Source organism: Corynebacterium sp. 045007 (assembly GCF_040743205.1).
Lineage (GTDB): Bacteria > Actinomycetota > Actinomycetes > Mycobacteriales > Mycobacteriaceae > Corynebacterium > Corynebacterium jeikeium_D.
The window spans coordinates 1-57,671 of sequence record NZ_JBFLKW010000018.1 but is presented as its reverse complement, the minus strand read 5'-3'; the positions used below and the strand labels follow the sequence as shown (position 1 = coordinate 57,671).

General features: G+C 59.4%; 47 protein-coding genes and 1 riboswitch (1 of these 48 running past the window's edge). Of the genes, 15 read left to right on the top strand and 32 right to left on the bottom strand.

The genetic code is table 11. The features are described from left to right. On the bottom strand, positions 1-288 hold the 5' portion of the coding sequence (locus AB1Z34_RS09340; protein ID WP_367158250.1) for a LacI family DNA-binding transcriptional regulator. Its footprint begins 819 nt before the window's first position; the window shows 288 of its 1,107 coding nt (coding positions 1-288); its start codon is at positions 286-288; its stop codon lies beyond the left edge, outside the window. Positions 289-605: 317 nt separating this feature from the next. On the opposite strand from AB1Z34_RS09340, the gene AB1Z34_RS09335 reads away from it, so the two are divergent. From AB1Z34_RS09335 to AB1Z34_RS09325, 3 genes are read left to right on the top strand one after another with little or no spacing between them, the layout of a single operon-like run. Next, the gene (locus AB1Z34_RS09335) at positions 606-1,634 is read left to right on the top strand and encodes a zinc ABC transporter substrate-binding protein (protein ID WP_187404856.1); all 1,029 of its coding nucleotides are present in this window, start codon (positions 606-608) and stop codon (positions 1,632-1,634) included. 2 nt (positions 1,635-1,636) lie between these two features. After that, positions 1,637-2,317 (top strand): metal ABC transporter ATP-binding protein, encoded by a 681-nt coding sequence (locus tag AB1Z34_RS09330; protein WP_069358974.1) that lies wholly within the window; start codon positions 1,637-1,639, stop codon positions 2,315-2,317. After that, a complete protein-coding gene (locus AB1Z34_RS09325) occupies positions 2,317-3,189 on the top strand; it encodes a metal ABC transporter permease (protein ID WP_069358975.1) in 873 nt (290 codons plus the stop codon). The genes AB1Z34_RS09330 and AB1Z34_RS09325 overlap by 1 nt, the downstream gene beginning before the upstream one ends. A gap of 554 nt (positions 3,190-3,743) precedes the next feature. On the opposite strand, the gene rlmB is transcribed toward AB1Z34_RS09325, so the two are convergent. From rlmB to AB1Z34_RS09310, 3 genes are all read right to left on the bottom strand, one after another. Beyond that, positions 3,744-4,688, bottom strand: a complete 945-nt coding sequence (rlmB, locus tag AB1Z34_RS09320) for a 23S rRNA (guanosine(2251)-2'-O)-methyltransferase RlmB (protein ID WP_069358976.1) — start codon at positions 4,686-4,688, stop codon at positions 3,744-3,746. 57 nt (positions 4,689-4,745) lie between these two features. After that, positions 4,746-6,149, bottom strand: coding sequence for a cysteine--tRNA ligase (gene cysS / locus AB1Z34_RS09315; protein ID WP_042388940.1), 1,404 nt, complete (start codon positions 6,147-6,149; stop codon positions 4,746-4,748). A 139-nt stretch (positions 6,150-6,288) separates the two neighbouring features. After that, positions 6,289-6,864 carry a CarD family transcriptional regulator gene (locus AB1Z34_RS09310; RefSeq protein WP_016421449.1) on the bottom strand — a complete coding sequence of 192 codons (576 nt, stop codon included), beginning with the start codon at positions 6,862-6,864 and terminating at the stop codon, positions 6,289-6,291. Positions 6,865-7,018: 154 nt separating this feature from the next. On the opposite strand from AB1Z34_RS09310, the gene AB1Z34_RS09305 reads away from it, so the two are divergent. Together AB1Z34_RS09305 and radA are read left to right on the top strand one after the other, a co-directional pair. Then, complete coding sequence (locus AB1Z34_RS09305) at positions 7,019-7,705, top strand: hypothetical protein (RefSeq protein ID WP_016421450.1); 687 nt, start codon at positions 7,019-7,021, stop codon at positions 7,703-7,705. Positions 7,706-7,997: 292 nt separating this feature from the next. Further along, on the top strand, positions 7,998-9,557 hold the full coding sequence (gene radA, locus AB1Z34_RS09300) for a DNA repair protein RadA (RefSeq protein ID WP_342685100.1): 1,560 nt from the start codon (positions 7,998-8,000) through the stop codon (positions 9,555-9,557). Here the strand turns inward: radA and AB1Z34_RS09295 are convergent. Together AB1Z34_RS09295 and AB1Z34_RS09290 are read right to left on the bottom strand one after the other, a co-directional pair. Next, the gene (locus AB1Z34_RS09295; RefSeq protein ID WP_016421452.1) at positions 9,554-10,264 is read right to left on the bottom strand and encodes a hypothetical protein; all 711 of its coding nucleotides are present in this window, start codon (positions 10,262-10,264) and stop codon (positions 9,554-9,556) included. The genes radA and AB1Z34_RS09295 overlap by 4 nt on opposite strands. A 4-nt stretch (positions 10,265-10,268) precedes the next feature. Then, positions 10,269-10,901 (bottom strand): carbonic anhydrase, encoded by a 633-nt coding sequence (locus tag AB1Z34_RS09290; RefSeq protein WP_042388218.1) that lies wholly within the window; start codon positions 10,899-10,901, stop codon positions 10,269-10,271. Between the two features lie 29 nt (positions 10,902-10,930). Here AB1Z34_RS09290 and AB1Z34_RS09285 point away from each other — a divergent pair, with 29 nt between their 5' ends. Then, positions 10,931-11,863, top strand: a complete 933-nt coding sequence (locus AB1Z34_RS09285; RefSeq protein WP_367158248.1) for an A/G-specific adenine glycosylase — start codon at positions 10,931-10,933, stop codon at positions 11,861-11,863. A gap of 62 nt (positions 11,864-11,925) precedes the next feature. Beyond that, positions 11,926-13,218, top strand: coding sequence for a lipase family protein (locus tag AB1Z34_RS09280; protein ID WP_367158247.1), 1,293 nt, complete (start codon positions 11,926-11,928; stop codon positions 13,216-13,218). 39 nt (positions 13,219-13,257) lie between these two features. Here AB1Z34_RS09280 and AB1Z34_RS09275 read toward each other — a convergent pair whose 3' ends face one another. Further along, positions 13,258-13,434, bottom strand: a complete 177-nt coding sequence (locus AB1Z34_RS09275; RefSeq protein WP_168168123.1) for a hypothetical protein — start codon at positions 13,432-13,434, stop codon at positions 13,258-13,260. Positions 13,435-13,767: 333 nt separating this feature from the next. Beyond that, complete coding sequence (locus AB1Z34_RS09270) at positions 13,768-14,601, bottom strand: DUF1266 domain-containing protein (RefSeq protein ID WP_070856084.1); 834 nt, start codon at positions 14,599-14,601, stop codon at positions 13,768-13,770. Between the two features lie 130 nt (positions 14,602-14,731). Between AB1Z34_RS09270 and AB1Z34_RS09265 the strand changes: the two genes are divergently transcribed. Beyond that, positions 14,732-15,292 (top strand): hypothetical protein, encoded by a 561-nt coding sequence (locus AB1Z34_RS09265; RefSeq protein WP_070833320.1) that lies wholly within the window; start codon positions 14,732-14,734, stop codon positions 15,290-15,292. Beyond that, on the top strand, positions 15,292-16,137 hold the full coding sequence (locus AB1Z34_RS09260) for a hypothetical protein (RefSeq protein WP_367158246.1): 846 nt from the start codon (positions 15,292-15,294) through the stop codon (positions 16,135-16,137). The genes AB1Z34_RS09265 and AB1Z34_RS09260 overlap by 1 nt, the downstream gene beginning before the upstream one ends. Before the next feature lie 123 nt (positions 16,138-16,260). Here the strand turns inward: AB1Z34_RS09260 and AB1Z34_RS09255 are convergent, their stop codons facing one another. Beyond that, entirely contained in the window at positions 16,261-18,993 is a 2,733-nt protein-coding gene (locus AB1Z34_RS09255; protein WP_070856086.1) for an ATP-dependent Clp protease ATP-binding subunit, read from the bottom strand. A 159-nt stretch (positions 18,994-19,152) separates the two neighbouring features. Then, positions 19,153-19,383, bottom strand: a complete 231-nt coding sequence (locus AB1Z34_RS09250; RefSeq protein WP_210384766.1) for a hypothetical protein — start codon at positions 19,381-19,383, stop codon at positions 19,153-19,155. 423 nt (positions 19,384-19,806) lie between these two features. On the opposite strand from AB1Z34_RS09250, the gene AB1Z34_RS09245 reads away from it, so the two are divergent. After that, on the top strand, positions 19,807-21,525 hold the full coding sequence (locus AB1Z34_RS09245; RefSeq protein ID WP_367158245.1) for an AMP-binding protein: 1,719 nt from the start codon (positions 19,807-19,809) through the stop codon (positions 21,523-21,525). 112 nt (positions 21,526-21,637) lie between these two features. Here AB1Z34_RS09245 and AB1Z34_RS09240 read toward each other — a convergent pair whose 3' ends face one another. The 21 genes from AB1Z34_RS09240 to dacB all read right to left on the bottom strand — a co-directional run bounded on the left by AB1Z34_RS09240 (position 21,638) and on the right by dacB (position 47,277). Then, on the bottom strand, positions 21,638-22,459 hold the full coding sequence (locus AB1Z34_RS09240; protein WP_367158243.1) for a hypothetical protein: 822 nt from the start codon (positions 22,457-22,459) through the stop codon (positions 21,638-21,640). Between the two features lie 149 nt (positions 22,460-22,608). Further along, positions 22,609-24,066, bottom strand: a complete 1,458-nt coding sequence (locus AB1Z34_RS09235) for a metallophosphoesterase family protein (RefSeq protein ID WP_070546620.1) — start codon at positions 24,064-24,066, stop codon at positions 22,609-22,611. 220 nt (positions 24,067-24,286) lie between these two features. Continuing rightward, positions 24,287-25,498, bottom strand: a complete 1,212-nt coding sequence (locus AB1Z34_RS09230; protein ID WP_038626631.1) for an acyl-CoA dehydrogenase family protein — start codon at positions 25,496-25,498, stop codon at positions 24,287-24,289. A 42-nt stretch (positions 25,499-25,540) separates the two neighbouring features. After that, positions 25,541-26,947 (bottom strand): acyl-CoA dehydrogenase family protein, encoded by a 1,407-nt coding sequence (locus AB1Z34_RS09225; protein ID WP_367158242.1) that lies wholly within the window; start codon positions 26,945-26,947, stop codon positions 25,541-25,543. A gap of 122 nt (positions 26,948-27,069) precedes the next feature. Next, entirely contained in the window at positions 27,070-28,575 is a 1,506-nt protein-coding gene (locus AB1Z34_RS09220; protein ID WP_367158241.1) for a metallophosphoesterase, read from the bottom strand. 71 nt (positions 28,576-28,646) lie between these two features. Continuing rightward, complete coding sequence (lysS, locus tag AB1Z34_RS09215; protein ID WP_016421478.1) at positions 28,647-30,179, bottom strand: lysine--tRNA ligase; 1,533 nt, start codon at positions 30,177-30,179, stop codon at positions 28,647-28,649. A 50-nt stretch (positions 30,180-30,229) separates the two neighbouring features. After that, on the bottom strand, positions 30,230-32,407 hold the full coding sequence (locus tag AB1Z34_RS09210; protein WP_049171890.1) for a PhoX family phosphatase: 2,178 nt from the start codon (positions 32,405-32,407) through the stop codon (positions 30,230-30,232). Between the two features lie 247 nt (positions 32,408-32,654). Beyond that, complete coding sequence (gene panD / locus AB1Z34_RS09205; protein WP_016421480.1) at positions 32,655-33,077, bottom strand: aspartate 1-decarboxylase; 423 nt, start codon at positions 33,075-33,077, stop codon at positions 32,655-32,657. Positions 33,078-33,214: 137 nt separating this feature from the next. Continuing rightward, positions 33,215-34,333, bottom strand: a complete 1,119-nt coding sequence (panC, locus tag AB1Z34_RS09200; RefSeq protein ID WP_069358991.1) for a pantoate--beta-alanine ligase — start codon at positions 34,331-34,333, stop codon at positions 33,215-33,217. Between the two features lie 97 nt (positions 34,334-34,430). Continuing rightward, on the bottom strand, positions 34,431-35,351 hold the full coding sequence (locus tag AB1Z34_RS09195; RefSeq protein WP_049194053.1) for a prephenate dehydrogenase/arogenate dehydrogenase family protein: 921 nt from the start codon (positions 35,349-35,351) through the stop codon (positions 34,431-34,433). 64 nt (positions 35,352-35,415) lie between these two features. Beyond that, complete coding sequence (locus AB1Z34_RS09190) at positions 35,416-36,687, bottom strand: DUF6779 domain-containing protein (RefSeq protein ID WP_070858973.1); 1,272 nt, start codon at positions 36,685-36,687, stop codon at positions 35,416-35,418. Then, entirely contained in the window at positions 36,684-37,190 is a 507-nt protein-coding gene (locus AB1Z34_RS09185) for a DUF3180 domain-containing protein (protein ID WP_049190665.1), read from the bottom strand. The genes AB1Z34_RS09190 and AB1Z34_RS09185 overlap by 4 nt, the downstream gene beginning before the upstream one ends. Positions 37,191-37,192: 2 nt before the next feature. Then, positions 37,193-37,705 carry a 2-amino-4-hydroxy-6-hydroxymethyldihydropteridine diphosphokinase gene (gene folK, locus AB1Z34_RS09180; protein ID WP_016421485.1) on the bottom strand — a complete coding sequence of 171 codons (513 nt, stop codon included), beginning with the start codon at positions 37,703-37,705 and terminating at the stop codon, positions 37,193-37,195. After that, entirely contained in the window at positions 37,702-38,106 is a 405-nt protein-coding gene (gene folB, locus AB1Z34_RS09175; RefSeq protein WP_070858972.1) for a dihydroneopterin aldolase, read from the bottom strand. The genes folK and folB overlap by 4 nt, the downstream gene beginning before the upstream one ends. A gap of 5 nt (positions 38,107-38,111) precedes the next feature. Continuing rightward, positions 38,112-39,053, bottom strand: a complete 942-nt coding sequence (gene folP / locus AB1Z34_RS09170; protein WP_070653314.1) for a dihydropteroate synthase — start codon at positions 39,051-39,053, stop codon at positions 38,112-38,114. An 86-nt stretch (positions 39,054-39,139) separates the two neighbouring features. Beyond that, complete coding sequence (folE, locus tag AB1Z34_RS09165; protein ID WP_016421488.1) at positions 39,140-39,715, bottom strand: GTP cyclohydrolase I FolE; 576 nt, start codon at positions 39,713-39,715, stop codon at positions 39,140-39,142. A 9-nt stretch (positions 39,716-39,724) separates the two neighbouring features. Continuing rightward, on the bottom strand, positions 39,725-42,403 hold the full coding sequence (gene ftsH / locus AB1Z34_RS09160) for an ATP-dependent zinc metalloprotease FtsH (protein ID WP_367158240.1): 2,679 nt from the start codon (positions 42,401-42,403) through the stop codon (positions 39,725-39,727). 269 nt (positions 42,404-42,672) lie between these two features. Next, the gene (gene hpt / locus AB1Z34_RS09155; protein WP_048760398.1) at positions 42,673-43,257 is read right to left on the bottom strand and encodes a hypoxanthine phosphoribosyltransferase; all 585 of its coding nucleotides are present in this window, start codon (positions 43,255-43,257) and stop codon (positions 42,673-42,675) included. A gap of 122 nt (positions 43,258-43,379) precedes the next feature. Next, entirely contained in the window at positions 43,380-44,453 is a 1,074-nt protein-coding gene (tilS, locus tag AB1Z34_RS09150; protein WP_232250791.1) for a tRNA lysidine(34) synthetase TilS, read from the bottom strand. A 10-nt stretch (positions 44,454-44,463) separates the two neighbouring features. Further along, positions 44,464-45,744 (bottom strand): amidase family protein, encoded by a 1,281-nt coding sequence (locus tag AB1Z34_RS09145; protein WP_224433522.1) that lies wholly within the window; start codon positions 45,742-45,744, stop codon positions 44,464-44,466. A gap of 48 nt (positions 45,745-45,792) precedes the next feature. Next, a complete protein-coding gene (dacB, locus tag AB1Z34_RS09140; protein WP_224433523.1) occupies positions 45,793-47,277 on the bottom strand; it encodes a D-alanyl-D-alanine carboxypeptidase/D-alanyl-D-alanine-endopeptidase in 1,485 nt (494 codons plus the stop codon). Between the two features lie 124 nt (positions 47,278-47,401). Between dacB and AB1Z34_RS09135 the strand changes: the two genes are divergently transcribed. The 4 genes from AB1Z34_RS09135 to AB1Z34_RS09120 all read left to right on the top strand — a co-directional run bounded on the left by AB1Z34_RS09135 (position 47,402) and on the right by AB1Z34_RS09120 (position 53,347). After that, positions 47,402-47,875: an inorganic diphosphatase gene (locus AB1Z34_RS09135; RefSeq protein ID WP_005510088.1), complete on the top strand. Its 474-nt coding sequence runs from the start codon at positions 47,402-47,404 to the stop codon at positions 47,873-47,875. Between the two features lie 153 nt (positions 47,876-48,028). Beyond that, positions 48,029-48,325 carry a rhodanese-like domain-containing protein gene (locus AB1Z34_RS09130; protein WP_016421494.1) on the top strand — a complete coding sequence of 99 codons (297 nt, stop codon included), beginning with the start codon at positions 48,029-48,031 and terminating at the stop codon, positions 48,323-48,325. A gap of 157 nt (positions 48,326-48,482) precedes the next feature. Next, positions 48,483-49,304, top strand: a complete 822-nt coding sequence (locus AB1Z34_RS09125; protein ID WP_224433524.1) for a MarR family winged helix-turn-helix transcriptional regulator — start codon at positions 48,483-48,485, stop codon at positions 49,302-49,304. Then, a complete protein-coding gene (locus tag AB1Z34_RS09120) occupies positions 49,301-53,347 on the top strand; it encodes a Pls/PosA family non-ribosomal peptide synthetase (protein ID WP_367158238.1) in 4,047 nt (1,348 codons plus the stop codon). Before AB1Z34_RS09125 ends, AB1Z34_RS09120 begins: the two co-directional genes overlap by 4 nt. A 259-nt stretch (positions 53,348-53,606) precedes the next feature. On the opposite strand, the gene metE is transcribed toward AB1Z34_RS09120, so the two are convergent. Beyond that, positions 53,607-55,916 (bottom strand): 5-methyltetrahydropteroyltriglutamate--homocysteine S-methyltransferase, encoded by a 2,310-nt coding sequence (gene metE, locus AB1Z34_RS09115; protein WP_147719462.1) that lies wholly within the window; start codon positions 55,914-55,916, stop codon positions 53,607-53,609. A gap of 38 nt (positions 55,917-55,954) precedes the next feature. Then, positions 55,955-56,138: riboswitch (cobalamin riboswitch) on the bottom strand. A 209-nt stretch (positions 56,139-56,347) separates the two neighbouring features. On the opposite strand from metE, the gene AB1Z34_RS09110 reads away from it, so the two are divergent. After that, positions 56,348-57,469 carry a Dyp-type peroxidase gene (locus tag AB1Z34_RS09110; RefSeq protein WP_070601059.1) on the top strand — a complete coding sequence of 374 codons (1,122 nt, stop codon included), beginning with the start codon at positions 56,348-56,350 and terminating at the stop codon, positions 57,467-57,469. Positions 57,470-57,671 lie beyond the last annotated feature (202 nt).

Below are 57,671 nucleotides of genomic sequence, written 5' to 3'. Positions count from 1 at the left end.
CTCCTCTGCGAGGCCGGCGAGAAAATCCACCGACGCAGGGTCTTCAAAAGCGAACGGGAGGTGCTCGGTGAACAGCACGCCGATGGCGCCAACCCGGCGCATGCGCAGACCGCGAGCCATTGGGTCCGGCCCGGGATAGCCAAGCCGCTCCGCAGTTTCCAAGATGTGCTCTCGCAACTTCTCCGAGAGCTGGTCAGGACGGTTGTAAGCGTTAGACACAGTCGTGCGCGAGACCCCAAGTTCTGCAGCGATGGAAGCCAAGGTGCCACGACGACGCCGACTTTGCACGGAATACCGACCCTTCTTGAAAAACCAACAGCGACTGCCCGCTCAGATATCTTCGTCCAGCTACCTCAGGTAGAAAACCTCGATTTTATGGAAAAGAACTACAACGAGCATCACACGCATCTAATCGCGGACAACTTTACCCAACGAATGTGCGCGACTGTCATTTCGGCCACTCCGGCAGAGGCCCGCCTTGTGACTGGGTCTCCGCAGCCCCTACTATGTTCTTTGAACTAAAAGACAACTGTTTTCAATAGCGGTTAATGCTCAGGAGCTGAATAAAAGGAATAATTCAGCCCGCAACAGGATTGGATACATACATGAAGGCACGCTTTTCCACGCGCATCGCGGCGCTAGTCGCCAGCGCCGGCCTCGTCGCAGGTCTCGGCGCATGCTCCAGCAATGATGACAGCGCTACGTCCGCGGGCAAGTCCGAAGACACCATTAAGGTGGTCACCTCCACCAAGGTCTGGGCAGACGTCGCCGACGCAGTCACCGACGACGAGAAGGTCTCCATCGACCCGATTATCGCGTCCAACGACATCGACCCTCACTCCTACGAACCGGCCGCAGCCGACATGGCAAAGGTAGAGGACGCCGATATTCTCGTCGCAGGTGGCGGGCATTACGACGCATGGCTGACCTCCTCTCTGCGTGACGCAAAGGACAAGGTCATCATCTCTGCGCTGCCGCAGGAAGAAGGCCACGACCACGATCATGACCATGATCACGAAGGTCACGACCACGACCATGAGGGTCACGACCATGATCACGGGGGCCACGAGCACGACCATGAAGGCCACGAGCATGATGGCGAAGGTCACGACGACCACGAAGGCCACGAGCATCACCACCATGACGGCGAAGCCAACGAACACGTCTGGTACGACACCGATGCGGTTGAAGAAACTGCAGAGCAGCTCGCCGAAGCTCTGACCAAGCTGGGCGCCAAGGCCGACACCAAGGCCGTCGATAAGGAAATCAAGGACATCGAAGAGGCCAAGAGCAAGCTCAAGGCCGCTAAGGTTGCTCAGGTTCACCCGCTGGCCGATGACATCCTGAAGGACACGAAGGTCGAGGACATCACCCCGAAGGGCTACCGTCAGTCCACGCTGAATGAGTCCGAGCCGTCGGCAAGCGATGTCAATGAAATGCTGAAGCTGATTGAGTCCGGCGAGCTGGACTATCTCATCGACGCACCGCAGACCCACGACCAGGTCTCGCAGCGACTCGTCGAGGCAGCCAAGGCAAAGGGCGTTAAAATCGTCGATGTTTTTGAGTCGCCGAGCGCTGACCAGTCGTTCTTTGACCTCTACAAGCAAACCCTTTCCGATATGGAGTCCGCATAGCTTTGCCCTCACTGACTTTTACTGACGCAGCCGTCGAGCCGCTGTGGTCCGGTCTCAATTTGAATATCGAACCTGGCGAGTTCTTGGCCATCCTGGGCCCCAACGGCGTCGGCAAATCCACGCTGCTGACCACTGCCCTTGGCATGCGCCGGCTGACTCACGGTTCAGTAAAAGTCGACGGGAACCTCGGCTACATTCCGCAGCAGCGGATGTTCGAGCCCTCACTGCCCATTCGGGTTCGCGACCTCGTCGAGCTGGCAGCCGGCAAGAACCGCTCCGCCACCGACGAAATGCTGGACTTTGTCGGCGCGGGCGGTATTGCGGACCGTCGCGTCGGCACGCTCTCTGGCGGTCAGCAACAGCTTGTCCGTCAGGCGCAGGCGCTCGTTTCGGCGCCGGATTTTTTGCTTTGCGACGAGCCTCTGCTCTCCCTCGACCCTGCGGCGCAACGGACCACGGTCGAGCGCCTGGACCGGCATCGCAGGGAAAACGACACGGCAGTCGTCTTCGTCACCCACGACATCAACCCCATCCTGGACCTCTGTGACCGGGTGCTCTACCTGACGCCGCATGGACATGCGGTCGGATCGGTCGAGGAAATTATCACTTCAGAGACGCTCTCGGAGCTCTACCAAACCAACATTGCGGTTGCCCGTGTCGAGGGAAAGCTGGTTATCGTCTAATGACCCTACTGACTCAGTATTTCTCCGACACCGCTGCTCTGCTCCAAGTCGGGTTCGTCCACAATGCTCTCATCGCGGCAGCTCTACTCGGGCTAATCTCCGGCATCATTTCGCCACTGATTGTCATGCGACAGATGAGTTTCACGGTCCACGGCACCAGCGAGCTGGCACTTATGGGTGCATCCGCGGCCCTACTACTTGGTGTCAGTGTCAGCAGCGGTGCCATTATCGGTTCGGTGCTCATCGCAATAGTCCTGGCGGCACTGTCGCTTCGAGGGCGCCAAGATGCGGTCGTGGGCGTGGTCTTGAGCTTCGGCATGGGCTTATCGGTGCTGTTTATCCACCTCTACCCCGGCCGGACAAGTACCGCGTTTTCACTTCTCACCGGCCAAATCATTGGTCTGACTGACACTTCTCTATGGACGATGGCCATCGTCGCGGTCATCGTCGTCGGCGGCGTTGCCTGGAAATGGCGGCCGCTTCTATTCGCCTCCGCCGACCCCATCATGGCCGCCGCCTGTGGTGTCAACGTGAAGGCGCTATCGATTTACTTCGCGATTCTCACCGGTCTCGTCGCCGCCCAGGGCGTACAGATTGTCGGCTCTCTGCTCGTCATCGCCCTCATCATCACCCCTGGTGCTGCGGCCGCATTCGTCACCGCCTCTCCTGTAAAGGCCATCATCCTGTCGACCATCTTCGCCGAGGTCGCGGCCGTCGGCGGCATTGTTCTCTCACTCGCACCGGGCATCCCGGTCAGCGTTCTAGTGACGACAATCGCATTTGTCATCTACCTGATCTGCTACGCCATCGGAACGGTGCAATCGCGCAAGGCAACGCGTGACGACGTCCAGGCTGCCAAGTGGAGCAAATAGACACATACGCTTTTCGGAGTGGCTTTTAAAACAACAAAAACATCGGGCAGCCCCTCGAGTGACGATTGCGGAGAAGGTGCGCACCTTCCCTCTCGCCACCGAGGGGCTGCCCGTATTTTTGCTGGATTCTCTAAAAGCAGACTCCAATACCCCCAGCTCTTTTTAAGACTGCGAGACTGCCGAAATGGGTTGCCCCGGCAGACAGAAAAACTAACGCTGAGGATGTCGTGGTCTGACATCTCAGTGACCCAAAGCTAGCTGTACAAGCCACCGCTAGGTCCGTGCGCTTCCCTAAACTACGGCCAATTACGCCCCTATTTCTAGGAGCATGATTTGCCCGCCCTCCCCTTCGGGAAACTACGGATAATTTTCTGTTGGAAGTGATAATAACGTTGTTATTTCTGCAGCGCACGCCGGAAATAGAATTATCTTTAAAGCGCTGAACTACTGGGGGTAGCCATAAGTACCGGCCGCAATTTAGAACCCAAAATACCCCACGTAAACGCTATTACTATAACGAATTGATAATGGCGCCTACGGGGGTATCAAATGCGCTACTGGCTACTCTTTGCCCGGCGCTGGCGGGCAAACTCACTCAGAGTTACACCTGCAGCAACGGAAGCGTTGAGAGACTCCACCCAGCCGGTCATCGGAATGGACATGATGGTGTCACAGGTATCGCGCACCAGGCGCGAAAGCCCCTTACCCTCGGAGCCGACGACCACAACCACCGGTGTGGTGCCGTCGTAAGTATCCAGAGTGTGGTCGCCACCAGCATCCAGCCCAACAACCTGGTAGCCAGCCTTCTGGAACTGCTTGAGCGAACGCACCATATTGGTCGCCCGCGCAACTGGCAGACGCGCAGCAGTACCAGCCGAAGTACGCCAGGCCACGCCCGTAATGGCGGCCGAGCGACGCTCCGGAATCACCACACCGTGGCCGCCAAAGGCCGCCACCGAGCGAATGACCGCACCCAGGTTACGAGGGTCGGTGATGTTATCCAGGCAGACGATAAGACCCGGCTCCCCGGTCTTGGCCACCGAATCAATCAGATCTTCGACAGACGAGTACTTGTATGGCGGAATTTGCAGACCGATGCCCTGGTGCATGGTGTTGCCGGTCATGGTGTCCAGCTCGTGGCGGGGCACCTCGCGAATCGGGATACCACGGGAGTTAGCAATACGCACTGACTCCTGCAGGCGCTCGTCATTGTCGGTGCCCAACGCCACAATCAGCGCTGCCGCTGGCACCTTCGCATGCAGGCACTCCACGACCGGGTTACGGCCAACTACCAGCTCGGAGCCATCTCCCTTGCGCTCATGACGCCCAGAGTCACGGCGTCGCTTCTCATTCGCCCGCTTATGAGCTGCGTGATAAACGCGGTCCTCTGCCTTCGGGGTCGGCCCCTTGCCACGCAGGCCCCGCTTCTGGCCGCCGGAGCCGCCGACGTTCTTCTTGCTTGCCTTGCGCACTGCGCCACGACGACCGTTGCCTGCCATAGCTACCTGCTTTCTGTAGTTAATAGTTTTCTTTAGCCTAAAGCCAGCTTTTCAGCTTTAGTCAGCGACAGACCATGCCGGACCATCAGCGGTATCAGTTACCTCGATACCCGCTTCCTTCAGACGGTCGCGCACAGCATCAGCCGTAGCCCAGTCCTTCTCTGCACGAGCCCGGGTGCGCTCCTCCAACTGGTGCTCAACCAGCACACCGAGCGCATGCATTGCCGCATCGGAACCGGAATCGGAGGTTGCCCACTGCTCATTCAGCGGATCGAACCCAAGGACTGCGGCCATAGCGCGGACAGCACCGGCAATCTCCTTAGCCTTGGTCTCGTCGCCGTCGGCAAGCGCCTGATTGCCTCCACGAACAGCGTTGTGGATTTCCGCGAGCGCGCGTGGGACGGCGAGGTCGTCGTCGAGCGCTGCTTCGAACGCCGGCGTCCACTCACCGATTTCGATATCGCCGAGCTTATCGACGGCACGGTGCATAAACGCCTCGATACGACGGTAGCCCGCTGCCGCTTCCTGCAGAGCCTCCTCGGAGTACTCCAGCACGGAGCGGTAGTGCGCACTACCGAGGTAGTAACGCAGCTCAACCGGACGAACCATGGTCAGGATATGCGGCACGGACAACACGTTGCCGAGCGACTTCGACATCTTTTCGCCGGCCATTGTGACCCAGTGATTGTGCATCCAGTAGCGAGCAAAGCCGTCGCCGGCTGCGTGCGACTGCGCAATCTCGTTTTCATGATGCGGGAACTGCAGGTCGAGGCCGCCACAGTGGATGTCGAACTCCGAGCCCAAGTAGTAGGTGGCCATGGCGGAGCACTCCAGGTGCCAGCCCGGCCGGCCATTGCCCCACGGCGTCGGCCACGAGGGCTCGCCCGGCTTGGCAGCCTTCCACAGTGCGAAATCGTGCGCACCGCGCTTGCCCGGAGTATTGGTCTCGCCCTGCTCCATCTCGTCGACGCGGTTGCCGGACAGGCTGCCGTAGTCGCTGCCTTCAGCCTTGGACCAGGCATCCACGTCGAAATAGACGCTGCCATCGACAGCGTAGGCGAAGCCGTTATCCATCAGACGCTGCATATACTCCACCATCTGAGTGACATGCCCGGTAGCGCGCGGCTCAACGCTCGGCGGGAGAACACCGAGCTGGTTGTAAGCCCAGGTAAATTCGCGCTCAAAGCGAGAGACCCACTCCCACCAAGGACGGCCGTGCTCGGCGGCCTTGTTCAAAATCTTGTCATCGATATCGGTGACGTTGCGCACAAAGGCGACGTCATACCCCTTGGCGATCAGCCAACGGCGCAAGATATCAAAGGCCACGCCGGAGCGAACATGGCCAATGTGCGGCTGAGCCTGCGGGGTCGCACCGCACAGGTAAATGGAGGCATGCCCCTCGCGGAGAGGCTCAAAATCCTTCAGTTGGCGGGTTGCGGTATCGAAGATTTGAAAAGTCACAGCCCCGAGCATAGCGGGGAAATAGATACGGGTGAAAAAGAGAAAACGGCTAGCGCACACGGGCAATGTATGTGCGCTAGCCGTTAACCGGAAAAGTGCAGAAAATCCCTACTGGAAGGAACCGAGGAAGGGAAACGACTTATGCGTCTGCGTCCAGGTCCACCGGCTTATCGTCGGCCTCGTCCTTCTTCTCACCGGCGGTACCTTCCTGTGCCAGCGCGCGGTGACGCTCGATAGTGGCATCGACGCGGGCAAAAACTTCCTCGACCTTGGCCTCATCAACGCCGTCGGCAAGCGCGAGCTCACCGACGAGAACCTGGCGAGCCTTGCTCAACATACGCTTTTCGCCGGCGGACAGACCGCGATCCTGATCGCGGCGCCACAGGTCACGAACTACCTCAGCGACCTTGTTAATGTCGCCCGAACCCAGGCGCTCCTGGTTGGCCTTGTAGCGACGGGACCAGTTGCCGGCCTCTTCTACGTCGGTCTCACGCAGAACGGAGAAGACCTTCAGCAGCCCCTCTTCACCGACAACATCGCGGACACCGACCAGCTCGGCATTCTTGGCGGGCACCTGGATATTCAGATCACTCTGCAGAATCTGCAGTACGAGGTACTGAACGGTCTCACCGTTAAGCTCTCGTTCAATGATGTTTTCGATTTTCGCAGCTCCGTGGTGCGGATAAACTACGGTATCCCCAATGCTGAATTCCATGTAATGCACACGCCCTTTCCAACGGCCTTCCACCCTATCATGTCCCCCCATGATTTTACGGGTAGTATGAGAACATCTTAGGAAGACACTAAGGTGTTCTTTAAATACTGAAAATCCTATCGCCCATCCTCAAGCTACTGGAGGAAATCTAGTCATGGCCTTCAAGTCCGTACTTCGCCGCAGCGCCCTCATCACCGTCTCCGCAGCATCCGCAGTTGCACTTGCTGCTTGTGGCGCCGGTCAGATTTCGCAGACCGCAAATCAGCACCCGGCTGTAGACGGTGCGATGAACGGCGGCGAAGATGCTGCCGGCAAGGGTGCTGAGAACACCAACTCGGCTCTTGGCTTCGTCAACATCCGCGACGCTCATATCCTGGTTGACCCGGAGGCTGGTACCGCTGGTCTGAAGTTCTCCGCCAGCAACCAGCAGCGCGCTACCGAGTCGGTCTACAAGCTGAAGTCCGTCACCGTTGAAGGTATCGGCGAGGTTGAGCTGAAGAAGGTCGCTGAGACACCTTCCTTCGCTAAGGCTGCAAAGGGCGAGGACTCCCTGCCGCGTGAGTGCCAGATTGTTGCCGGCCCGAAGTCCGTCATCGATCCGCTGGCTAAGACCGCCAAGGACAACACCGGCTGCATCGCGTACTACACCAATGAGCTGGACCCGAGCACCCTGGTTGGCGACAAGAGCAGCGCTGCTGGCCAGAACCGCGAGGCCACCTTCGAGTTCACTGACCCGCAGGGCCAGACCAACACCTACGACCTGGACATCACCATCTCTGCTGACATTCTGGAAGCTGGCGCACCGAACCGCGGTGCTGACGGCATGATTGAATCCAAGTAATCGCAGCACAGTGGTGTTCCTGCGCTGTTCGCGCGCAGCGCACTTTTAGGCGCTGGTACAGCGCAGTCCTGTCCCGCAAATAACGCGAGGCGCTTCATCGAGCGGGCATGGGCGATTGGTCGCTTGATACGGGTCACGGCAGTACAGTCATCCTTGACACAAGTCATTGACACTGCCCTGGCCCGCTCTCGCGTATCTGGGGTAAATTTTCTCGCGACATTCACCGCATACCGCACAACACACGTTGTGGAGTCTGTCGTGTCCCCTCTCTTGAAGCAAAGGTGGTTGCACCGTGGCCAAGACCAAAGACGAAGCCTACGAATGCTCAGCATGCGGCTGGCAGGTGTCGAAATGGGTCGGCCAATGTCCCAACTGCAAAGAGTGGGGCACGCTAGAGAAGGTCACTATCCGCTCCAGCGGTGGGAAGTCCGCCTCCACGCTGGAGGACAAAATTGCCGCGCGGGCAGCCAAGCAACGTCGCCGTAGCGCTGCCGCAACGGAGCCCGGCGCGCGGGGCGGTCGTCGTAAAGCATCTTCCACTTCCGTCGCGGCTGAAAGCCAGCGTCTAGCACAGCGCGCGCTTGACGACGAGGCGGAGGACCGTTTCCTCGCCGAGACCTCCGCAACAGATCGAATCCCCACCTCATCCTCCGAGTTGACCGCGATTACGGGGATTTCCGCCAAGGCTGCGCACGCGGTGCGCACGGGCATCGGTGAACTGGATCGAGTGCTCGGTTCCGGTATTGTGCCGGGTTCGTTGGTGCTCTTGGCAGGCGAACCGGGGGTTGGTAAGTCGACACTGCTACTTGAAGTGGCCTACCGCTGCGCGGACGGCGATTTGGGGCCGACGCTTTACGTCACCGGTGAGGAATCGGTCGGCCAGGTGCGGCTGCGTGCCGAGCGCACTGGCGCACTGTCGGACTCTCTGTACCTGTCGGCGGTGTCGAATATCGAGGACGTCATCGACCTGACGCTGGAGCTCTCCCCCGGTCTGCTCATTGTGGACTCCGTGCAGACGATGCGTGCCGACGTCGAAGGTGCTCGCGGTGGCGTTGCCCAGGCTCGCGCCGTAACCTCTGCTCTGGCGGCGCTGGCAAAGGAGACCGGAACTGCGATTTTCCTGGTAGGACACGTGACCAAGGACGGCAATGTGGCCGGCCCGCGCACAATGGAGCACCTGGTTGATGTGGTGCTCAACTTCGAGGGTGATAGGCATTCGGGGCTACGCTTCTTGCGCGGCCTGAAAAACCGTTTCGGCAGCACCGATGAGGTGGGCTGCTTCGAGCAGACCGCGGGCGGTATTGCGGAAGTTGAGGATCCCTCGGGGCTGTTTTTGCATCACCGAACGCCGACCTCGGGAACTGCAATTACCGTGGCCATGGATGGCCGCAGACCGCTGCTGGCGGAGGTGCAGGGGCTGGTAATCAACACCGAGGCCCATAATCCCCGACGCAATGTCTCTGGTCTGGACCCCCGGCGCGTGCCGATGGTCGCGGCCGTGCTGACTGAACACGGGAACTTCAAGCAGTTGGCTCGCATGGAGATGTACGTGTCCACCGTCGGCGGTATGACGCTGTCGGAGCCTGCCGCGGACCTGGCAATCGCGCTGGCGCTGGCCTCATCCATGACTAAGCGGACCTTCCAGGATAAAACCATTGCACTCGGCGAACTGGGGTTGGCCGGCGAAGTGCGCCGAGTGACCGATTTGGAGTGGCGGCTTAAGGAAGCTCATCGAATGGGCTTCGACACGGCAATTGTGCCTAGAGGCGCAAAAGGCCCGGCGGGGATGCGGCTGCTGGAAGCAGGCACCGTTGCCGAGGCCATTGAGCTTGGGTTGGGAACTAAGCGCTAGCGCATGTTGAACGTGTAGGCGTCAGAGTTGTTGTCACCAATCACGCCGTAGAAGATGTACGACCCGGAGGGCGCTGGGACGCGGTCTTCTTCGGAGCACTTGTTCGGTGCCGAGGTCAGACGCGACCAGGTGGCGGCATAGTTGACTTCCTCGCCCGGTGCCAATACCAGTTCACCGTGGCCTTCGGAGTCATTGCAGTCCACATCCGACCAGACGCGCTCGTACGTTGCCAGGTCGTATACCTCGAAGCGCAACTGCTGCTCATCGAGGTTCACGCGGCATTCACCGCCGGTGGGATTGTGGACGGTAATTGCCAGAGTCGGCTGCTCATCGCCGTAGTTCGGCTGATCCGAGGTGGCTGTCACCTGCAGGTCTGCAAGGCTACAGTCCTTTTTGTTCGCAAGCGCCGCTTGAGCGTCATCCTTCGCGGAATCTTCGCCTTCCTTAGCGTCCGTCTTGGCATCCTTGTCAGACTTGTCCTTCGTCGAGTCCTTGTCAGACTTAGGCGCGTAAGGTTCCTTGGGCTGTTCCGGAGGGGTCACCTCTTTCCCGTCATCCCTGGTGACATTCACCGGTTCAGAATCCTCGCTGTCCCGGTTTACCAGTGCGGAAATACCCCAGCCCAGGAGAACGAGGATGATAACGAGCAACACCGCCGCGGCGATACGCCGACGCCGGTAGATTTCTGGAGGCAGCTTATTGGTCACACATTTAGGTTAGCGGGTTCTCGCTGACTCCATGGGTAACGACGGTCTCAGCGCGTCCGTCCTCCAAGCGGTACCGCATACCGACAACGCCCACCTCGCCGGTCACCAAGCGCGATGAAATCTCTGGCGAGCGATCAATAATGTGATTAACAATCTCGCGCACGTGGCGCCGCTCAAATTCGTCGATTTCCGTCTCGCCATCTTTGCGAGCCGCCAACAGCGACGGGGTGACTTTCTCAATCAGCACACGCTGGAAACCACCCGGCAGTTCGCCACCGTCCAGTGCATTCTTCGCCGCAGCCACAGCGCCGCAGGACTCGTGGCCGAGAACAATCACCAGCGGAACTCCCAGACCATCAACTGCGAATTCCAGCGAAGCCAGCACCGACAGGTCGGTAATCTCACCGGCAGTACGAATCACAAATACATCGCCCAGACCCTGATCGAAGATAATCTCCACCGGAGCACGGGAATCCGAGCAAGCCAGCACAACGGCCTTCGGCTTCTGCCCCTGCGTCAGCTGCTTACGACGAACCAAGTCCTGACGGGGATGCGCAGTCTTGCTCTCACAGAAGCGGAGGTTTCCGCGCACCATCGATTGCCATACACTCTCAGGAGTCCTCTCAGAATTGCTCATAGCTATATTGTGCAACGACTCCGCTGTTTATGGGAAAGCTAGAATGTAGATTGACCTCTGCAATTAACCAATCCGACGGCTTCGACGAACACGTCGATGCCGCCTTACGTGATTGGTATCGCGCCAATATGCGGCCACTTCCCTGGCGTGAAGAAGGCACTTCACCATGGGCTGTGCTCGTCAGCGAAGTGATGAGTCAACAGACTCCCGTCGCCCGGGTAATCCCCTCGTGGCGCGCCTGGCTGGAAAAATGGCCCACCCCAGCCGATCTGGCAGTCGCCCCCAAAGATGAAGTCCTGCGTATGTGGGGAAAACTCGGCTATCCCCGACGTGCACTCCGGCTGCGTGAATGCGCAGAAAGAATCGTCGAGAAGCACGACGGCGAAGTGCCGAGTGACGTGGACACGCTGTTAGCCCTTCCGGGGGTAGGAGACTACACCGCTCGGGCGGTAGCGGCGTTTGCTTTTGGCGCGCGCACGCCGGTGGTGGACATCAACGTGCGCCGCGTACTCCGGCGACACCGCCAGGGCACGTACCTTCCCGGCATCGCCAAACGCGCGGACATGGCGCTCGTCGAAGAGCTACTACCACTCGACCCCACGACTGCGGCCGAGACTTCCGTCGCGCTCATGGAACTCGGCGCTACCGTCTGCCGAACGACACCCGAGTGCGAGGCCTGCCCCATCGCCACCAGTTGCGTCTGGATTGCCGCCGGTCGCCCCGAACCCGAAGACCATGAGATCGCCGCTGCTAAACGACGCGTGCAGAAGTTCGAAGGCACCGACCGCCAAGTCCGGGGCTTGCTTCTCGACGTGCTCCGCGCCGCCGACTCCCCCGTCGAACAGGCCGCTCTCGATGCGGTCTGGGATGATGCACATCAGCGTTCCCGCGCACTGTTTTCCCTGCTTGACGACGGACTTGCGGAGCAAACTCCCGATGGCCGCTTCCAGTTGCCCCGTTAAAGCCGAGGCAATGCTCCGGTAAAGACCAGATTCGACCAAGTGCGTTGCCTAGAATTAGACACATGAATGCCACGCCCCATCGACCTCAGCGCCAGCGCTGTCTCTTTGGGGCTAGTAAGCGCCGAACCGGTAGCCACGGAATTCGTAGGCGTGCAATTCCACTGAGCGCGGTGCTTGGAGTTGCTCTTCTGAGCTCTAGCGTGGGAACGCTCGGTGGTTGCTCGGCGGTGGATGGTCTAGGAGCGACTGGCTTCGGTTCCTCGGATTCTGACTCTTCTACGATGAAGCGATTACCTCCGGGGCAGGTAATTACGAAGACGCCATTTCCGGTCAATGCGCCCGCACGTGCACAGCGGGTCGTGTTTTCCTCCACAGGTGCACGCGACCACCGCCAGACAGCCGTGTCCGGCACAATTTTGCAGCCCTACGCCCGATGGTCAGAGAAATCCCCGCGCCCACTGGCAGTAATTGCACCTGGAACTCTCGGCATGGCTGATAACTGTGCCAGTTCGGTTGCCCTGCGCTACGAAGCGCCTCCGATGCCTCCGGCACCTCAGCTGCTGGCACAGGGATGGAATGTTGCCATTGTGGATTACCAGGGGCTCGGCACGCCTGGGGTACATCCGTATCTCAACCGTGAGATTGCCGGGAATAACACGCTCGATATGGCACGAGCGGCTATTGAAACTTTACAACTACCTGCAGATACTCCCATTGCGCTGTTCGGCTACTCACAGGGCGGAGGCGCCACCGCTGCAGCGGCCGAGCTCGCCGATGCGTACGCCTCGGAGCTGAACATCCGCGCTGTTTACGCCGGGGCTATTCCGGCCGATCTCACCGACACTGCACTGCATATTCGCGGCTCGGCGCTGGCGGGGCTCGTCGGCTACTTTATGAACGGATTAATTGCTGAGTACCCAGAGACCAAAGAACCAATCGAGCGCATGCTGAGCCCTCTGGGGCAGGACTTCCTGAAGCTCACGGCCGATGAATGCATTGGCGCCACTGTCGAACGTTGGCCTCGCAATGACACCAAGGCATTCACGGCCAACGACTTGGGAATAGCGGAAAATCTGCGCTCGCCGGAGCTCTCCCCCGTCGTTCGGCGCCACGTGGAAGAACAAGCTCTGGGGACAAAGACGCCCAGTATGCCCGTATTCGTTACCCATAACGCATTGGATGATGTGCTACCCGTGACGTCGGCACGCGAACTTGTGCAGAAATGGCAAAAGGCCGGCGCCGACATCACCTACGTGGAGGTCGATACTGACCTCGGTGATGGGACGCACGGCCTTGCCTACGTGCTCACCCACGAAGAGATGCTTGCGTGGGTGAATCAGAAAATGGGGTACTAGCGGCGACAACCGCCGCTTTCCTCCATCTAGCAAGTACAGCTACTTTTTCTTCCAGCGACCACGGAAGGTCAAGCCCTTGCCCAGTCGGACGGTGTAACCGCCACGGCTGTTAAAGGTCACCGGACCGATACGCTTAGAACCAGAGACTCCCGAACCCGAGTAGTTCAGCCACGTGTCCTTGTCCAGGTTCTGCTTCTTGCGAAATTGGATCCCCATTTAGTTCTCTCCCTCGGAGTTATCAGATTCGGACTCTGCCTCGGCAGTGGCCTGATCGACAGTAGCTTTGATGTCGCCAGATACAAACGCTCAGGATACCGTCAGCACTGCCGAGAACGCCCGTCATCTTCCTCAGAATCGGCCAAGGCACCGCCCATCGGCATCAACGTTACCGACCTTGCCCCATATTGGTGAAGGTAACTTCGCCTTGCAGATGCCCTTGAACTCGCCGTTCCTGCGCCATAGATTCCTCAATCCGTTATTTGTGACCGATTCTAATGAGCTCATGAAACCGGCCGCTGCCACGGCATCCCGAACAATGACGACAGCTAGTTAGTGCAGACCGCCCAAGGATGAAAAGGGCTCCTCCACCTCGATGTCATGCAGGGGCACGCGTACCCAAGGCGAATCACTGTGTGCGAGCAACTCGGTGAGCCGTTGCGATTGATCCTTCATCGCAGCGGCGACGTCGGGCTCACCGTCACTTGCCCAGATCATTCGACCCCACCAGAAGCTTGCGGCTACGTCAGCCCACGACACGAAGTAGCGCTGCAACGCCGCCACGGCCTTATCGGAAATCTGAAGGAACTCTTCTGGAGAGATCCATCCCAGCTCCGTTGCCGGACCACCAACGCTGTGAATTCGGATTATGTCCCATGCGCGAGTAGTGGCGGGCAATGCCGGGGCTGCTGCTTTGGCAAAGTTTTCGGAGCGCAGCATCCGTACGAGGTAGCGGAACTTATGTTCCCCACGACGCGGATCCGCACCTTGGACAACAAAGAAGTCTTTGAGGAACTCGACCTTTTCCTCCACTTCCGCATCTAGCTCGCGCTCGGGGACGTCTTTCATGGCGTATGCGAGCGGTAAAATAAAGTCATTTTCCACGTGCTGACTGCCTTCGAGCAAGACGTCAATAGCCTGGTGCGCTTCCTGTGCACCAGTGACCCCCCAGTTTTGCTCGAGAGATGTTTTGTAGTACTTGGCCGCCCTTGCGTTGATGTTCTCAACCCCTAGCGGGGTCGCAAACGCCTTATTGCTCTTGTACGTCATTCCCCACGAGTGGCGGCGCACTTCATCTTTGCTCGGCGCCGGTTCCGGCCACGGGAACTTGGCAAACCTGTAGAGCGAAGAGTCATCAAACTTTGCTGGGGTGAATGTAAGGCTCATATCCTCACAAAGTACCGAGGTTTCGGGGTTGAGTCAGTGTAACTTCACACACCACCCCACACCTGGGGTGAGTTATGTCATAGCGCCGAACCTCAGGCGCGGTTTTAATTGTGTTGCTAGTCTCGTGTGCATGACAGGATCCCAGATTGCATTGACCGACCGGCCAGATCTCGGTGCCGCACTTGAACGTGCCGGTAATTCCGGGATTGTGCGCACTGCCGCCGTCGCTGTTGTAGAAGGTCTTGGTGTCGACGAGATTGTGCTCGAGGCCGCCGCTACAAAAACCAGTGGAGTCGATGGCGCAGCGTTCGTCACCAACCGAAGAATTCTCGTGACCGCCAACAAGAAAGATCCGTCTCAATTCGAGTTCCTTGAACTCGACAACCTCGCCAATGTAATCGTTCTGCCTTACAAGGGCGGCTGGGCCGTCGTGGCCCAGCTCTACAACACATATAAAGTGTGGAGCGGTTTCACAGAAAAAGCTGCGAAACGTGTGCAATTTGCTGCCCAGTGGGCCCTGACCGCAGGCCGAGAGGCACGAACGGAGGCCTCGCGTGCAGTGTCGTCGACGGAGCTTTTTGAGCGATGGAAAGAAAACAAGCACCGTCTCAATCGCAATAGTTTAGAAGAGCTTGCAGAGTCGATGCGCTCCCTGTATTCCGACATTGATTCACGGTGGTGGACTGAATAATGATTCGACTTGCATACCCGGGTTCGCCCGACCGCTTTAATGGGGCAGAAGACACATCACACATCGAGCAAAACCTGCCTATTGCGGAAAATGGCTATCGCCATTACATCAAGCATGGCTCATTACTAGAAACCGGAGCATCTCCGGCAAATACGACTGCTACCTCCAGGTCAAACTCCAGCGCGGGCACGACAGGTGCTCAGACCAGCGGCGCATCGAAAGGTCTCAGTGTAAAGAAGCAGCTATTACTCCTCCCCTTAGTGATAGCGGGCATCGTGGTGCTAGCGATTGCCTACGTTGCAGCTAAAGACGCGCTCTTTAGTGACAAGTCAGACGAGTCCGCTGCTCCCGCACAGTCCGCCGCTGAAGCACCTGCCAATCCCGGCGCTTCCAACGGTGGCGCTACCGGCGCCACTGGTGGGGATACCACCAGCGGCCTCACCCCTGCCGACCACGCACCTGAACCGATTGCTAACTTCGTGCGGGCCTGCACAGACTATGAAGTGGTGTTTAGCTACTACGGTGCGGATAACGCCCCTGCCCCACAGGCAATGGGTACCAACTGTTCCGTGGATACTACGAAGGCACCCGACGTTGGTTACGTAGTCTTCACCGATGACCCTGCCGCCACCGCCGCCGTTCGTGACGGCAAGCCCGTCTTGGATGCCGTTGAGATTCCGGCAGAATCAACGCGCGGTTCCACATTCAAGGCGCAGCGAGTGGAGTCCCTCATCACAGTTGCGGAAATCCTCCCAGAGGACCAGGGAATCGTTGAGTACATGATCAAAAATGATGACCCTGAAGTAGCAAAGAAAGCATTGGTCGACCTCGGCGTGGCCAAGTAGAACTACAACTCTCCGCGCTTTTAGGAAAGACCGCATATAGACACACTGCCGCCCCAGTTCCTCCCATAATGGAGTCGGAACTGGGGCGGCAGTGTTCGTTGGTACTGCTAGCGGCTAAACCTCTTAGAGCGGCTGGCCAGCACCCGCACCAGCCGGTGGCGGGTTGTGGCCGTCGTCATCGGAGTCCGAACCGGATTCTAGGTCGGTTCCAGCGGCGGTGGAACCGCCGTCACCCGGTACATCCGGGGTGATGATATCGGACTCGCTGGTACCAGCGCTGCCGAGAATGTCCTTGTCTTCCTCAGACTCCCCCAGAGCACCGCCGTCGGCATCAACGTTACCGGCCTTGCCCTTGTTGGTGAAGGTGAACTTCGCCTTGTCGACGTCCTTGGACTCGCCATCCCAGCCTTCGACATCGATGAAGACGGTCTCGCCGAGACCAACCTCACCGTAGAGAATCTTCTCGGAGAGCTGATCCTCAATCTCGCGCTGGATGGTGCGACGCAGCGGACGGGCACCGAGCACCGGATCAAAGCCACGCTTGGCCAGCAGGTTCTTGGCGCGGTCGGAAATCTCCATGGTGATGCGCTTCTCGCCGAGCTGGTCGCTGACGCGGGCCAGCATGAGGTCGACCATCTGAACAATCTCGGCCTGGCTCAGCTGCTTGAAGACCACAATCTCATCGATACGGTTCAGGAACTCCGGACGGAAGTGCTTCTTCAGCTCGTCGTGGACCTTGTCCTTCATCCGCTCGTACTTGCCATCTTCATCGGCCTCGCCGACACCCGAGAAGCCCATACCAACAGCCTTGGAAATGTCGCTGGTGCCCAGGTTCGAGGTGAAGATCAGAACCGTGTTCTTGAAGTCCACCACTCGCCCCTGAGAGTCAGTCAGACGACCGTCTTCCAGGACCTGCAGCAAGGTGTTGTAAATCTCCTTGTGGGCCTTCTCAATCTCGTCGAAAAGCACGACGGAGAACGGCTTGCGGCGCACCTTCTCGGTGAGCTGGCCGCCCTCTTCGTAGCCGACGTATCCGGGAGGAGCACCGAAGAGGCGCGAAGCGGTGAAGCGGTCGTGGAACTCACCCATATCAATCTGAATGAGTGCGTCTTCCTCACCAAAGAGGAACTCGGCCAGGGCCTTCGACAACTCGGTCTTACCAACACCGGACGGGCCGGCGAAGATAAACGAACCGGACGGACGCTTCGGGTCCTTCAGACCAGCGCGGGTACGACGAATAGCGCGGGAGACAGCACTGACGGCCTCTTCCTGACCGATAATGCGCTTGTGCAGCTCATCCTCCATGCGCAGCAGACGTGAGGACTCTTCCTCGGTGAGCTTGAACACCGGAATGCCAGTCCACGAAGCCAGGACCTCCGCAATCTGCTCCTCACCAATCTCAGCGATGGTATCGGACTCGCCCGCACGCCACTTCTTCTCGCGCTCGCGGCGCTCTTCGCCCAGCTTGCGCTCCTTGTCGCGCAGACCAGCTGCCTTCTCGAAGTCCTGCTCGTCGATGGCGGCTTCCTTCTGGCGACGCACATCGGCAATCTTGGAGTCAATCTCCTGCAGGTCAGCCGGGGCAGTCATGCGCTTGATGCGCATACGAGCACCGGCCTCGTCAATAAGGTCAACGGCCTTGTCCGGCAGGAAGCGATCGTTGATGTAGCGATCCGAGAGGGTAGCTGCGGCAACCAGTGCCTTATCCGAGATGGAGACACGGTGGTGAGCCTCGTACTTATCTCGGACACCGCGCAGAATATCGATAGTGAGATCCACGCTCGGCTCCGGCACGTTCACCGGCTGGAAACGACGCTCAAGAGCGGCGTCCTTCTCGATGTGCTTACGGTACTCATCCAAAGTGGTAGCACCGATGGTCTGCAGCTCACCGCGGGCCAGCTTCGGCTTCAGAATCGAGGCCGCGTCAATTGCGCCCTCTGCGGCACCGGCACCGACCAGCGTGTGAATCTCGTCAATAAACAGGATGATGTCACCGCGCTGGTTAATCTCCTTGAGCACCTTCTTCAGACGCTCCTCGAAGTCACCGCGGTAACGGGAGCCCGCAACCAACGAGCCCAGGTCGAGGGAGTAAAGCTGCTTATCCTTCAGCGTCTCCGGCACGCGGCCGTTGACAATGTCCAGAGCAAGCCCCTCCACAACGGCGGTCTTACCGACACCCGGCTCACCAATCAGCACAGGGTTGTTCTTGGTACGGCGAGAAAGAACCTGCATAATGCGCTCGATTTCCTTCTCACGGCCAATAACCGGATCCAGCTTGCCCTCGCGTGCAGCCACGGTCAGGTTACGACCGAACTGATCGAGCACCAGCGAACCGGACTGGTGGTTACCCTCCTGCACACGAGCGCCGGAAGTAGCACCGACCGGACGTTGCTCCGGAGAACCATCGGACTCATCGCCCTGGAAACCGCTGAGCAGCTGAATAACCTGCTGACGTACGCGCGGCAGGTCAGCGCCGAGCTTAACCAGAACCTGAGCGGCAACACCTTCGCCCTCACGAATCAGGCCGAGCAGCAGGTGCTCAGTACCGATGTACTTGTGACCCAGCTGCAAAGCCTCGCGCAGAGAGTACTCCAGCACCTTCTTTGCACGCGGGGTAAACGGCACGTGACCGCTCGGCGGCTGGGAGCCACGACCAATAATGTCGACCACCTCAGAGCGCACAGCGTCCAGGGAAATACCCATGGACTCCAGCGCCTTGGCAGCCACACCGTCGCCTTCACTAATCAGGCCGAGCAGGATGTGCTCCGTGCCGATGTAATTGTGATTGAGCTCGCGTGCCTCATCCTGTGCCAGGACGACAACGCGACGTGCTCGGTCCGTAAACCTCTCGAACATCACTGCCCTTTCAAGTGTCTATTTTTGCCGTAATTCAATAAAGGTTGTTTCACCTAGCTTAAACGCGCCGCGACACAGATTAATCCCTATAGCCGTACGCCAGTAGCGAACAGACTGGTCAAAAGAGGTACAACGGCGGTTTCATCCTGGAACGGACACCTAGTTGTTCACGCGGTCGTCGTGGCCGTCATCTTGGTCGTCGTCATCCCGGTCGTCGTCATCATCGTCGTGGTCATCATCATGATCGTCGTCATCGCGATCATTGCGATTGTCGTCCACGCTCTCGGTCGAAGTCACCGTAGTGGTCTCGACAGGTGCCGGATCGACGTCATCGCTATCGCCACATGCTGCAAGACCGAAAGCCGCACCGGTTGCGGCTGCTCCGACCACGGCAACTCGGGCTGCCGAAATGCGTAGGAAAGTTTGACTCTTGAGAGTGGACTTTCATGGGTTCCCCTAGGACATATCGAATGGCTTCACCCTCCGCTACGGCGACGAGGGCGAAGTTGAATTGGAACATCTCTCAAGAACTTTTTCTAGAGAAATTACCTCAAAACGGAGCCTCTAAGTGCGGCGACAACATCGCTCGAGATAAAAAAGCCCCACACCTTTGAACGTATTCCCTAGTCACGCAACATATCTTCACAACAATTCGTTTCTGATAAAGAAATTTTGCAAAAAGCTACACAAAAGTGACCTAGGACACTTATTCTTACTGTAAAAGAAACTAAATCGGCGGTCCTACCGATGAGGTTTCGCCTGATTAGGCCTCTCCGAAGACCGCAGGACATGAACCACGGAAGATGAGTGACTATGACATCTAATCCACAGACCTCGATTTTCAATAAGGTGCGCAAAGCTTCGCGAGCTACCTCGGACCTCGTTCTCGGACTCGCACCGGTGACGCAGGCTGGCGTCCTCGGCTCGATGGGACCTGGCGCTGCTGGAAAGGCATTGAATTCCATCTACCGTTGGGACTTCCTGCCAGCTGGTCTCCTCGGCATTGCAGCCGGCCGCGACCCGCACCACACCGCGATTATTGATGACGGCGGCTCGCTGACCTACGAAGAACTGCACGAGCGCTCCACTGCCCTGGCTCGAGCACTCCGCCACGGTGATATTCAGCAGCGCGACCGCATCGGCGTGCTGTCTCGCAACCACCGCGGTTTCATTATGGCGCTGTGTGCCCACGGTCGCCTCGGCACCGACCTGGTACTGCTCAACACCGGCGCCTCTGCCGAGCAGACTCTGGCCGTGATTCGTGAGCAGAAGATTGACTTCCTGTTCATTGATGAGGAATTCACTCACATGTTGCCGGAGGACTTCGATGAGTGCCCGGTCGCAGTGTCGTGGTTCGAAAACTACGGTGACACCTCCTGTGTTCGCGAGGGCTGGACCTCCATGCAGGAGATGCTGAAGACGGCACCGCCGGCAAAGTGGCCAACCGCCGAGCTGCCAAGCCGTCCACGCCGTGGCCGCGTTATTATTCTGACTTCCGGAACCACCGGCACGCCAAAGGGTGCCAAGCGTCCGGAGCCGCGCAGCTGGATGCCGGCATCGTCCATCATGAGCCGCATTCCGCTGCGCCAGCGTCGCCCGGCTTACCTTGCGGCTCCGCTGTTCCACACCTGGGGATTCGCAACTGCACAGCTGTGCATCGCACTGCGTTCCACCATGATCATGCGCCGCAAGTTCGATCCGGCCGACAGTCTCCGCATTATCGAGCAGCACTCTCCGCACACCATCTTCCTGGTGCCGACCATGCTGCAGCGCATGATTGAGATTCTCCCGGAGAGCTACGACATCGGCGCGACATCGCTGAAGGTCATCGCATCCTGTGGCTCGGCCATTCCGGAGGGAATTGTCACTAAGACCCTCGAGCGTTTCGGGCCGGTTCTCTACAACCAGTACGGCTCCACCGAGGTCAGCTGGGCAACTATTGCTACCCCGGATGAGCTCAAGGCAAACCCGACCACGGCAGGTCGCGCACCGCTGGGCACTCGTGTCCAGATTCTCGACGAAGACGGCAACCGCGTTGCCGACGGCGAGACCGGTCGAATCTTCGTGGGCAACAACATGTTGTACGAGGGCTACACCCGCCCCGGCGCGGACAAGCAGGTCATTGACGGCATGGTCTGTACCGGTGACCTGGGTCGCATGGAAAATGGCCTGCTCTACATCTCCGGTCGTGAGGACGACATGATTGTCTCCGGTGGCGAGAACGTCTTCCCACGTCAGACCGAAGATGCACTCAGCCAGCTCGAGGGTATCCGCGAGTGCGCAGTCGCAGGTGTTCCGGATGAACGCTTCGGCCAGGCTCTGGTCGCCTGGGTTGTCCGCGACGATTCACCTGAGGGCCGCGCCCTGACTAATGAGCAGATTCGCACATACGTCAAGCAGCGCCTCAGCCGCTTCGCCGTTCCGCGTGAGACCGTGTTCCTCGATGAACTGCCACGCAACGCAGTCGGCAAGGTGGTTCCTCGCCACCTGCCGAAGCCGTGGGAGAATGCCGCCGAGGAGAAGGCTGCTTAGGGCGCAGGGACCGTCGTAAAGCGAACGGCAGACACGAAAAGGACGCGGTACAAACTTCCAGTGTGGAAGTTACCGCGTCCTTTTTGCGCGCCCTAGGAAGAACCAGCGCTGACTAGCCTGCGTTCAAAACACCGTAGTCCGTGACGGGTTCACGGAAAATTTCTTCGCCGTCCTGGGTCACGGTTACCGCATTTGGAGTGACGGTATACGTATAGCCACCATTCTTTGCGACAGCACGGTTCCCGGAGAAACTATCTACTGTGTATGCATCCGGACTATCCGAAATCTCACCGAAGTCACCGATGTAATGGCGCTGCTGGCGGTTATTGGAATTCTCGCAAATCACAGCCTTGCCCGACGACGTCTCCGCCAGCACACGCGCGTAATACCCACCCGAGCAGCGAGCGGTACTGCCAACCCAACCTTTGGCATCGATATCATCGCGATCCATACCGAACGCACGAAGACCGAAATTGCCTCTCTGAGTAGTTGTAGGGGCGCTGCTCTCCGGCTGCTTCGTCGTTTCCGGCTCGACGGTCTGGGTATAGGTTTCCGTGTACGTCTCCCCCGGCGCCGGGGACGCAGTGCTTGACGACGAGTCCCCTGCCGCAACCGTATCGGGAGACTGCGGGGAATTATCGGAGGAATTATTCAGGTAGTACGCGCCACCGATACCGGCGACCGCTGCAAGTGCGACACCGACGATGCCCAAGACCACGTACAGACCGTTGTTGCTCTTCTGCTCAGGTGCCGGAGTCTGCTGATAAGCCGGATACTGCTGGGGGTAACCGCCCTGGTTCGGCCCCTGCGTATGGTACTGAGGCTGGTACTGGCCTTGAGCCCCGCCCTGCGGCTGCTCCCAGGCAGATGTTGCATAACCGTCCTGCTCCCAATCCTGCGGGGAGGACGAACGCGGGTTGTACTGGTCGGTCATCGCTAAATTCCTTATTACTTCAGAGCCACACTTGTGCTCGGCCAATAACGTGGCGGCTTGCGACTACGCCCACAGCGGAACTTGCCACTACGTATTTTCCATTAACACTATGCGTTGCCCAGCGTACCCTGCTTGAAGCTAGCACTAGCTCAGAGCGGCACTTTGTTCTTGAAGAAGTTGACGTAGTTCCGATCGGAGATCTTTCCCAGCATAAACTCTGGCTCCAACCCGAACATCGACCAACGAGTCTTCGTTGACCAGGACAGCGACTGCGGTGTTGTAGTGCGGTGGTAGCTGATCTGGTAACCGTCAGTGTGCACTCGAATCTGCGTGTATCCACCCGGATAGCCAAGTGCAGCACCCCGCTCACAGAAGTCCGTATCCCCATAGTCAGCGATACCACGACGGCTGCGGTGCGTATGACCAGCGAACACACCTTTGGCGCCCGGCGTGGCAGCCAGGATCTCCTGGAAAACCTTGGCCTGCTGAGCCTCGACCATGAATGCCTCACCACCGAAATGCGAACGCACCGCATCCTGAGTAAACGGGTGGTGCGCAAACAAAATTGTCGGACGCTCTGGATCCTCTGCGAGTTCAGCACGCAATGCACGCATCTGGCGCTCATTAATACGCCCACCTGCATAACCAAACTCGGCGGTATCAACACCGATGAGGCGCACTTCGCCGACGCGAGTCGACCAGTGCTGCTGCGTCGGCACAAGACGCTGGCTGAAGTAATCCGGAACCGCGGTCTTGCCCTTGCGGATTCCGCGTCCCCGGAAACCATTGATATTGGGTAGCCCGGGCGGGTGGACATCGTGATTACCACGGGTGACAAACCAGTTTTTCCCAAACTCACCGAAAGTATCCAAAACCCTGATGAGCTCGTCATACTCCTCAGGGCGGTTGCTATCCGTGCAATCGCCATTGACGACGAGAGTGTCTAACCCGGCAGCCTTTACCGTGTCCACCAGACCCTGCAATTGCATAGAGGCGAAAGGCTGCTCTCCTGGATCAGAGGAAAGACCGAGGTTGCCAATGCGAATGCCGTCATGATTGGGCTTACCAATGTGTGTGTCATTCGTCAGCGCGAACGTCGCCAAATGTGCACCCGCCAACGCTGGCAGAGTACTTACGACGCCTGTCTTCTCCGGCGCCGTCTTGCTCATGGTGATATTCAGCGATGGGACTGCGCGGCAGTTGTGGGACCAGCACTCAAAGCGGTACTCCCGTCCCGGCTCCAACCCGTCAATGACCACATGGTGGTAGCCCGACTCTGAATATCCCTCGTGCACGAGCTCTAGCTGCGTCGAATCCGCTGGACCAAGCAGCACCCGCTCATCCGAAGGGACAGTCGGCTTAATAAAGCCATACGCTGTCTGCACCCCAGGAGCATATGTTGCCCATGTAAATGCCACTGACGTGTCTGTGACAGTGATGACCTCTAAGTCACTAGCTAGTACTTGCCACGACTTGGAATCCGACTGGGTAAGCCCCAGCCCTGACGTGACGTACTCCAGGCCGTAAGCTCCCGAGGTTTTTGCGACGGCCATTGAACTTGCAGCAAGAGTCGCAACAGAGAGGTAGGCCCGGCGAGAAATGCTCATGGCAATAAAGCCTAGAACCTAAAGATGAAAAATAGATGAACTTTCCCTCTAATCTCAGAAAAATAGGAACGCAACAGCAAACACACGCAACTTGAAACAGCGCAAAAATAAAACACCGTCCTGCCAACTCATGGCAGGACGGCGTTTTAGGAAATGTGGCTTGAGCACCTAGGTGAACAATTACCGGCTCACCAGCATGTAGATCGCTCTGAAACTGTAATTACTTCAGTTCCTTGGAAGACAGACCCAGGGTGCGGCGAGCAACAACTAGCTGCTGAATCTGCTGGGTGCCTTCGAAGATATCCAGGATCTTGACGTCGCGGGACCACTTCTCCAGCAGGTTGCGCTCGGAGTAACCGAAGGTGCCTGCCAGCTGAACAGCGCGCAAGCAGATCTCGGTACCAGCGCGGCCGGCCTTGGCCTTACACTCAGAAGCCTCCAGGGTGTTCGGCTGCTTGTTGTCAGCCATCCACGCAGCGCGCAGAGCCAGGAGGTATGCAGCCTCCCAGTCGGACTCCAGCTTCAGGTACTCAGCTGCAGCAGCGCTCTGGGTGTGCGCTGGTGCATCATAGTCAATCTCGATGCCAGCCTCTTCCAGGATGCGACGCAGCTCTTCCAGCGAAGCACGGGAGACACCGATGGCCATACCCGCAACCAGCGGACGAGTGTTGTCGAAGGTCGCCATTGCGCCAGCGAAGGACTTCTTAACATCAATGTCCGGGGAACCCAGCAGGTTCTCCTTCGGAACGCGGACGTTGTCCAGGCGGAGCACTGCGGTATCCGAGGAACGAATACCCAGCTTTTCCTCCAGGCGCTCCACGGTGAAGCCCGGGGTGCCCTTCTTCACCAGGAAGGACTTGATGGCAGCGCGGCCCTTGGACTTGTCCAGGGTCGCCCACACAACGACGGAGTCGGAGCGCTCACCAGCGGTGACGAAGATCTTCTCACCGTTGATGACGTACTCATCACCATCGAGCTTGGCAGTGGTGGAAACTGCGGAGGAGTCAGAGCCGAAGGACGGCTCGGTAATTGCCATGGAAGCCCAGGTCTTACCGAAAGCCTCCAGCTGCTCATCAGTAGCAACAGCTGCGATAGCTGCGTTACCCAGACCCTGGTACGGCAGGGACAGGGTCAGACCCACGTCACCCCAGCAAGTCTCAATAACGTTGAGCAGCGAAGCCATGTTGCCACCGTTTTTTACACCGGTACGCTTCTTTTTCTTGTCATCGCCGCGTCCGCCGGAAGCACCGGAGAAGCCACGGCCACCATCTGCCATGCCGTCCATCATGGAGGCAAGGGTGTCGAGTTCCTTCGGATACTCGTGCTCAGCGAGATCGTACTTACGGGAAATCGGTCGGAAGATCTCAGCGGCGGCCTGATGCGACTGGGACGCGCCCGCCTTGAGGAACTTCGGCAGTTCGAGGTTAATCATTTTCTTTCCTCTTAATTCTTTTCGGCTGAAGTATCTAGCGGTTTACAGAACGACGATGCCTTCGGCGACACCAATTGCGCGGAGGTCACGGTACCAGCGCTCAACCGGGTGCTCCTTGGTGAAGCCGTGTCCACCGAGCAGCTGCACACCGTCGGAACCAATCTTCATGCCCTTTTCCGTGGCGAAGGTCTTAGCCAGAGCTGCCTCGCGGGCGAAGCCGCGACCCTGGTCAGCGCGGGAAGCACCGCGGAGGGTGATCATACGGAGGCCATCGAGCTCAATCTTGATGTCGGCGACCATGAAGGCCACTGCCTGGCGGTGGGAAATCGGCTCGCCGAATGCCTGACGCTCGTTGACGTAAGGAATGACGTAGTCGAGAACTGCCTGAGAAGTACCCATTGCAAGCGCAGCCCAGCCGAGGCGGGAACGACGCAGAATGTCGAGGTATACCTCTTCACGATCCTCAGCAGAGGTGCTAGCACCGCCGAGAATGTTCTCAGCCGGAACCTTGACATCCTTCAGGATGACACGGCCCATTGCGGCACCGCGCAGACCCATGGACGGGTCAGCCTCAACGTGGAGGCCCTCAGTGTCGGACTCAACGATAACCAGAGCTGGCTTACCCTCGAGCTCAACACCGATGATGAACAGCTCAGCTGCGCCGGCGTTCGGAACGAAGGACTTCACACCGTTGAGGACCAGCGAATCTCCCTCGCGCTTCGCGGTGGTTTCAGGCTTGCGTGCGTCGAAAAGCGGGCGCGGCTCTGCGAGAACAACAGCGGCAGCCGGGACGTTCTCGCCAGCGAATGCCGGCAGGTAGGTCTTCTGCTGCGAGTCAGAGCCGTGAGCGGTCAGGGTGGCAGCGACACCGGCCGGAGCCAGCACAGCCAGAGCCAGACCCATGTCTCCGTAAGACAGAGCCTCTGCGACCAGCGCGTTGGTGGTGACGTCCTCACCTGTAGCGATGCCCTCGAAAGCCTCCGGGACGTTGATCATGGTGACGCCCAGCTCAGAAGCCTCAGAGACGAGGTTCTCCGGCGGAGTTGCCTCGTGGTCGGACTTGTAAGCAGTCTCGCGCAGACGAGACTCAGCGAACTCCTTCACCGTCTCGACGATCATCTGCTGATCCTCGGTCGGGGTGAGGTCGAAGAGCTTCTTTGCCTTCTCCTCGGCTGCGGCCTCCTGTGCAGCCTGGGCTTCCTCAGCCGGACGCTCCGGCTTACCGGAACCGGAAATCTTCTTAAACTGACGATTCGCGGCACCAAGAGTCTTGAAACCGGACTTGGTGGACTGGTACACCACGCGGTCGATCTTTGGCTGAAGGTCGTACTTCTGGGCGAAGTCCGAACCAGTAATCGACGTGATGAACCGCATTGCCGCTCCGATAGCGTCGCGACCAGGGTTATTGCGGCCGACAGTCGAATCTTCGCGGTTCTTCTTCTCGCTCATGTAATCATGGCCTTTCGAGTCAGAACTATTACTGGCATAACAATAAATGAATCACGTGACCGTTGTCACAAGAATTGAAAAAACACTGCCAAGTAACAGAAAACTTTCAGGTTTCTAACTTGTCAGGCGATAACACGGTTAACAACGTAGTTGCGATCAGCGAGCTCACCAAGCAGCGCCTCGGGCTCGAAGCCGTACATCGCCCAACGGGCACGCGCAGTCCATGCAAGCGCATCTTCGCTGCTCAAACGATGGAAATTAACCTGGTAACCACCGGAATAGACATGCAGCAGCGTGTAGCCACCGGGGTATGCCTTGCACGCGCCGGTCTCCAAATAATCAACGCCGGCACCAATATCGCCACGAGTGCGTTTCGCACGATGGGTGTGACCTGCTCCCACGAAGAATACACCCGGAGCGTCGTTAAGCAGCTGCTGCAAACGTCGTGCATCAGCGCTATTGAGAATGAATATGGGGCCGGCAGCGTTTGTCCAGCCAGCCTCGGAGGTAATTGGATGATGAGCCAGCACAACTGTCGGCTTACTGGGGTCACGCTGCAATTCCCGCTCCAGTGCATCGAACTGTTCCGGGCTAATTTCGCCGCCGGACTCATCCAACTTCGATGAATCCAGACCGATGACCCGAATCGGCCCCTGCTGAGTGACCCACAGTTCCTGCCGCGGACGCCCCAGGAGAACACCGAAGGGATCGCGATGATTCTCGGTACCCTCCAAAACCGGGAATTCGTCGTAGCCAGCAGATGGATCGGCATCCGGCTTATGCGGACGATCATGATTGCCGCGGGTGACAAACCACTGCCGCTCCTGAGCACCAAAAGTATTCATAATCTCGGCAAATCGACGCACCTCCGCCGGACGTGCTTCCGACGTGGCATCACCGTTGACGAAAACCTTTTCAATCCCCATCCCGCGCAGCTCGGCGAGAGCAGCTGTCAGCATGACCTCGGGGTACGGTCCGGCACCCGGTTCAGAAAAGATAGGCGCGGGGAAATTGCCGGTGATAATGCCATGCCCATTTTCGCCAATATGCGTGTCATTGAGGATGGCAATCGTGGTCAGGTACTCCCCTTCCGGAGCGACCAACGTCGTGAACTGTCCAGTTTGCTCGGGTGTATTGGGGAGATTTCGGGTAATTAATCCCGGCTCTGCGACCAGCCCATTCGATCGACATTCGAAACGGTACGTGGTCCCAGGCCGCAGCTTATCGACGGTCACAAAGTGGTAGCCAACCTGCGTCTCGTCCTTATGTACCACGGGTAGCTCGCCGCCCTCATCGGCATCGACTGGCACTAGCGCAACTTCAGTGTCGGCCGGCGCCAGTGGAGCCAGCTTTCCCCACGCTGGGTGTGGGCCTGCATACGTCGCCCACGAAAATGTCACCGACGTATCGGTCACGGTCACGACTTCCAGGTCCGTCACAACAAGGCCGCTGGTCAACCCGGTGAATGGAAACGGCGCCTGGTTCGGGGCCGCCGATGCAACTGCTCGCGTCCCGACGCTATTCACGGCCACCGCTACAGCCCCCGCACCCGCTACTGCTCCCGCTGCTGCTCCCAAGCGCAATACGGATCGCCGATCAATTTTCTTATTCCCATTTACCGAATTCACGGGTGAAGAAATTACGGGATAAAAATAATCCCGGTGATAACACCGGGATAACTACACATGAATTCAGTCGCTTACGCTTCCGGCTTCACGATCGGGAACAGCACGGTTTCGCGAATGCCAAGGCCGGTCAGGGCCATCAGCAGGCGGTCAATGCCCATGCCCACACCGGTCGTCGGCGGCATGCCCTGCTCCATTGCGTGCAGGAAGTCCTCATCCAGAACCATGGCCTCGTCGTCGCCGCCAGCGGCCAGTCGCGCCTGATCCTCAAAGCGCTCACGCTGGACAACCGGGTCAACCAGCTCGGAGTAGCCGGTAGCCAGCTCGAAGCCACGGACGTAAAGATCCCACTTCTCGGTCACGCCAGGCTTGGAGCGGTGCTGACGAGTCAGCGGAGAGGTCTCGACCGGGAAGTCGCGGACAAAGATAGGACCGTCGAGCTGGTCTTCACAGAGCAGCTCCCAGATTTCCTCAACCAGCTTGCCGTGGCCCCAGCCGCCCTTCTCCGGAACCTCAAGGCCAATCACATCGGCGATTGCCTTTAGCTCCTCGACGGTCGAGTCAATAGTGACTTCCGGCTGACCAGGGAACTTGCGAGCAAGTGCCTCGTTCAGCGACGGGTACATCTCAATCTGCTTCCACTCGCCGCCGAAGTCGAACTCCGTACCGTCGGCAAGCGTGACGGTCGTCGAACCGAAGACCGCGACGCAGATTTCCTGAATGACCTCGCGGACGGTGCGGGCGGAGTCATCGTAGGTGCCGAATGCCTCGTAGTACTCCAGCATCGCGAACTCCGGGCTGTGCGAGGAGTCGATGCCCTCGTTGCGGAAGTTGCGATTGATCTCGAAAACGCGCTCCATACCGCCGACGACGCAGCGCTTGAGGAAAAGCTCCGGCGCGATACGCAGGTAGAGATCGATGTCCAAAGCGTTGGAATGAGTCACGAACGGACGTGCAGCTGCACCGCCGTGCAGAGTCTGCAGCATCGGGGTTTCGACCTCGAGGAAACCGCGACGCTCAAGTGCGTGGCGCAGCTCGCGGATGACCTTGATGCGAGTCAGTGCGTTAGTACGAGCCTGCTCACGCATAATCAGGTCCGTGTAGCGGTGACGCACGCGGCTGTCCTCGGACAGATCAGCGAACGACACCGGCAGCGGACGCAGAGCCTTCGAGGCCATCTGCCACTCGGTAGCCATCACAGACAACTCGCCGCGGCGCGAAGAAATTACGCGGCCAGTAATGAGGACGAAGTCGCCCATATCTACGTCCGACTTCCAAGCAGCCAGGGCGTCCTCGCCGACCTCAGCCTTGGAAAGCATGGCCTGCAGGGTCGTGCCGTCACCCTCCTGCAGAGCGGCAAAGCAGAGCTTGCCGGTGTTACGAATAAACATGACACGACCAATGACGGTCACGACATCCTGAGTCTCCTCGCCAGCCTCGAGGTGGCCCCACTCTTCACGGACATCCTTGAGAGAGTGAGTACGGGGAACCTCAACCGGGTACGGCTGAATTCCAGCCTCGAGCAGGCGGTCACGCTTCTCGCGGCGAATGCGCAGCTGCTCAGGAACGGTGGCGGTGTTTTCAGGGGTCTTCTTCGCGTCAGTCACGGCTATAAAGGTTAGCCGACTACACCGCCGACCTGCTAGTTGAGTGCCCTTTAGACGCCAATCTTCTTGCCATCAGTACGTACAACCTGAACGACTGCCGGGCGTGGCTGCTCCTTGCCACCATCCGGCCAGTGCGAGGTCGGGTTGGTGGTCGGATCCGGGTTGTCGCCGACCGGGTGGCCCTGATCCGTCTCGATTTCGCCCGGGTGCTGGACGTTGACCATCACGCGGTTGGAGAAGATCTGCGGACCACAGGTCTCTGCAGCAACCGGAACAGTCAGGAAGCACTTGGTCTCACCACGACGCTCGCCTTCGACGGCAACGGCGAAAAGGCCGTCGTTGGAGTCCAGCGCGTTGCCGTCGGTGGAAACCCACAGGTTGCCGTACTCGTCAAAGGCGACGTTGTCCGGGCAGGAAATTGGCGAGACCGATTCCTTGTCGAAGCCACCGAAGTAGGTGTAAGCCTCGTTCGGGTCACCACAGACCAGCAGGAGGTTCCACTTGCCCTTGGTACCGGCGTGGTCATCTTCCATCTCCAGAACAAGGCCATTCTTGTTCTCGGTGATTGGTGCGACCTCGACGGCGTCGGCAAGCGGGCGCCCTGCACCATCCTTGCGTTCCTTGCCCTTGTCGTCCTTCGCGCCCGCCTTACCGCGGTACTTGTTGTTGGTCAGCGCCGCGTAGACCTTACCGGTCTTCGGAGACGGCTCGATATCCTCCGGGCGGTCCATACGGGTCGCACCGACCTTGTCACCGGCGATGCGGGTGTAGATGCAGACCTCTTCGGCGGTCATGCCATCAACGTGGGACTCGTGCTTGCCGTCTGCCTTGGCGGTCATCAGCGGAAGCCACTCAATGTCACCGTCGAAACGGCCGTCCTTCGGCAGCTCACCGGAGCCGTCAATCTCGGACTCGGAATTACCGTTGAACTTACCGACGTAGAGAGTGCCCTCGGACAGAATGCCCATGTTGTGCTTGAGGTCCCCCTCCTTAATCTTGCGGGAGGAGACGAACTTGTAGATGTATTCGAAACGCTCGTCGTCGCCGGAGTAGCACACGACCGTGCCGTCGTCGGTGACGTAAATCTGACCGGCTTCATGCTTGAAACGGCCCACTGCGGTGTGCTTGACCGGGGTGGAGTTCGGGTCAGATGGGTCAATCTCTACCAGCCAGAAGAAGCGGTTCGGCTCGTTCGGCTCCTTGGAGACATCGAAGCGGTCGTAGTACTTCTCCCACGCGCGGTCGGACAGCTCTTCATTCTTGACCGAGTAGCGCTTGAGCTTCTTAACTGCGTCCTCGTCCTTGAGCTTGCCAACGTTGCCGAAGTACTGGTCAACGTTCTCCTCACCGGACAGGTAGGTACCCCACGGAGTAACACCACCGGAGCAGTTGTTCAAAGTTCCCTCGACCTTCATACCGGTCGGGTCAGCCTTGGTCTTCAGCAGATCGTGACCAGCAGCCGGGCCGTCAACTGTGAATTCGGTGAAGCCAGTGATGCGACGGTTACGCTTGTCGCTGAGAATTGGCTTCAGGAATCCCTTGTCATCCTCTTCCACAGCAAGGATGGTCTGGCCGTGGGCAGCCAGTCCGATGTCGACCTGCTCCTTAGTGGCATCTTCTTTCTTGTAGGCACGGAACATCATCGGCTCGGTGGTGTACTCGTGCGAGCAAACGTACAGCAGTGTGCCGTCTTCAGCCTTAATCAGGCCAGCGAAGTCATTGTTGAAGCCGAACTGCTTCAGCTGGTTTTCCGGAGTCTGCTTGTCAAAGTCGAACTCCGGGCCACCCTCGTGGATTGGGTCGCCCCAGCGAATCAGAACATTCTGCTCGTAGCCGTCCGGGATAACGACTGCGTCTTCCGTGTTCGGCTTGACGGCTTCGAAACGCATACCCTCCGGCGATTCGTCCTTGCTACCGTCACCGGCAGCAGCGGTACCGGAGGCGTCGGAGCCACCTGCGGCGCTGCCCGAATCATCAGAGGAGCAAGCGGCCAGCACGGCGCCACCGCCGACCGCAAGAGCACTAGCACCAGTGACCTTCAGTGCCGCGCGACGGGAGAATGCGCGCTGGGAGAACGCCTCCTTCGCAACATCACCGAAGTACTGGTTGTCCGAGAACTCGTTCGGAGCATCGTCAGCACAGGCATTACCACACTTGTAAGTGCAGGTCAGAGAGCTGCGAGAGGTAGCAAAAGGATTTGTCAGCAGATTCTTGCCAATACGAACCACGGGGAGACCGCCTTTGTATAGCTTCGACTAGGTGAGGAAATGGAAAACTAAAACTTTTAGATCCTCTAAGAAGCTAAGGACGTTGCGTTACCTTTCGGTTTCTAAAAATCAACTCGCCAATGAGCTTTAGCTGACGGTCTAATGACTTGCGCTTTAACGCAAAGTGAACACCCTGGTGTTGCGGTTCTCCGGCTCGACTCTTCTCTCCAACTACGCAGTCGAGCCCCAGCTCTGCGGGCTACGTGGACTAGCCCTGGTTCTCCGGGCTACGCGGATTCTTCAAATCAGAACCCTCCGGCACATCCGCCGGGTCATTGCCACTTTCCAGAATCTTGTTGTCCTCATCGACGAAGATGACATTCGGCTTGTACGTACGCGCCTCAGCGTCATCCATCATTCCGTAGCCGATGATAATAACCAGATCACCCGGCGATATCAGACGAGCGGCGGCACCATTGATAGAAATGATGCCCGAGCCGCGCTCTCCGGTAATGCAGTAAGTAGTAAGCCGGTTGCCATTATTGATATCGACGATGTCGACGGCTTCACCTTCAAGCAGGTCGGCCGCTTCCATCAAATCAGCGTCAATCGTGCACGATCCAACGTAGTGAAGATCAGCCTGAGTCACCGTGGCGCGGTGAATCTTGGACTTCAACATAGTGCGAAACATGAAAAAGGTAGGTCCCTTCCTGGATTTGTCCCCTGGATGCTTGCCTACCGCGGCACCCCTTAGCGTGGCAGGTTATTAGTCGGCACACTATAATACGACAACTTCCCAGCCACGAGAAACTACTTCTAAAAGCCGTCCTACTCGCTGTCCTGCTCAACGCCAAAGCCAGCGTTCTTCAGAGTTTCTCTGCTGGACTCATCTTTCAGACGAGCATCTCGAGCAGCACGAACCTTTTCCTGCAGCTCAGCCAACTCAGCGGCCTCTTCCTCAGTCAATTCGCCGTCCAGCCCCGCCGCCGACAGAGCCGCCGACGCAATTTCGGCGTCCTTCTGCCCGAGCTGCCCGAAACCGTTTGCCGAATCCGGGCGCGGCGCACCCAGAATCAAGCCAACATTATCAATGAGACGAGTAGTGCCGACCTTCGCAGCAACCAGCAGGCGAGCTTCAGTCTCCTGGCCGTCGCCGCGCAACGCCTCGTCGGAAAGCGGGGCGAGCGCAGCGTCACGCAGCTCCAAGTAATCCAACTCGACTTCAGGCTGGCTGGCGAGCACACCACGCGCGGTTTCCAGCACAGCATCCGCACCACGGTCCGCGACAAAAGCACCAGCAGTCAGCGCGGCGGACAGGGTTACTGCGAGATTGCGCTGCTCCTCGGACAGATAGCGGTTGCGGGAGCTCATAGCCAACCCGTCGGCCTCGCGAATCACCGGTACACCGTGCAACTGCACCGGCATATTCAGGTCAGTGACCATCTGCTGCATCAGGCACAGCTGCTGGTAGTCCTTCTCACCAAAAACGGCATCAGTGCAGTTGGTGATGTTGAAAAGCTTGTTGACCACCGTCAACGCACCGGCAAAGTGCCCCGGGCGAGTAGCACCTTCGAGCTCCGAAGCCAGCGGCCCCGGCTGCACCGTCGTGCGGAAACCGTTGGGGTACATCTCCTTCGCGTTCGGCGCAAAGACCAGCTCAGCACCGACAGCGCGGAGCTTCTCAACGTCTTCCTCCAGAGTCCGCGGGTAGGCGTCAAAGTCCTCCCCCTCACCGAACTGCAGAGGATTGACGAAAATCGACACCACCACAACAGCGCGCGGCAGCGTCTTCGCGGCCTGTACTAGTTCAAGGTGCCCCTGGTGTAGCGCACCCATCGTAGGTACGAGCACCACCGGCCGCCCGGTCTTCCGCAACGCACGGGTGACCTGCGCGATTCCCGCAATAGTCTTGTGAACAGTTGTCTCTCCGGCGGTATAACCCGTCATGTTTCCTCCGCGTTCAGATCTACCGGACCAAACTTTTCGCCCGACGGCAATACCTTACGCCACATCCCGGATGACCAGAACAGCCAGTCCGCTCAGCTCATCGGCGTAGGTACCGCAAAACCTCGTTGGCGCCGCGCAGCTCGGCGATGCGCTCGGCAAGGGCCAGGTAGGCGGTTCCCATTTCCGGTGCCACCGCTTCAATTTCACGTTCGTGCTTGACGACGGTCCCAAGGTCGTCCCGCGTCACCGGGCCAGTCAGCCCCCGGGAACCCCACCTCAAGGCATTGTCCAATGAAGCTTCCAGCAGTGGGCGGAGCAGCTCGGCGGCCTGGCCTCGACGCAGCTCAGCTAGGTCGGTGTCTTCGGCTGCGGTGTCTCCGCCGATAGTGGTTGCCAGCATTTCTACTGCATCGACCACAACTGCGCCCAGACCGTTTGAGCCATGGGCCATAGCCGCGTGATAGAGACCGCGGTGACGTTCGTTGATGAACACCGGACGACCGCCGAGTTCACCAATGAGCAGTTCACTGACTGTTTTCGCGAGCTCATCCCCAACCGTGATGCCCCATGGGCAGCCGGTCAGGAGCTCGGAGTCGTCGTCAAGCCCTGCGAATGTCATTGCGGGATGGGCGGCGATGGTCAGCGCGCCGGTGAGTGCGACCGGATCGAGCACGGCACGCCCGAGGGAACCAGAAGTATGCATGACGATGCGTCCGGGGCCGACATGGCGGGCGACGTCCTCGGCGACCTCTGCGATGGCGCGATCCGGCACGGCGATGACGATGAGCTCGCAGGTGGAAGCTGTGTCGGCAATGCTACTAACCTGTGCGTTCGGGAGACGTAGATGCGCTCGTGTGACAGATTCTGGTGAGCGCGCGACCACGTGAGTGACACGATGCCCACAGCGCTCTAACGCCTGGCCGAGCGCGACCCCGACTTTTCCGGCAGAAATAATCCCCACCGCCAACCGCGGAGCGGTTGTCCGATGGGGATGGGAATCATGCTGGCTTTGCGTCATGACTGACTAGGTTAGACCAAACCAGCTATGTGCGGTGAGTAGGCCGCGCACACTCGGTAAGCGACTAGGCCTCTTCGTCCGCGCGCTGCTCCCTCTTCTTGCGCATCTGCGCCATCAGCTCGGCAACCGTCAGGCTGCCCTTATTGTCCTCAGCACGGCGCCGACCATGGCTTGCAGGCTCCTGCTCAGGAGCCTGAGCCGGTTTCTGAGCTGGCTCTTCTGCGAGGTCCTCATCGCGAATGGCCTGCAGCTGGCGAGTCGGAGAGTCCGAGGCGTCGTCCGATTCCGGCGCAGCGAATGGGTGCCGTGCACCGTGTGCCTCGTGAGCACCGCCCTGAGAATCATCCTCTGCAGCGTCCTCGGCCGGGGTTTCCTGCCAGTTGATGGCGCGGAAAGAGTTAGTGGAGAACTTCTCCTTGGAAACGGTTTCGTCATCCTTGGAATCGGCGACTTCGTGGACGTCAACCGGCTGACCAGACGGCGAGAATGTACGGCGCATGTCGGTGGCCTCGGCATCTTCAACCGGCGAAGCGGAGGATGCAGAGCCCGTGCCGCCGTGCTGGGTATGAGCGCCGACAGTGCCGTTAGCGGTCATCTCAGCACGGTGGGAAGTCGCGCGTGGTGTCGGCCGGTCGTGACCGGTCGGATCCTTCATCGGCGAGGCTTGCTGTGGCGAGTCGAGCTCACGCAGACGCTCGGCCTGGGCGCGAAGAGCAACCTGCTCGTCGTCGAAATCCTCCCCCATGAACTCAGCAAGCTGGGCGCGCAGTGCAAAGACCTCAGCGCGCAGCGCCGCAATGTTGTCATCGTTGTTGCCCTCAAGCGAGTCCAGGTAGTTCTGCTCGAGAATCAGTTCCTGCTCACGGTGAGTAGCCAGCTCGCGGTCAAGCTCCACCTTGTGCAGCTCCTCGATTGTCTCCAACCGCTTGCGCTCCAGCGCAATGGTCTTGCGGTATCGAGTCACCAGCACAGCCCCGATAACTGCCGACCACAACGCCAGCAGCACGGCAACCTTCATCCACCCGGCAGAGGTGGCAAAGAGCATGACGATACTGGCAATCACCGCGAGCACCAGCAGCACAACCATGAGAATGACGGCGGTTTTCTCCGTCATACCATCGGTAGAACTGAATTTCGTCACATCATTGCTCTGCTCATCTGCATATGCCGCATCAGCCCCGGAGTTAGCCCCAGCGGAGTAGCTTTCGAAGGCTGAAGAAGGCGACGGAGACGGAGACTCGGCCATATCCGACGAAGTAGCTGCCGCGTCGCCCTGAAAATATGCGGCATCACCCGAGCGCTTCGGGTCATTACCGGCGTTGGAGAGGTCAGTCATAACTCCCACCCTACCGAGTTAGTTCCCATTTCCCCGCTAGGAGGCGAAGAATTTTCGCCATCAGTTGGCAATTGGCAAACTTTTTCCAGCCACAGCCCCGCCGCAGCGAGCAAAATGCCGGATACTGTGCCGACAATCATGATCGGTCCGTCGGCCTGTGCAGCCGCAAGCTCCGTCCACTTCGGCAAAGCCCACAGCACGCCACCGGCGTACAAACCTCCGAGAATCGCCCCCAACCATGCGGATGCCGTACCGACCACCAGCCATCGCGACAACGTTAACGGCTGCACCTGGCTGCGATCCTGCCCGACCTTCCCCTCTTTCAGCACCGACTTAATCCACCGCGCTGCCGCCACACAGACAGCTGTGAGCAACCAGGGAAACCCCAGGTCCCACCAACTTCGTGGCCCGAGCGCACCGAAAAACTGTGCCACGATCATCCATGACGCCAGCGCGAGAACCAGCGCAGATGCAGCCAACGTAATCGGTGAGGTCGGTTTCATCTCTAGGCCTCTTCTCCATCCGCGCTGTCTGCTAGACGCACTGCGTTTACGTCTTCAGGTGCCAGCTTATCGACGAGTGCTGCGACCCGAACTCCCCCCAATTCGGCATCCGGGTCGGCATCGAGCCACGGCACCAGTACAAAGGCACGCTCGGTTGCCCACGGATGCGGCAGGGTCAGAGTCGAATCGTCAGAGATGATCTCCTCGCCGGTGTCCTTGTCAGTGACCTGCACAATGTCCACGTCGAGCGCCCGTGGTCCCCAGTGAATTTCGCGCACTCGACCAGCGTCATTTTCCAGTTTCCAACCAGCTTCCAGCAGCTCCATTGGTGTCCGGGACGTATCGACAATGAGCACGGCATTGAGGAAGTCACCCTGCTCTACCCCACCCCAAGGTGGGGTGGCATAAATTTTTGAGGCTGCGACCAATTCATCGGCGAAGAAGGCCTGCACACCAGTTAGGTTTTCTCGCGCGCGGTCCATGTTCGCGCCGATAGAAAGAACGGCGCGAATCATGCTAACCGGTTCTTCCGCGAACGGCGGGCTGTTACCGCAGCGTCATCAAAGTCGAGCGGAATGGGCGCATGCGGTTTGTGAATGGTTACTTCCACCGCATGTAACAGTGGGGACAATCCGCGTTCGGCGCGACCATCGTCGTCGGCAAGCACTGCTTCGGCAATCTCGGTCGCGACGGTTTCGATGAGGTTGCGCGGAGTGCCGGTCAAAATTCCGTGCGCTGTGGCTGCGATGTCGGCGTAGTTGACGGTGTCGTCCAGCTCGTCGCTGGCAGCGGCACCGGAGAAATCCAACCACAGGGTGACATCACAGATGAAGTCCTGGCCATCGCGGCGCTCGAAGTCGAGACAGCCGTGGTAGCCGCGGGCTTTCAGACCTTTGAGTTCAATTCGATCAGCCACTGTTTCTACTCGTCTCCTTCCAGAGCCGCTTCGGCTGGCGATTCAGCAGGAGACTCATCGTGCTGTGCAGCGCGGTTAGAGCCACCTTCCGGATAGTCGCCGGCCGCGGTGTAACCGGTCAGTGAGCGGCCAAGGTTCCATGCCTGCGCCACCCGCACTGCGTCGAGGTTGTCGGCCACATTGTGAACTCGAACCGCCCATGCGCCCGCCGCTGCGGACAGCGCGGAAATTGCGGTAGTCGCAGCATCAGCCTGCTTTGGTGCGCGTGCCTCACTGCCGACGGCGGCGGCGAAACGCTTGCGGGAAGCACCGACCAACACGGGGAAACCGAGGTCAATAAGCTCCGGCAGGCCGTGGAGGAGCGCCCAATTGTCATCGGCGTTCTTGGCAAAGCCCAGGCCTGGGTCGAGGACAATATTTTCCTCGGCGATGCCGGCGCCCATGGCACCGTCGACAAGCTGAAGCAGGTGCTCACGGACATCGGCGACAATGCCGTCCGGGTGAGTTTCGGCGCGTCCAGAAGCGGAGCCGAAGCGATCGGTCTTCCAGTGCATCAGGCAGATGGGCACATCGGCATCGGCGCAGACTGCGTACATGTTGGGGTCTGCGAGACCGCCGGAGACATCGTTGATGAACACCGCGCCCCTGGCGATTGCTGCCTCTGCGACACTTGCGCGCATAGTATCGACGCTGATCAGGTGCCCGTCTGCCGCGAGCTCACGGACCACCGGCACGACCCGGGCAATTTCCTCATCCTCGGAAACGCGGTGTGCGCCGGGACGAGTGGACTCGCCACCGATGTCGAGAATATGTGCGCCTTCAGCGAGCAGCTCGTGCGCATGGGCAATCGCCGCGTCGAAGGTCTTGTACAGGCCGCCATCGGAAAAGCTGTCCTCGGTGACGTTGACAATGCCCATCACTTTGCAGAGCTGATTCTCGATACCCATCTCCGCCGGCTGTCCTGCCTGCGCTTGCAAGGGGGATTCAGTCACCTTGTTGTCCAGCCTTTCCAATCGACCATTTAACTGTTGCGTTAGCTCTTGCGGATGAGCGCCATTGCCTCTGCGCGCGAACGGGCATCCGTCTTGAAGCCACCGCGGACGGCTGAGGTCACCGTGCGCGCACCCGGTTTGCGGATACCGCGCATGGCCATGCAGAGATGCTCCGCTTCAATGACGACGATCGCCGAGGCCGGATCCAGCCGCTCCACCAAGGCATCCGCAACCTGACTGGTCAGACGTTCCTGCACCTGCGGGCGCTTCGCATAGCCATCGACCAGACGAGCGAGCTTGGACAAGCCCGTCACACGACCGTCCTTGCCCGGGATGTAACCAATGTGGGCAACGCCGAAGAACGGCACCAAATGGTGCTCACAGGTGGAGTAAATCGGGATGTCCTTCACCAAAACGAGTTCTTGATGATCCTCGTTGAAGGTCTTTGCCAGCACCTCAGACGGATCTTCAAACAGGCCCGCGAAAACCTCACGGTAGGCTCGCGCCACTCGCGCCGGTGTCTCCTTCAGGCCTTCCCTGTCGGGATCCTCACCGACGGCAATCAACAGTTCACGAACCGCAGCCTCGGCCCGCCCCTGATCGAATTCGCGCTCCATGATGTGTACTTATCGCTCCTCGTTGGTGTCCGGCTTGTCCTGCCAGGCGCTGTTGTCTTCGTTTCGCTTGACGACGCCGTCCTTATCCGAATCGTGCATCTGTGCCCCCTTGTCATCGGAATTGTCGGCGTTCTTCGGGTTTTCCGGACGTTCTGTGTGTTCCGGCTGCTCGTTATCCGGCAGGCGGAATCCGCGCAGCTCCTGCTGTTGTCCTGCCGACGGCATCACCGTAGTCGGGGTGGCATCGCTGCCAGAGTTGTCCTGGCGGTGACGTCCGCCCTGCCTGTCCCACGGCATCTTCGGAGGGGCAGGGATATTCGCGGGGCCGTTGCCACCGCTGCTACCAGTACCGGTTGCCTTCGAGCCGAAGTCCGGCGCACCTGCCGGGTAGTTAGCAGTGCCCGGGTGCTGGCCACGAGCGTTGCCCTGGCCTTCCTGCGAACCCGGCTGGTTCTGCCCATCAGGGCGAGGAGTCGGCGCAGGCGCCGGTGCCGGTGCGGGAGCCGAACTGTGCGTGCTGCCGGTATCCTTCGGCGGCCAACCTGGAGCGGTCCAACCAGCCGGCGGTGGGGTGCCACCGTAAACCGGAACATTCGGTCGGTCCTGCTGGGCGCCCGGCAAACCCGGGACACTAGCATTACCGGCACCAGCGGAGCCTGCCGGCCCCTGACCATTGCCGTTGTTGCCCGCGTCCTGGTTCTCCGGTTCGCGGCGGCGCACCGGCGCGAAGATGTTGACACGCTTCGGCGGTTCCTCGCCGCGCTCGATTGCCAACTCCACCGGTGTCTTCACCGGCTCGCGGCCATCGGCCGGGTGCTTAGTGTCGCTATCGAAGAAGTTCAGGCGCTCACGGGGAACGACATCGGTGAAGATAACTTCCAGATCCGGACGACGCAGAGTCTCCTTCTCCAGCAGTTTCTCAGCCAGAACATCGAGAGTGTCGCGGTTTTCCTTCAAGATGGCGTAGGCCTCGTCATGAGCCTTATTGATCAGCAAACGAACCTGCTGATCAATGGTTGCTGCCACCTCCGGAGAGTAGTCCAAAGAGCCGCTGCCACCGCGGCCGACGAACGGGTCGCCCTGCTCCTCCCCGTACTTCACCGGGCCGAGCTCCGGCGACATGCCGTACTCGGTCACCATGGCGCGAGCAATCTTGGTGGCCTGCTCAATATCGGCAGAAGCACCGGTAGTCGGCAGTCCGAAAACCAGCTCCTCGGCAGCGCGACCACCCATGGCGAAGACCAGACGGGCAAAGAGCTCTGGCAGGTTATACATGCCCTTGTCGTCCTCGGGGACGGTCAGCGCATGTCCACCAGTGCGACCGCGAGCCAAGATGGTGACCTTGTAAACACGCTCAATGTCCTTCAGCGCCCACGCAGCCAGGGTGTGGCCACCCTCGTGGTAGGCGGTGACCTTCTTCTCCTGCTCGGAAATCACCTTGGAGGTACGGCGCGGACCGCCGATAACTCGGTCGACTGCCTCTTCCAGCGCATCCGCAGTAATGATGTTGCCGTTGACGCGAGCGGTCAGCAGCGCAGCTTCATTCAGCACGTTCTGCAGATCAGCACCGCTCATACCGGCGGTGCGCTTCGCCAGCGACGTCAGATCCGCATCCGGTCCAAGCGGCTTGTTCCGGGCGTGGACCTTCAGAATTGCCTCGCGGCCCTTCAGGTCTGGTGCGCCAACCGGAATCTGTCGGTCAAAACGGCCGGGACGCAGCAGCGCCGGGTCGAGAATATCCGGACGGTTGGTCGCAGCCATGATGATTACGCCCTGACGATCACCAAAACCATCCATCTCCACCAGCAGCTGGTTCAGGGTTTGCTCACGCTCATCATGGCCGCCGCCCATACCGGCACCACGCTGGCGACCGACGGCGTCAATCTCGTCGATGAAGATAATGCACGGGCTGTTTTCCTTGGCCTGATTAAACAGGTCACGGACACGAGAGGCACCGACACCGACGAACATTTCAACGAAGTCCGAACCCGAGATGGTGTAGAAAGGCACTCCTGCCTCACCAGCGACGGCGCGGGCCAGCAAGGTCTTACCGGTACCGGGAGGACCGTAGAGCAGAACACCACGCGGAATCTTCGCGCCGAGCTCCTCGTAGCGAGCTGGGTGCTGCAGGAAATCCCTAATCTCGTCGAGCTCCTGGACGGCCTCATCGGCACCAGCAACATCCTCGAACGTATTGGTCGGGGTCTCCTTGTTCAGCAGCTTGGCGCGGTTGCCACCAAAGCCGAACATGCCGTTCTTGCCGCCTTGCATGCGGCTGAAGAAGTACATGATGACGAAGAAGAAGATCACCATCGGCAGCAGGAAGCCCAAGGTGGACATCAGGAAGGAATCCTGCGTGACCTTGGTATCGAACTTCTCCATGCCCTCGGCGGCGGTGACCTTGTCAAAGACTTGGTCGGTCGCACGCGCTGGGTACTTGGTCATCACCTTCGTGACGTCCTCAGTACCCTCGACCTCCACGCCCTTCTTCAGGGTGAGGCGAATTCGCTGTTCGCGATCGTCAATCTGAGCTTCCGTGACATTGCTCTTATCCAATTGGGTCAGGGCAACGGACGTATCCACCTCGCGGTATTCCCGGGAATCATCCGCCAGCTGAGTAATAGCAAAGAGGATAATCAGGATGATGCCGGCAACGGTGGCAAACCGGAACACCTTTTTCTTGTCCATACAGTGGGTTCGCTTTTCGCTCTCTACATCTATTAGTTGCTTTTATTAATTGTACGCATCAACGAGTTCTTCTCGAAGACACATCAATGACACAACGTGGGGCCAGGGCTCATGGCACCTGACCCCACAGTAGGCATAACGCATCGCAACCGAAAAAAGTTTCCAACTCCTACTGTTCATAGCTAGAACACAGCTAGAACAGTGGGAGGGTGCGCGCGCAATGCCCGTCGTAAAGCATCGGCACCGTGCAGGAAACGCCGAAGACTGGCCTAGTTCTGGTAAACGCGCGGGTGAAGCGTGCCGACGTACGGCAAATCGCGGTAGCGCTCGGCGTAATCCAGGCCGTAACCGATGACAAACTCGTTCGGAATGTCGAATCCAACATCCGCAACATCCAGATTGGTGCGCACGGCCTCTGGCTTACGCAGCAGCGTAATGACCTCCAGCGAGCGCGGATTACGGTTGCGCAGGTTCTTCATCAACCAGGACAGGGTCAGACCGGAATCAATGATGTCCTCAACGATCACGACATCGCGTCCCTCAATATCGCGATCCAGATCCTTCAAAATACGCACCACGCCTGACGACGAGCTGGAGTTTCCGTAACTGGAAACCGCCATAAACTCCATCTGGCTGGGAATGCTGAGCTGACGGGCGAAGTCAGTCAGGAAGAACACCGCGCCCTTGAGCACTGCGACCAGAATCAGATCGCTGTCGGCATCCTTGTACTTCTCATTCACACGATGCGCCATCTCGGCAATGCGAGCATGCAGCTCCTCTTCGCCAATGAGAACTGCCTCTACCTCATCGCCGTAGGGGTTTGCGGGGACGTTGAAATCCTTCACATCATGCATCGCATTTCCTTTCCGCACTTCTATGGCGGCGTGTCGATGGAGCGTAACTGCCCCAGTGCAAGTTCAGGGTTAAGGCAACCGATAGTTCTCAGCCGCCGAAAGTTGGATTGCGGCACCTTTTCTTAAGACACCGCGGGACGATTCATTACCAATTGTAGAGTGCCATCTTTTCGCTCAACGACCAACCTGGCATTTCTGTCAGCACCATCGCGCCCGCGGGTCACCGGCACTTCCCCCTGGCCGTGATAGCGGTGCACGAGCGCCATAACCATGTCGATCTGTTTACTGCTGGGCTCGGCACCCGCTTGCCTCAACCAACGAGCGAGGACGCGCACCGCGATGGCGTCGTCAAGCTCAGCGACCCCTCGCACAGACAGGCTCCCGCTTGCCGACGCCACTTCCTCCCCCAGCAGCGCATCCAGAGCCGACTCAGCGTGAGCGTCCAAAAAGTCATTGTCGACTGCTGCAATCCCCGCGGTCTTAGCAAGGTTTTCCGCAACTCCCGGACCCAGCTCCTGCTCCAGCAGCGGCAAAATCGTCTTTCGAACCCGGACGCGGGCGTAATGGTCGTCCTGGTTGTGTGGGTCATGCCAGACTTTTAGGCCCAGCTCTTCACAGCAGCGCTGAGTGTCGGTGCGTCGCACACCGAGCAGCGGACGCAGAATCCGAGTCCCGTCCGACCACGTGAGATTGTCTCGGATAGCGGACAGCGCCTGCGGGCCGCCCCCTCTGGCCAGTCGCAGCAAAACTGTTTCCGCCTGGTCGTCCAACGTGTGGGCGAGCATCAGTGCCGCACCTCGAGATTGGGCGATCTGCCGTAGGACTCGGTGTCGAGCCAAACGCGCCTCGTATTCGGGACCGCGGTCGGAATCGTTATTGATATCGACCGCGATAACCTCGGCCGTAGCCCCCATCCCCCGAGCTATGTGGGCGGCGCGCTCAGCGACTTCTGCAGAGCCCTGCTGAAGCTGATGATCAACGACGACGGCGTGAACGTTGCGGCCGGCCAGTGCCCCCTTGGACCCGAAAGCTTCCGCACAGGCCCCGGCGGTCAGGGCGAGCGAATCCGCACCGCCGGAAAGCCCAATGACGATACCGCCGCCCAACTCCTGCCCCACCTGCGGCACTATCGCGCGGACAGCTTGCCGAATGATGAGGAAATGAGGGCTGCGGTCCGGCCAAAAAGGCCTAGCCAACGTGGAAGGTCTAGCCAACGCGCCCACCACTTGCGATGGTCTCCATCGCCGTGAGCAGAATTCGCTCCTGAGTCGGGCGGGCAATCAGCTGCACCGGCAATCCAGAAGTCGGCTCCACAACGATGCCGGCCGGGAAACCCAGGTAATTCCACGTCGAAACGTAAGGAGTGAAGCGCAGATTGGACAACAGGTTCACAATCCAGGGCATGCGATGCCATGCGCGGATCCGCGGTGGATTCTTGGCCAAAGCTGGGGTAATCAAAATGGTGTCACCCGGCAGCTCACGCTCGATGCGGGCGCCATCGCGTGCCACTTGGCGGCCATTGATTGTGAAACGCAGCAAGCGACCAATGCCGGCGTGGACTCGGTTGCGCCACTCCAGGTGATCAGGGCGCGGCTCGTCGCGCAGCTGATCCGCCACCCCCGCAGTCCAGCGCGCGAGCATCGGCAGTGGGTTCAGCGGGTACGGCATGTTCTTTTCCGTCACCGCAAAGCCCTTGTCCGCGAATACTCTCGCCGCCTGTTGCGCCGCATCGACGTACTCCGGTGCAGCCTTTAACCCGAATACGGGCGCAGTGGTGTCCACGCTGACGGCGAAGTTTTCAGGCAGGGTCTTCGCCGGATCCTCCGCATCCACCATGCCATTTGTGAGGATCTTGGTAATCAGGCGCAAGTCCTCGTTGTTGACTGTGAGCACCCCTTGGACAGACATTCCGTACCAGTCATTGCCGCCCACGCGCCCCGGCATTGTTCCCGGGGTCACCTTCAGGGTCGAAAGCCCGCAGCACGCTGCAGGGATACGCAGTGACCCCATGCCGTCGTTGCCCTGCGCAAACGGAACCATCCCAGCGGCGACAGCCGCTGCGGATCCGCCGGAGGACCCACCCGGAGTGTGCCCCGGCAGAATCGGATTGTCGACGGCCAGCCCCGGCAGCGTCGTCGTCCCCCACGTACAGAACTGCGGATTCACCGTAGTTCCCACTGCGATTGCACCGGCGCTAGTCAACTGCTGGACAAACGGGTTCTCTAGAGCGGTGTTTTCCTTCAGCGCGAATGGCACACCTGCGAGCGGCAACTCCGAGAGGTTCTCGCTGTGCTCGAGTTCCCGCGCAGCCTGCAGAGCCCTATCCACCCACACTTCACGGAAGGCATGAATCCCTCCATCCAGTCTGGCGATAGCGTCGAGACTGCGCTGCACGCTGTCCACCGGGCTTAGCTTTCCCTCGCGAACCAGTGCGGCAATCTCGTGAACGGTTGGCAAGTTCCTAATCGCGGAAGTGTGAGAGGCCATTGCGGATTCATCTCCTCAAATTATTTTCAGTGGTAAATGAATCTCAGTTTAGATATCTGCCAGTGCGCTCGCTGCTTTATCCGCCGCAGCTCTTGCTGGCAACAGGCTCGCTTCATTGGAAATAAATGCGAACGTCAGCACCTGCCCCGACTTCGTCACCACATACCCCGCCAGCGCCGAGGCTTTATTCAGCGTGCCTGTCTTCGCACGGACGATGCCCGCCCCGGACTGACCAGCAAAGCGCGTCGCCAGAGTGCCGGACACTGCCGCCACCGGCAGGCTGTCCAACAGTGGGCGCAACCGCAACGCAGTGCTTTCCGACGACTCCTGCGACTCCGCCAGTCCTCCCTGCTCAGCCGATTCCACCGGCCCCGCGGCGGAATTGAGCACCTCGGAGAGATGCTGCGGAGAAATACGGTTATCCGTGCTCAGGCCGCTGGAGTCCGACAGCACCGCACCATCGAGAGGAAAACCGTGCTCCGCGAGAGTGTCACGCACGGCACGTGCGGCCCCCTCAAAGGTCGGCGGCAGACCGCGAGAGATAGCCACCTCACGGGCAATGGACTCTGCGAGCACGTTGTCGCTGTAAATCATCATCTCGTGCACACGGGTAACTAGCGGAGCCGACTGCACGAGCGCAACAATGTCTGGGTCCAGAGGTAGTGACTGACCATCCTTGGCTGCATCCCTCAGGCTGCCTCCGTTTTCCGCACCAAGCGCCTTGGCCAGCGCATCAGCTGCATCCGCAGCGGGCGTGGCGCTGCGCTGCGATTCTTCATTCGTCGGATCGATACGACCGGCATCCATCATCACCGACTCCACCGGTGCGATGTAGCCGTCCTCCAACCCCTCGCGCTCCCAGGTCTCGTGGAAACTCTCGGTGAATAGAGAGTTGTCGAGATAAACCTTGCCGACCCCCTCCGGAATGACCACGGAAATCTTTTTCGCCAACTCAGCGATTGAAGCCGAGTCCTGGAAGAACCCTTCCCCGTCCTTGCTTAAGGTAGGGTCGCCCCCGCCGTGCAAAACGATGTCATTAGTCCCCGTAACCCGGGAGACGCGGGTGGAAACCCGATGATCTTCACCTAAGTCCAACAGTGCGGCAGACGCGGTGAGAATCTTCATGCTGGACGCCGGCAAGGCCACCGCGGTGTCATTGATCCCCCACAGTTTCTGGCCGGTCGAAGCATCGCTGACAATTCCATGCAGCTCACCGAAGGCTGGATCAGCCGCAGCAGCGTCCATGATGGCGCTGACTTTTTGGGCCAGAGTGCCGTCGTCAAGCGAAGACTGCGCAGCCGTCACGGGAACAGAAGCTTGACTGACGGCGGGCGGCGCATCGACCACAATCTGACGATTGTTATTGACGACAACCGCTACGCCGCTGCCCGCTGCGATAACGAGAACACCGGCGATGGCACCGCCGATTTTCAGTCCACGCGACTTCTTGGACTTGCCGGATTTTACGGAACTGGGCGATTTTTGCGTGCCCTTAGCGGCGGTTTTGGAGCTGTCAGAGTCGGTACTACCCACGGTCACAAACACCTTCTTCCTGGAAACAAAACCTCACTTAAGGTGCACCAATAAACGATTTTGAGCGGGTTTCGCATAAGATAGCCGTCAGAGAAGTGTACACCGATTATAAGGAGTCATCGCCGTGAGCGTTGAGGTCACTATTGAGATCCCGAAGGGTCAGCGCAACAAGTACGAAGTCGACCACGAGACCGGCAAGGTCTACCTCGACCGCTACCTGTTCACCCCAATGGCCTACCCGGCCGACTACGGCTTCATCGATGAAACCCTCGGCGAGGATGGCGATCCGTTGGACGCTCTCGTGATTCTGCCGGAGCCGGTTTTCCCGGGCGTTATTGTCAAGGCTCGTCCGCTCGGCGTTTTCAAGATGACCGACGAGGCCGGCGGCGACGACAAGCTGCTGTGCGTCCTGGATGATGTCCGCTTCGACCACTACCAGGACATCGACGATGTTTCCCAGTTCACCAAGGACGAGATTGAGCACTTCTTCGTCCACTACAAGGACCTGGAGCCGGGCAAGGAAGTTTCCGGTTCGGGCTGGGGCGACAAGGCTGAGGCTGAGCGCATCCTGGCTGAGGCTATCGAGCGCCACAAGTAAGAGCCACAAGTAAAAATTGCGCTAGCCAATCTCCCTTTCTGGGGCTCGCACCTTTGACGCAGTTCCCGTGATTCAGCGCTACGGCCGTCGGAGTTTTCCTCCGGCGGCCTTTGTGCTTCCGGCGATAAGGCCAGATTGCGTATAGTGCGCACTATGGAAACCGTAAACGTATCCGAAGTACCCGAAGACGCACAGATCATTGACGTCCGCTCACAGATGGAGTGGGATGACGGCCACGCCACCGGCGCCGTTCACATCCCCATGGAAGAGATTCCGTCCCGCTACGGCGAGCTGGATTTGGATTCCGACATTTACCTGATGTGCCGCTCCGGTGGACGTGCCGCTCAGGTTTCTTCCTGGTTGGAGAAGAACGGTATCGACACCATCGTCATCACCGGCGGCATGATCGACTGGGAGCACTTCGGCCGCCCAATGGAGAAGGCCAACTAAATCAACTACAACTGCCCTGCCTACCTGCAGGGCAGTTTTTCTTTTATCTACCCACCCCAAAGCACCGACCTTCTAACAATCCGCAGGCAAACAGGGACATTATTAGTTGGCCATGTCCCATTATTGATGGTTCCCCAGATTGTCTAGTATGGGAAGTATGTCTGATTCATCCGTACTTTCCTCGGCGGACTCAGCCGACACCAGCGGTGGTGTGGCACCCGACGTAGACGCGAAGGTGCCTGCTGTCGACGCACAGAGCAGCACCAAGGCGAAGAAGGCTCGCAAGGGAGCGAAAGCGAAAAACAAGGCCAGCGCTAAGTCCAAGTGCAAGCCCGGCTCCGCAAGCGAACTCGCCGTCACACCGGCCGCCCTGCGCAAATCCGCGTCCTGGTGCCTGGCACAGCTCGATGCGGCTGTCCGCGCCAGTGTCAACGCGGCTCTGGGCCGCACTCAGATTGAGTCGATTTCCATCCGCGGGTATTGGGTTCTGGAGGCTATCGCCGATGGCGGCGACATGGCTCAAACCGAGCTGAGCGCGCTGCTCGGCATGGACCGCTCTGACATGGTTCGCCTGATTGACTCTCTGGAGTCGGCAAATCTAGTCGAACGCACCCGAGACTCCAAGGATCGACGCCGCCAGCTCATCGCGCTGACAGAAACGGGCAACACCACCCGCGCATCTCTGCGACGCTCACTCCGCAGAGCCGAACGCGCCGCCGTCGCCGAATGCGCACCCGAGGTACGCGCGCTGCTTGCATCGCTTGCCGACGACTCCGCTGCAAGCCCCGAAACCGATGCCGGCGCGAAGAACCCCGAGACCACTACCCCAGAGGTCACGGCCACTGAGACAGACACCAAGAACATGGCGGAGAATAAGACGCAGGCGACGTCGTCAAGCGATGCCCAGCGTCCTAAACGGAAGAAGTCGAAGAAGAAGAAAAAGCGCAAGAAGAAGAATAAGAAGGGGGCTCTCAAGTGACAACCACTGAAGCGAAGTTCCTACGTGCTACGGAACAGCCGCTTGAGCGCACACTCATTGACATTGTCCGGGCGACCGCGCGAAGGTTCCCTGAGGCTGAGGCCATCGATGACGGCGAGGTTGTCGTCACGTATGCGGAATTAATCAACGAGATTGATTCCACAGCTACGTGGCTCTACGAACAGGGCATCCGTCGCGGCGACCGCATTGGTGTGCGGATGCCGTCGGGAAGCCGCGAGCTCTACCTGGCAATTTTGTCCATCATGGCTGCCGGTGCCGCCTACGTTCCGGTGGATGCGGACGACCCCGACGAGCGTGCCGAAATGGTCTTCGGCGAGGCCGGTATCGCCGGTTACTTCGATGCTGAAGGCCTACATTTGGCTGGCTCTACGGCGCGTAATCGCCCCCGCCCGCTGGACTCCGACGCCGACTCCGACGAGGAAGAGACGGAACCGACGCCGCCGAGCGCACGCGAGATCATCTCGCAGGAGCCCACTCCTGACGATGACTGCTGGATTATTTTCACCTCTGGCTCCACCGGCAAGCCCAAGGGCGTGGCGGTCACCCACCGCAGCGCCGCCGCTTTTGTCGATGCGGAGGCCCGCTGGTTCTTGGCCAACCACCCGGAAGGGCCGCTCGGCCCGGACGACCGCGTTCTCGCCGGCCTGTCCGTCGCCTTCGACGCGTCCTGTGAGGAAATGTGGCTGGCCTGGCGAAATGGTGCCTGCCTGGTGCCGGCCCCGCGTTCGCTGGTGCGCTCCGGTGTGGGCCTGGGTCCATGGCTGATTTCCCGCCACATCACCGCTGTTTCCACGGTGCCGACACTGGCCGGCCTGTGGCCCGCCGAGGCACTCGACAGCGTGCGCCTGCTCATCGTCGGCGGCGAGGCCTGCCCGCAAGAGCTGGTCGAGCGACTGTCCACCCCAGAACGCGAAATGTGGAACACCTACGGCCCCACCGAGGCCACCGTCGTGGCCTCCGGCATCGAGCTGAAGCCTGGCAAGCCCGTGACCATTGGTTTTCCTCTGGACGGCTGGGACCTCACCGTCATCGACGAGGAGGGCAACCCCGTCCCACCGGGCACCAAGGGCGAGCTGGTCATTGGCGGTGTGGGACTCGCACGATACCTGGATCCGGAGAAGGACGCCGAGAAGTACGCGCCGCTGCCAGCCCTGGGCTGGGAGCGCGCGTACCGCACCGGCGACCACGTCATCATGGATGAGGACGGACTGTACTTCACCGGCCGCGTCGACGATCAGGTGAAAATCGGCGGGCGCCGTATTGAGCTCGGCGAGGTCGAGGCGCACCTGGCTGCCCTCCCCGGCGCTACTCAGGCGACTGTCGTGGTGCAGAAGACCGGTGCTGGCGACTCCATCCTGGTCGGCTACGTCGGCGCCGGTGGCGACGCCGCAGCCATGGACTACGACAAGTGCATGGACACTCTCCGCGATGCCATGCCAGCCGCGATGGTGCCACGCCTGCACATCATGGATGAGCTGCCGGTTCGCACCTCCGGCAAGGTCGACAAGGCGGCGTTGCCGTGGCCACTGCCTGCACGTGCGGGTGAGGGCGACGTCGACAAGCTGAGCCCTGTAGAGAAATGGCTGTCCGATATCTGGGCGGACGTGCTGTCCGTACCTGCGCCCGGCGCAGCCTCGGACTTCTTCGCCCTGGGCGGCACGTCGCTGGCGGCGGCGAGCGTCATCGCGCGCATTCGTCAGCGCGCCCCACAGGTCGCCGTGCGCGATCTCTACGACCACCCACGCCTGGGAAACCTCGCCGAGGAATTGGTCGCTCGCGGTTTCATCAGCGACGACATGCTTGCCGACGCGCCAGACCCCACCGCCCACCTGGAAAAGGTGCCCGAGCCGACGCCTGTCTCCCGCAAGACCCGTTGGGCGCAGGTCGGCCTCATGGTGCCTCTGCAGTGGGCACGTGGCATGCGCTGGGTAACGTGGCTTGCGATTATCAACTGGGTTATCGGCGGGCCGCTGGCACTACCAGGCTGGTTGGTGGCTGTACTGGCCGTGTTGTTCCTGACCCCGCTGGGGGTTATGCCCATCAACGCGGCGACGACACGCCTGCTCACGCGCAACATCGCCCCGGGTGATTACCCGCGTGGCGGCTCGGTGCATCTGCGCCTATGGGCGGCTGAACGCCTGGCAGAGAGCTCCGGCGCCCACTCAGTGGCGGGTGCTCCGTTCGTGCTGTGGTACGCCCGCATGCTGGGCGCCCGCATTGGTAAGGGCGTGAATCTGCACGCGCTGCCGCCGGTAACGGGTTTGGTCAAACTGGATGATTACTGCTCGATTGAGCCGGAGGTAGACCTGTCCGGATACTGGGTCGATGGTGATGTCGTCCACGTCGGCGAGGTCACTATTGGCAAGCACGCCCGCATCGGTGCCCGTTCAACGCTGCTGCCCGGCGCGCGTATCGGCAATGACGCTCACATCGAGGCGGGTTCCACCGTCACCGGTGAAAAGAAGGTCAAGGCTGGCGCGCGCTGGTCGGGTTCCCCGGCTCGCAAGGTCGGCCGGTCCAAGCACCGCTTCCCGGAGGAAGTCCCGCCGGCGCGTCGCCACTGGGTGGCTATCTACGGTCTTACTGCTGTGTTACTGACGCTGGTGCCGCTGTCCGCTGCGGTCGCGATGGCTGCTGTCATCGGTTGGGGCACGGGACTTATCGACGGCACCACCGAGCTAACCACCTCGAATCTCTGGCCAACGCTGGGCAGCGCCGTGCTGTGGGCTATTCCCGCCACCTTCGTCGGTGTTGCGGTGTATGCCCTGCTGACGCTGATTCTCGTGCGCCTGTTCAGCATCGGCCTGAAGCCGGGAGTGTTCCCGGTGCGTTCGCGCGTGGGTTGGCAGTCCTGGGCGACAATTCGCCTGATGGATGCTGCTCGTCATGACCTGTTCTTCATCTACGCCTCCATGCTGACTCCACTGTGGCTGCGTGCACTGGGCGCCCAGATTGGTCACGACAGCGAGGTCTCCACCGCGATTGGTATTCCGAAGTTCTTGCACGTCAAGGACGAGTCCTTCTTGGCTGACGACACCATGGTCGGCAGCTACGAACTCGGCGGCGGTTGGCTGCTGGTGGGCGACTCCCGCATCGGCAAGCGCGCCTTCCTGGGCAACTCCGGCATCACGCTTCCGGAACGCAAGCTGGCGAAGAACTCACTGGTGGCCGTGCTGTCCTCTACTCCGAAGAAGACCAAGTCCGGCTCCAACTGGTGGGGTTCGCCACCAGAGCGCATGCGGCGTGTGGGGACCGTCTCCAGTGATGAGTCGGCGCAGACCTACCGTCCGACTACAGGGTTGAAGGTCGCCCGCAGCATTGTGGAGACGCTGCGCGTCCTGGCACCGATGGTCTCTCTCATGCTGGCAACAATCACGCTGTTTAGCCTGCAGGGAATTGGTATGTTCACCGCGGAGCTGGTCACTGCAGGTAGCGTTGGCGCTGCCCTGCTCGGCCTGGTGGTCGCGTGGCTGCTCTCCCCTGCCGTGCTACTGATTGTTGGTGTGCTGGGGCTGCTCATCACGGTCGTGGCCAAGTGGGTGTGCGTCGGCAAGCACAAGCCGGGTGATCACCCGCTGTGGAGCAAGTTCGTCTGGCTCAATGAGCTGCAGGATACGTTCGTCGAAATGGTCGCCGCGCCGTGGTACCTGAACCCGGCGATGGCCACCGGCGGCATCGCACGCGCAATGCGACTGCTCGGCGCGAACGTTGGCCACGGGGTGTGGCTGGAGACGTACTGGCTGCCCGAGACCGACCTGGTCACCATCGCGCGGGGCGCCTCTGTCGGCCGCGGCTGTGTCGTCCAGACGCACCTATTCACCGACCGCGTGATGACGCTCGACACCGTCCACATCGGACACGGCTCCGTCCTAGGACCGCACTCAGTCGCACTGCCGGCATCTGTGCTTGACGACGGCTGCCGCGTCGAACCCGGTTCTCTCGTCATGCGCGGTGACCACGTTCCTGCGCACACCTCCTGGCGAGGTAACCCAATTGAGCCGGTGGTGGCAAAGAAGAAGTAGCCCGGATTGAGTGGGGGGGGCTTAGGTAGGGGCCTTGTAGGAGCCTGGTAGGCACAACGGGCTGCAAATGTGAAACTGTGCAAGCTTATAGCACTTTCAAGCCATTTTTCGGACAATTTTTGCTATAAACGCAGTCAGTAACTCACATTGGGGCTAAGTAGGGCTAAGTAGCAAAAGGTGCCCACCCGGCGACACGCCGAGCGGACACACTTTTTGCTACTTAACCCACTATTTATTTTGTGGCTATGCAGTTCGCGACTTACTCTGCTAGCTGCAACCGAGCCTGCTGAGCTGCGGCCACCAATACTTTCAGTGAAGCCGTAACCTCGTCCCAACCTCGGGTCTTCAGACCGCAGTCCGGATTGATCCACAGCAAGCTGGGGTCAACACTTTCGAGCGCATCTTCCACGAGCTGGCTGACTTCTCCGTCCGTCGGCACGCGAGGCGAGTGGATGTCCCAGACACCTGGACCAATCCCCCGAACGTATCCCTCATCCTTCAGCGCTGCGAGCACCTGCATACCGTTGCGAGCTGCTTCGATGGACGTGACATCGGCGTTGAGATCATCGACGGTGTCGATAAGCTCATTGAAGTCCGAGTAGCACATATGCGTGTGAATCTGAATGTCGTCAGCCACACCAGAGGTAGCCAGACGGAAGGAACCTACGGCCCACTTCAGGTAGGCGGGCTGGTCCGCTTCATTCAGGGGCAGCAACTCGCGAATGGCTGGCTCATCGACCTGCACGATTTGCGCTCCAGCGGCCACGAGATCTGCAATCTCATCGCGCAAAACCAGCGCAACGTTATCCGCAGTGTCACCGATGGGCTGGTCATCACGGACAAACGACCATGCCAACATGGTCACCGGCCCGGTGAGCATTCCCTTGACGGGAAGGTCAGTCATGTTTGCCGCTGCCTTGTACCACTGCACCGTCATTGGCTCTGGCCTGGTGATATCACCGTAGAGAATCGGCGGCCGCACGCAGCGGGAACCATAGCTTTGGACCCAGCCATTGGCGGTCGCGAGGTAGCCGTCCAGCTGCTCCGAGAAGTACTGCACCATGTCATTGCGCTCAGGTTCGCCGTGAACCAGCACATCGAGTCCCAATTCTTCCTGCTGCTCAATGGAGCATCGAATTTCAGCGAGCATTGCTGATTCGTAGTCGACTGGGGTGAGCTCTCCCGCGCGCAACTGCGCACGTGCACGACGAATGCTATTGGTCTGCGGGAAGGAACCGATTGTGGTGGTCGGCAGCGGAGGCAGGTTAAGGGCCTCAGCCTGAGCCGCCTGGCGAGCCGCAAACGGGGAACGGTTACGGTCGCTATCCTCGATTGCCGCCAAAGCTTCACGAACTTCAGGCTTAACAATCCGCTTCGACTCTGCCCTCGATGCCAGTGCTGCCCGGGACTCCCTCAACACCTTCAAATCCGCGGCATCGAGTTGGCGGTCATTCAACTTGGCATCAAGCGCCCTCGCCAAAAGGGTCACCTCGGCAATTTTCTCATCGCCGAAGGCCAGCCACTGCAGCACCTCGGCATCTTCTTCGCTCGGGTTTTCCGAGGTCAGGGAGTACGGGACATGTAGCAGCGAACAGCTAGTCGACACCGCGATGGGGCCTCGGGCTGCCAGCTTCTCCAGCGTCGCCAGAGCTGCATCCAAGTCGGTGCGCCACACATTACGCCCATCAACAATGCCCGCAACCAGCAGTTCCTTGCCGGTCCAATGCGGCAACTCAAAGCTACCTGCTACCAGGTCGCAACCAATGGCCTGCACGCCTGTGCCAGAAAGGGTTTCCAGCGCCTGATCACCATCACCAAAGTAGGTCTGCACCCACAACTTGGTATTCGCAGACTCCGCCACGCCGGCCAACTTCTCGTAGGCCTGGCGAGTCCTAGCAAGAGTCACTTCATCGAGGTCAGTGACCAATACTGGCTCATCGAGCTGAATCCACTCAAAGCCCTTATCCCCCAGTTGAGCGATGATTTCCGCGTACGCATCGGTCAACTTTTCCAAAAGGCCAAGTGGGTTCGAATCATCGTCGGTACGCGACAGGCTCAAGTAGGTCACAGGACCAATCAAATGAGGGCGCAGCATGGTGGTGGCGCCATTGTTTAAGCTGCAGGAATCATCCAACCAGTCAGTGAGGTCAGAGGTAAATTCAGTATCGGCTGACAGCTCCGGAACAATGTAGTGGTAATTGGTGTCGAACCACTTGGTCATTGCGGATGCCGGTTGCGTCTTCGTACCGCGAGCGGCGGCGAAGTAGTGGTTGATCCATTCCGGTAGGTTGGAACCGTCCGTTTTCGGGACATTCTGGAAGCGGGCTGGAAGCACTCCGAGCAGCGCCGATGTATCCAGCATAGAGTCGTAGAACGAGCGCCCAATTGTCGGAACCGAGTCGATTCCTGCCTTCAGCGCTGCGCCAATGTAGCTATTGACAGTGTTGCGCGCCGTCGCGGCCAGCAGGCCGCCGGTCGCCGGGTCGCGCCAGTAGTTTTCCAGAGCTCTTTTGAGCTCACGATTACGCCCTATCCGCGGAATGCCCGCGAGGGTTGCGTGAATTGCCATGATCTCGTGATTTCCTCGTCAGTCGTGATCAGCATCGGGTATGAAATTGCACAACCGGCAGGCATTCGGACTTGTCATCACTGAAAAGATTGGTTATCAACGCGTCGGATAAACCAAAGCTCTGGCAGTGATGCTTACCGTTGCGGGACAGTTCCGGACTTGCACCGGGATTCCCCTGCATAACTCGAAGGCCTTATGCGCGCTAGGCTCAAAACACACCTTGCGCGGAAAACGTGCGATATGCAGCACTTTCCTTAATGAACACCTTCGAGGCGGCTGTGGATGTGAAGTATATCGCAATATACAAATATCTCATTCACTTAGCCCCCTCCCCGAGCCTTTGCTTTGATGCTCTCCTGCTGGGGCCAAAGTGATTAAGCTCGTAGTCATAAAAGCTATTTATCCCACCTCTTTTCAAGGAGTGACCTCGAGTGACACAGGCTTCCGAAATTACTCTGAGGGGCGCCAAGATTCCGTTCGATGGCCCGGTCCAGTCAGGCGTTGAACAGCCCGGTCAGGCACATCTTCGCCTTGTCGCATTCGATTTGAAGGACAGCGTCGACGCAGTAGATTTGAGGGAACTGTTCTCCTCGCTTACCGACGTTGCCCGCCACCTCACCCAAGGCCAGGACATCGAGGGGTATCTGGAACCGGAAATGGTCGCAGCCACTGCAAACCTGACTATCACAGCCGGTTTCGGTGAGCGCATCTTCGACGTCCTCGGCAAACCAGAGCGCAAGCCGGCTGGTCTGCACGATATCCCGTCATTCCAACATGACATGCTCCGCCCTGAGTGGGGTCAGTCTGACTTCGCCCTGCAGTTGTGCGGTGATGACCTCGTCACCATTACGGCCGCGTCCCGTCTACTGGAAAAGAAAGCGGCTCCGTGGGCTCGCGTGAAGTGGTTCCAGAAAGGCTTCTCCTACGCCTGGGGTTCGCAACCACACGGCGCTACTCCCCGCAATCCGCTGGGTCAGCTTGACGGCACCGTCAACCCGTCCACTCCAGATGAATGGTCCGAACAGGTGTGGATCGACTCCAAGGACAAGGCGATTAACAACTCCTGCGTGATGGTTGTTCGCCGTATTGCGCTCGACTTGAACAATTGGGAGGAGCTCAGCACCGACGAACGCTCCATCGTTATCGGTCGTGACTTCCACACCGGCGCTCCTCTTTCCGGCGGTAACGACGAGTTCGATGAAGAGGACATGGACGCCGTCGATGACCAGGGCGAGTACCTCATCCACCGCCAGTCTCACTTGGCACTGTCCCGTGAGCAGGATGGCCAGCCTGACGACGCCCTGCGTCGCCGCGCCTATGCATACGAAGACCAGCCCGGTGAGCCAGCTTTCCCATTCGAAGGACCGAACGTTGGCCTGGTCTGGGTTGCATTCCAGAAGAACCCGGACAACCAGTTCAGCGCAATCCAGGCCCGTTTGGATCGCGGCGATTTGCTCAATGAGTGGAACCGCCATATCGGCTCCGCTGTGTATTGGATTGCCCCTGGCACCACCCCAGATTCCTACTGGGGTCAGGAGTTGATTGAGGGGTAAAGGCTGCAAGCTGGCGGCGAAAAACTGACTTGGCGGGCTAAGGCCTGACGGACTAAAAGCTGACGGGCTGCAAATGTGAAACTGACCTAGTTTATGACACTTTCGGGCCGGTAGGGTCAGGCGGTCATTGCATCATGGATAACACCAGAGATTACCTCCCGGGGAGTTAACCCGTCGAGCACTACCCGTGGCCGGTTATTCA

Coding starts and splice junctions, on each gene's coding strand:
- metE (WP_147719462.1), bottom strand. CDS start 55,916: ATGGCAATTCACGCAACCCTCGCGGGCATTCCGCGGATAGGGCGTAAT.
- AB1Z34_RS09225 (WP_367158242.1), bottom strand. CDS start 26,947: ATGAGCGAGAAGAAGAACCGCGAAGATTCGACTGTCGGCCGCAATAAC.
- AB1Z34_RS09285 (WP_367158248.1), top strand. CDS start 10,931: ATGGGAAAGCTAGAATGTAGATTGACCTCTGCAATTAACCAATCCGAC.
- AB1Z34_RS09325 (WP_069358975.1), top strand. CDS start 2,317: ATGACCCTACTGACTCAGTATTTCTCCGACACCGCTGCTCTGCTCCAA.
- AB1Z34_RS09185 (WP_049190665.1), bottom strand. CDS start 37,190: ATGAAACCGACCTCACCGATTACGTTGGCTGCATCTGCGCTGGTTCTC.
- AB1Z34_RS09195 (WP_049194053.1), bottom strand. CDS start 35,351: ATGACGCAAAGCCAGCATGATTCCCATCCCCATCGGACAACCGCTCCG.
- ftsH (WP_367158240.1), bottom strand. CDS start 42,403: ATGGACAAGAAAAAGGTGTTCCGGTTTGCCACCGTTGCCGGCATCATC.
- AB1Z34_RS09290 (WP_042388218.1), bottom strand. CDS start 10,901: ATGAGCAATTCTGAGAGGACTCCTGAGAGTGTATGGCAATCGATGGTG.
- panD (WP_016421480.1), bottom strand. CDS start 33,077: ATGTTTCGCACTATGTTGAAGTCCAAGATTCACCGCGCCACGGTGACT.
- folP (WP_070653314.1), bottom strand. CDS start 39,053: ATGGGTATCGAGAATCAGCTCTGCAAAGTGATGGGCATTGTCAACGTC.
- AB1Z34_RS09280 (WP_367158247.1), top strand. CDS start 11,926: ATGAATGCCACGCCCCATCGACCTCAGCGCCAGCGCTGTCTCTTTGGG.
- AB1Z34_RS09275 (WP_168168123.1), bottom strand. CDS start 13,434: ATGGGGATCCAATTTCGCAAGAAGCAGAACCTGGACAAGGACACGTGG.
- AB1Z34_RS09230 (WP_038626631.1), bottom strand. CDS start 25,498: ATGATTAACCTCGAACTGCCGAAGTTCCTCAAGGCGGGCGCGTCCCAG.
- AB1Z34_RS09235 (WP_070546620.1), bottom strand. CDS start 24,066: ATGAGCATTTCTCGCCGGGCCTACCTCTCTGTTGCGACTCTTGCTGCA.
- AB1Z34_RS09130 (WP_016421494.1), top strand. CDS start 48,029: ATGGAAACCGTAAACGTATCCGAAGTACCCGAAGACGCACAGATCATT.
- AB1Z34_RS09260 (WP_367158246.1), top strand. CDS start 15,292: ATGATTCGACTTGCATACCCGGGTTCGCCCGACCGCTTTAATGGGGCA.
- AB1Z34_RS09255 (WP_070856086.1), bottom strand. CDS start 18,993: ATGTTCGAGAGGTTTACGGACCGAGCACGTCGCGTTGTCGTCCTGGCA.
- AB1Z34_RS09125 (WP_224433524.1), top strand. CDS start 48,483: ATGTCTGATTCATCCGTACTTTCCTCGGCGGACTCAGCCGACACCAGC.
- AB1Z34_RS09145 (WP_224433522.1), bottom strand. CDS start 45,744: ATGGCCTCTCACACTTCCGCGATTAGGAACTTGCCAACCGTTCACGAG.
- AB1Z34_RS09305 (WP_016421450.1), top strand. CDS start 7,019: ATGGCCTTCAAGTCCGTACTTCGCCGCAGCGCCCTCATCACCGTCTCC.
- panC (WP_069358991.1), bottom strand. CDS start 34,333: ATGACGGGTTATACCGCCGGAGAGACAACTGTTCACAAGACTATTGCG.
- AB1Z34_RS09310 (WP_016421449.1), bottom strand. CDS start 6,864: ATGGAATTCAGCATTGGGGATACCGTAGTTTATCCGCACCACGGAGCT.
- folK (WP_016421485.1), bottom strand. CDS start 37,705: ATGATTCGCGCCGTTCTTTCTATCGGCGCGAACATGGACCGCGCGCGA.
- AB1Z34_RS09240 (WP_367158243.1), bottom strand. CDS start 22,459: ATGACCGACCAGTACAACCCGCGTTCGTCCTCCCCGCAGGATTGGGAG.
- rlmB (WP_069358976.1), bottom strand. CDS start 4,688: ATGGCAGGCAACGGTCGTCGTGGCGCAGTGCGCAAGGCAAGCAAGAAG.
- AB1Z34_RS09245 (WP_367158245.1), top strand. CDS start 19,807: ATGACATCTAATCCACAGACCTCGATTTTCAATAAGGTGCGCAAAGCT.
- AB1Z34_RS09190 (WP_070858973.1), bottom strand. CDS start 36,687: ATGACTGACCTCTCCAACGCCGGTAATGACCCGAAGCGCTCGGGTGAT.
- AB1Z34_RS09270 (WP_070856084.1), bottom strand. CDS start 14,601: ATGAGCCTTACATTCACCCCAGCAAAGTTTGATGACTCTTCGCTCTAC.
- AB1Z34_RS09265 (WP_070833320.1), top strand. CDS start 14,732: ATGACAGGATCCCAGATTGCATTGACCGACCGGCCAGATCTCGGTGCC.
- hpt (WP_048760398.1), bottom strand. CDS start 43,257: ATGCATGATGTGAAGGATTTCAACGTCCCCGCAAACCCCTACGGCGAT.
- folE (WP_016421488.1), bottom strand. CDS start 39,715: ATGGAGCGCGAATTCGATCAGGGGCGGGCCGAGGCTGCGGTTCGTGAA.
- AB1Z34_RS09335 (WP_187404856.1), top strand. CDS start 606: ATGAAGGCACGCTTTTCCACGCGCATCGCGGCGCTAGTCGCCAGCGCC.